Origin of the sequence: Paraburkholderia sediminicola, assembly GCF_902859805.1 — a bacterium.
Taxonomy (GTDB): domain Bacteria; phylum Pseudomonadota; class Gammaproteobacteria; order Burkholderiales; family Burkholderiaceae; genus Paraburkholderia; species Paraburkholderia sediminicola.
Map to the genome: position 1 here is coordinate 115,343 of NZ_CADIKC010000001.1, position 57,671 is coordinate 173,013.

General features: G+C 60.2%; 52 protein-coding genes and 1 pseudogene. 21 read left to right on the forward strand and 32 right to left on the reverse strand.

Annotation, left to right across the window (positions count from 1 at the left end):
* Positions 1–156 precede the first annotated feature (156 nt).
* Positions 157–702 carry a hypothetical protein gene (locus R8871_RS00525; RefSeq protein WP_175048555.1) on the forward strand — a complete coding sequence of 182 codons (546 nt, stop codon included), beginning with the start codon at positions 157–159 and terminating at the stop codon, positions 700–702.
* A 694-nt stretch (positions 703–1,396) separates the two neighbouring features.
* On the opposite strand, the gene R8871_RS00530 is transcribed toward R8871_RS00525, so the two are convergent.
* On the reverse strand, positions 1,397–1,834 hold the full coding sequence (locus R8871_RS00530) for a hypothetical protein (RefSeq protein WP_175048556.1): 438 nt from the start codon (positions 1,832–1,834) through the stop codon (positions 1,397–1,399).
* A gap of 1,166 nt (positions 1,835–3,000) precedes the next feature.
* Here R8871_RS00530 and R8871_RS00535 point away from each other — a divergent pair.
* A pseudogene (locus tag R8871_RS00535) lies at positions 3,001–3,135 on the forward strand (transposase domain-containing protein); the annotation flags it as partial.
* Between the two features lie 106 nt (positions 3,136–3,241).
* Positions 3,242–3,568, forward strand: coding sequence for an EthD family reductase (locus tag R8871_RS00540; protein ID WP_175048557.1), 327 nt, complete (start codon positions 3,242–3,244; stop codon positions 3,566–3,568).
* Positions 3,569–3,844: 276 nt separating this feature from the next.
* Here R8871_RS00540 and R8871_RS38670 read toward each other — a convergent pair whose 3' ends face one another.
* A complete protein-coding gene (locus R8871_RS38670) occupies positions 3,845–3,970 on the reverse strand; it encodes a hypothetical protein (protein ID WP_281370210.1) in 126 nt (41 codons plus the stop codon).
* A gap of 315 nt (positions 3,971–4,285) precedes the next feature.
* Between R8871_RS38670 and R8871_RS00545 the strand changes: the two genes are divergently transcribed.
* From R8871_RS00545 to R8871_RS38355, 3 genes are all read left to right on the forward strand, one after another.
* Positions 4,286–5,911, forward strand: a complete 1,626-nt coding sequence (locus tag R8871_RS00545) for a serine hydrolase (protein ID WP_175048558.1) — start codon at positions 4,286–4,288, stop codon at positions 5,909–5,911.
* A gap of 40 nt (positions 5,912–5,951) precedes the next feature.
* Entirely contained in the window at positions 5,952–6,716 is a 765-nt protein-coding gene (locus R8871_RS00550) for a class I SAM-dependent methyltransferase (RefSeq protein WP_175048559.1), read from the forward strand.
* A 240-nt stretch (positions 6,717–6,956) separates the two neighbouring features.
* Entirely contained in the window at positions 6,957–7,598 is a 642-nt protein-coding gene (locus R8871_RS38355; protein WP_246287282.1) for a TonB family protein, read from the forward strand.
* Positions 7,599–8,374: 776 nt separating this feature from the next.
* On the opposite strand, the gene R8871_RS00560 is transcribed toward R8871_RS38355, so the two are convergent.
* A complete protein-coding gene (locus R8871_RS00560) occupies positions 8,375–8,806 on the reverse strand; it encodes a helix-turn-helix domain-containing protein (RefSeq protein ID WP_175048560.1) in 432 nt (143 codons plus the stop codon).
* Positions 8,807–8,881: 75 nt separating this feature from the next.
* Here R8871_RS00560 and R8871_RS00565 point away from each other — a divergent pair, with 75 nt between their 5' ends.
* Positions 8,882–9,763, forward strand: a complete 882-nt coding sequence (locus tag R8871_RS00565) for a class I SAM-dependent methyltransferase (RefSeq protein WP_175048561.1) — start codon at positions 8,882–8,884, stop codon at positions 9,761–9,763.
* Positions 9,764–10,032: 269 nt separating this feature from the next.
* Here the strand turns inward: R8871_RS00565 and R8871_RS00570 are convergent, their stop codons facing one another.
* Complete coding sequence (locus tag R8871_RS00570) at positions 10,033–10,425, reverse strand: carboxymuconolactone decarboxylase family protein (protein ID WP_175048562.1); 393 nt, start codon at positions 10,423–10,425, stop codon at positions 10,033–10,035.
* 149 nt (positions 10,426–10,574) lie between these two features.
* On the opposite strand from R8871_RS00570, the gene R8871_RS00575 reads away from it, so the two are divergent.
* Entirely contained in the window at positions 10,575–11,468 is an 894-nt protein-coding gene (locus R8871_RS00575; RefSeq protein ID WP_175048563.1) for a LysR family transcriptional regulator, read from the forward strand.
* A gap of 235 nt (positions 11,469–11,703) precedes the next feature.
* On the opposite strand, the gene R8871_RS00580 is transcribed toward R8871_RS00575, so the two are convergent.
* Positions 11,704–12,498 (reverse strand): SDR family NAD(P)-dependent oxidoreductase, encoded by a 795-nt coding sequence (locus tag R8871_RS00580; protein ID WP_175048564.1) that lies wholly within the window; start codon positions 12,496–12,498, stop codon positions 11,704–11,706.
* A gap of 104 nt (positions 12,499–12,602) precedes the next feature.
* On the opposite strand from R8871_RS00580, the gene R8871_RS00585 reads away from it, so the two are divergent.
* A complete protein-coding gene (locus R8871_RS00585) occupies positions 12,603–13,493 on the forward strand; it encodes a LysR family transcriptional regulator (RefSeq protein WP_175048565.1) in 891 nt (296 codons plus the stop codon).
* 213 nt (positions 13,494–13,706) lie between these two features.
* The gene (locus tag R8871_RS00590) at positions 13,707–14,612 is read left to right on the forward strand and encodes a patatin-like phospholipase family protein (RefSeq protein ID WP_175048566.1); all 906 of its coding nucleotides are present in this window, start codon (positions 13,707–13,709) and stop codon (positions 14,610–14,612) included.
* A 97-nt stretch (positions 14,613–14,709) separates the two neighbouring features.
* Here R8871_RS00590 and R8871_RS00595 read toward each other — a convergent pair whose 3' ends face one another.
* Entirely contained in the window at positions 14,710–15,120 is a 411-nt protein-coding gene (locus R8871_RS00595) for a cupin domain-containing protein (protein ID WP_175048567.1), read from the reverse strand.
* A 446-nt stretch (positions 15,121–15,566) separates the two neighbouring features.
* On the opposite strand from R8871_RS00595, the gene R8871_RS00600 reads away from it, so the two are divergent.
* Positions 15,567–16,460: an alpha/beta fold hydrolase gene (locus R8871_RS00600; protein ID WP_246287284.1), complete on the forward strand. Its 894-nt coding sequence runs from the start codon at positions 15,567–15,569 to the stop codon at positions 16,458–16,460.
* A 197-nt stretch (positions 16,461–16,657) separates the two neighbouring features.
* Here the strand turns inward: R8871_RS00600 and R8871_RS00605 are convergent, their stop codons facing one another.
* The gene (locus R8871_RS00605; RefSeq protein WP_175048568.1) at positions 16,658–18,103 is read right to left on the reverse strand and encodes a DEAD/DEAH box helicase; all 1,446 of its coding nucleotides are present in this window, start codon (positions 18,101–18,103) and stop codon (positions 16,658–16,660) included.
* 221 nt (positions 18,104–18,324) lie between these two features.
* Here R8871_RS00605 and R8871_RS00610 point away from each other — a divergent pair, with 221 nt between their 5' ends.
* The 3 genes from R8871_RS00610 (at position 18,325) to R8871_RS00620 (ending at position 19,925) form a co-directional block, all read left to right on the forward strand.
* Entirely contained in the window at positions 18,325–19,047 is a 723-nt protein-coding gene (locus R8871_RS00610; protein ID WP_175048569.1) for a helix-turn-helix transcriptional regulator, read from the forward strand.
* 32 nt (positions 19,048–19,079) lie between these two features.
* Entirely contained in the window at positions 19,080–19,454 is a 375-nt protein-coding gene (locus R8871_RS00615) for a VOC family protein (protein ID WP_175048570.1), read from the forward strand.
* A 282-nt stretch (positions 19,455–19,736) separates the two neighbouring features.
* Positions 19,737–19,925, forward strand: a complete 189-nt coding sequence (locus R8871_RS00620; RefSeq protein WP_175048571.1) for a hypothetical protein — start codon at positions 19,737–19,739, stop codon at positions 19,923–19,925.
* A 6-nt stretch (positions 19,926–19,931) separates the two neighbouring features.
* On the opposite strand, the gene R8871_RS00625 is transcribed toward R8871_RS00620, so the two are convergent.
* Positions 19,932–20,141, reverse strand: a complete 210-nt coding sequence (locus R8871_RS00625; protein ID WP_175048572.1) for a hypothetical protein — start codon at positions 20,139–20,141, stop codon at positions 19,932–19,934.
* A 171-nt stretch (positions 20,142–20,312) separates the two neighbouring features.
* Between R8871_RS00625 and R8871_RS00630 the strand changes: the two genes are divergently transcribed.
* The gene (locus R8871_RS00630; protein WP_175048573.1) at positions 20,313–21,992 is read left to right on the forward strand and encodes an ABC-F family ATP-binding cassette domain-containing protein; all 1,680 of its coding nucleotides are present in this window, start codon (positions 20,313–20,315) and stop codon (positions 21,990–21,992) included.
* 207 nt (positions 21,993–22,199) lie between these two features.
* On the opposite strand, the gene R8871_RS00635 is transcribed toward R8871_RS00630, so the two are convergent.
* The 3 genes from R8871_RS00635 to R8871_RS00645 form a co-directional block, all read right to left on the reverse strand.
* On the reverse strand, positions 22,200–22,901 hold the full coding sequence (locus tag R8871_RS00635; RefSeq protein ID WP_175048574.1) for a formylglycine-generating enzyme family protein: 702 nt from the start codon (positions 22,899–22,901) through the stop codon (positions 22,200–22,202).
* 389 nt (positions 22,902–23,290) lie between these two features.
* Positions 23,291–24,976, reverse strand: a complete 1,686-nt coding sequence (locus R8871_RS00640) for a phospholipase C (protein WP_175048575.1) — start codon at positions 24,974–24,976, stop codon at positions 23,291–23,293.
* A gap of 243 nt (positions 24,977–25,219) precedes the next feature.
* Positions 25,220–25,630 carry a VOC family protein gene (locus R8871_RS00645; RefSeq protein WP_175048576.1) on the reverse strand — a complete coding sequence of 137 codons (411 nt, stop codon included), beginning with the start codon at positions 25,628–25,630 and terminating at the stop codon, positions 25,220–25,222.
* Between the two features lie 514 nt (positions 25,631–26,144).
* Here R8871_RS00645 and R8871_RS00650 point away from each other — a divergent pair.
* Positions 26,145–27,059: a LysR family transcriptional regulator gene (locus R8871_RS00650; protein ID WP_175048577.1), complete on the forward strand. Its 915-nt coding sequence runs from the start codon at positions 26,145–26,147 to the stop codon at positions 27,057–27,059.
* Positions 27,060–27,110: 51 nt separating this feature from the next.
* Here R8871_RS00650 and R8871_RS00655 read toward each other — a convergent pair whose 3' ends face one another.
* The 8 genes from R8871_RS00655 to R8871_RS00690 all read right to left on the reverse strand — a co-directional run bounded on the left by R8871_RS00655 (position 27,111) and on the right by R8871_RS00690 (position 37,092).
* Complete coding sequence (locus R8871_RS00655; RefSeq protein WP_175048578.1) at positions 27,111–27,986, reverse strand: MBL fold metallo-hydrolase; 876 nt, start codon at positions 27,984–27,986, stop codon at positions 27,111–27,113.
* Positions 27,979–29,301: an MFS transporter gene (locus tag R8871_RS00660; protein ID WP_175048579.1), complete on the reverse strand. Its 1,323-nt coding sequence runs from the start codon at positions 29,299–29,301 to the stop codon at positions 27,979–27,981. Before R8871_RS00660 ends, R8871_RS00655 begins: the two co-directional genes overlap by 8 nt.
* Positions 29,302–29,315: 14 nt before the next feature.
* A complete protein-coding gene (locus R8871_RS00665; RefSeq protein WP_175048580.1) occupies positions 29,316–30,329 on the reverse strand; it encodes a succinylglutamate desuccinylase/aspartoacylase family protein in 1,014 nt (337 codons plus the stop codon).
* 328 nt (positions 30,330–30,657) lie between these two features.
* Complete coding sequence (locus R8871_RS00670; RefSeq protein ID WP_175048581.1) at positions 30,658–31,158, reverse strand: DinB family protein; 501 nt, start codon at positions 31,156–31,158, stop codon at positions 30,658–30,660.
* 57 nt (positions 31,159–31,215) lie between these two features.
* On the reverse strand, positions 31,216–32,688 hold the full coding sequence (locus R8871_RS00675; protein WP_175048582.1) for an MFS transporter: 1,473 nt from the start codon (positions 32,686–32,688) through the stop codon (positions 31,216–31,218).
* Positions 32,689–32,824: 136 nt separating this feature from the next.
* The gene (locus R8871_RS00680; protein WP_175048583.1) at positions 32,825–34,783 is read right to left on the reverse strand and encodes an aconitase family protein; all 1,959 of its coding nucleotides are present in this window, start codon (positions 34,781–34,783) and stop codon (positions 32,825–32,827) included.
* A 106-nt stretch (positions 34,784–34,889) separates the two neighbouring features.
* Positions 34,890–35,792 (reverse strand): LysR family transcriptional regulator, encoded by a 903-nt coding sequence (locus tag R8871_RS00685; protein WP_175048584.1) that lies wholly within the window; start codon positions 35,790–35,792, stop codon positions 34,890–34,892.
* A 58-nt stretch (positions 35,793–35,850) separates the two neighbouring features.
* Entirely contained in the window at positions 35,851–37,092 is a 1,242-nt protein-coding gene (locus tag R8871_RS00690; protein WP_216674285.1) for an ammonium transporter, read from the reverse strand.
* Between the two features lie 529 nt (positions 37,093–37,621).
* Here R8871_RS00690 and R8871_RS00695 point away from each other — a divergent pair.
* From R8871_RS00695 to R8871_RS00710, 4 genes are all read left to right on the forward strand, one after another.
* A complete protein-coding gene (locus R8871_RS00695) occupies positions 37,622–38,353 on the forward strand; it encodes a gluconate 2-dehydrogenase subunit 3 family protein (RefSeq protein ID WP_175048585.1) in 732 nt (243 codons plus the stop codon).
* Positions 38,353–40,131: a GMC family oxidoreductase gene (locus R8871_RS00700; RefSeq protein WP_175048586.1), complete on the forward strand. Its 1,779-nt coding sequence runs from the start codon at positions 38,353–38,355 to the stop codon at positions 40,129–40,131. The genes R8871_RS00695 and R8871_RS00700 overlap by 1 nt, the downstream gene beginning before the upstream one ends.
* Entirely contained in the window at positions 40,128–41,495 is a 1,368-nt protein-coding gene (locus tag R8871_RS00705) for a c-type cytochrome (protein ID WP_175048587.1), read from the forward strand. Before R8871_RS00700 ends, R8871_RS00705 begins: the two co-directional genes overlap by 4 nt.
* Positions 41,496–41,671: 176 nt before the next feature.
* On the forward strand, positions 41,672–42,865 hold the full coding sequence (locus tag R8871_RS00710) for a porin (RefSeq protein ID WP_175048588.1): 1,194 nt from the start codon (positions 41,672–41,674) through the stop codon (positions 42,863–42,865).
* Between the two features lie 41 nt (positions 42,866–42,906).
* On the opposite strand, the gene R8871_RS00715 is transcribed toward R8871_RS00710, so the two are convergent.
* The 7 genes from R8871_RS00715 to R8871_RS00745 all read right to left on the reverse strand — a co-directional run bounded on the left by R8871_RS00715 (position 42,907) and on the right by R8871_RS00745 (position 49,241).
* Positions 42,907–43,764, reverse strand: coding sequence for a helix-turn-helix domain-containing protein (locus R8871_RS00715; protein WP_175048589.1), 858 nt, complete (start codon positions 43,762–43,764; stop codon positions 42,907–42,909).
* Between the two features lie 142 nt (positions 43,765–43,906).
* Entirely contained in the window at positions 43,907–44,455 is a 549-nt protein-coding gene (locus R8871_RS00720) for a carboxymuconolactone decarboxylase family protein (protein ID WP_175048590.1), read from the reverse strand.
* A gap of 194 nt (positions 44,456–44,649) precedes the next feature.
* Positions 44,650–45,870, reverse strand: coding sequence for a porin (locus tag R8871_RS00725; protein WP_175048591.1), 1,221 nt, complete (start codon positions 45,868–45,870; stop codon positions 44,650–44,652).
* 80 nt (positions 45,871–45,950) lie between these two features.
* Complete coding sequence (locus tag R8871_RS00730) at positions 45,951–46,493, reverse strand: hypothetical protein (RefSeq protein ID WP_175048592.1); 543 nt, start codon at positions 46,491–46,493, stop codon at positions 45,951–45,953.
* 89 nt (positions 46,494–46,582) lie between these two features.
* Positions 46,583–47,926 (reverse strand): MFS transporter, encoded by a 1,344-nt coding sequence (locus R8871_RS00735; RefSeq protein ID WP_175048593.1) that lies wholly within the window; start codon positions 47,924–47,926, stop codon positions 46,583–46,585.
* 113 nt (positions 47,927–48,039) lie between these two features.
* Positions 48,040–48,399, reverse strand: coding sequence for a protocatechuate 3,4-dioxygenase (locus tag R8871_RS00740; protein WP_175048594.1), 360 nt, complete (start codon positions 48,397–48,399; stop codon positions 48,040–48,042).
* On the reverse strand, positions 48,396–49,241 hold the full coding sequence (locus R8871_RS00745) for a gallate dioxygenase (RefSeq protein ID WP_175048595.1): 846 nt from the start codon (positions 49,239–49,241) through the stop codon (positions 48,396–48,398). Before R8871_RS00745 ends, R8871_RS00740 begins: the two co-directional genes overlap by 4 nt.
* 467 nt (positions 49,242–49,708) lie before the next feature.
* Here R8871_RS00745 and R8871_RS00750 point away from each other — a divergent pair, with 467 nt between their 5' ends.
* The gene (locus R8871_RS00750) at positions 49,709–50,962 is read left to right on the forward strand and encodes a LysR substrate-binding domain-containing protein (RefSeq protein ID WP_175048596.1); all 1,254 of its coding nucleotides are present in this window, start codon (positions 49,709–49,711) and stop codon (positions 50,960–50,962) included.
* A 747-nt stretch (positions 50,963–51,709) separates the two neighbouring features.
* On the opposite strand, the gene R8871_RS38675 is transcribed toward R8871_RS00750, so the two are convergent.
* From R8871_RS38675 to R8871_RS00780, 6 genes are all read right to left on the reverse strand, one after another.
* Entirely contained in the window at positions 51,710–53,329 is a 1,620-nt protein-coding gene (locus tag R8871_RS38675; protein ID WP_175048597.1) for a methyl-accepting chemotaxis protein, read from the reverse strand.
* A gap of 109 nt (positions 53,330–53,438) precedes the next feature.
* Entirely contained in the window at positions 53,439–54,566 is a 1,128-nt protein-coding gene (locus R8871_RS00760) for a porin (RefSeq protein WP_175048598.1), read from the reverse strand.
* Positions 54,567–54,989: 423 nt separating this feature from the next.
* Entirely contained in the window at positions 54,990–56,003 is a 1,014-nt protein-coding gene (locus R8871_RS00765; RefSeq protein ID WP_175048599.1) for an ABC transporter substrate-binding protein, read from the reverse strand.
* A gap of 279 nt (positions 56,004–56,282) precedes the next feature.
* Entirely contained in the window at positions 56,283–56,441 is a 159-nt protein-coding gene (locus tag R8871_RS00770) for a hypothetical protein (protein ID WP_175048600.1), read from the reverse strand.
* 146 nt (positions 56,442–56,587) lie between these two features.
* The gene (locus R8871_RS00775) at positions 56,588–57,157 is read right to left on the reverse strand and encodes a phasin family protein (protein ID WP_175048601.1); all 570 of its coding nucleotides are present in this window, start codon (positions 57,155–57,157) and stop codon (positions 56,588–56,590) included.
* A 118-nt stretch (positions 57,158–57,275) separates the two neighbouring features.
* Positions 57,276–57,473: a hypothetical protein gene (locus tag R8871_RS00780; protein ID WP_054038930.1), complete on the reverse strand. Its 198-nt coding sequence runs from the start codon at positions 57,471–57,473 to the stop codon at positions 57,276–57,278.
* Positions 57,474–57,671 lie beyond the last annotated feature (198 nt).

Below are 57,671 nucleotides of genomic sequence, written 5' to 3' on the forward strand. Positions count from 1 at the left end.
TCTTACCCGAGACACGATCGAGTGACCGCTTTGAGGAAGTTTGATCGACCGCTCCGGGTCGGGTGCTGCCGATCACAGACCTGCGCGGTTCAGGTGCGTGCCCTTTGCATGAGGCATGCATGCGACCACAACCTGGCGTTCGAGGCGTGTTTATCCTTGTCATCGCAACTTCTGAAAAATCCGGAGACTTGCGATCACGCATATGGGCAGCAAAATAAACAGAACTGGAAGCGTCGCGAGCAGCACAAATCCACCGCTAAGATCGTCGCCGCCAGCCACGGGATGCCGTGGCTGGAAGATGCTGTGGTACGTGAGCAAGTTAAAGAGTGCGCCCCAGGTAACCAGTGCTACGAGAATCCCGACACCAATCGCAAGCGTGTTCAATGCACCTTTCTCAATCGCGCTTATTTTTCCTTCGTCGTTCTCAGCCATTGGCAACCCCGAACATCGTTTCAAAACACACGCATTGTGGCACGGGCCGAACGCCCTGAACGTCTCCTTTTGAACGATACGAATGTCCCTTCAGGGTCGGCTAACTATGGAGTTCGATTCATGGGTCGTCCAACTAAGAAAATGATCAGAGTAGCATTGGCGATCTGCACGATATGCGTTGTCATTGGCGTCTACTACTTCAGGTGGCAGGGCGTCGACACCTCAATTGCCAATGCCCCTGACTACCCGTCTGCGGGCGGCATCCGCTGAAGTCAATCGCTGCCGAATTGCGACGTATTAGCCGCGGGCGCATCTACGACTTGGAGACTTTGACGGGGTCGTTCCAATATCTGCTCCACCCCGTCTGGCTTCTGATGTGTCCAATGACGGGGAATTCGTGACGGACACCATCGCCTCGCAGATCGCTAGTTCGTATGGGTATCGACTATGCCGAACGACCGCTCTGGAGGAAACCGAAGGTCCCTTATGGGTCCACTCCTGTTTCAAGCTTCCCTCGCAAACGGCCATTCGTTGAACGGGGGATTCGATGGGTTGCGAATGACCGCTTTGGCCTGCGGATGCAACCGGTGCGCCGACGAGTTGGGTTGCTTCCTGGTCGTGCAAAAGACATGTGAGTTGCCACCACTCCGCGTGATGGCGAATATCCGCTTCGACACGACCTGTCTGGCAACCGTCTCCAAGGGTGGTCCGATGCCTCGTTTTCGTCTATGCGACTGTCAGTACGAGGTGGTGCCGGTGGGCGTCTGACAAGGCGCGATGAAGGCAATCGCGGAGTCCTTCGCTGCGGTCGGTGTCTTGCGTCGCTATGGCGAATGAAGAGGCAGGCGTGGTTCATCGACCGCGGGTTCTGGCTCATATGAGAATCACCCGTGCAGTGCTACAAAAAGCATTCGGCGTTTCGAGCTTAGCCTTTGATTGAACCACGCCGTTTTTTGCTCAACGCTCAGTCATGGTGGCGATGTTTGTGATGGCGGTTGTTCGGTCGGTAGCCACGGGCATAGTCGTCCGAGTACGAATTGGACCGCGACATGTTACCGCCAAGCGCTGAACCCGCGCCGCCGCCCACGGCCGCGCCGACGAGGCCGCCCGTGCGGCCGCCCATCGCATTGCCTGCTGCAGTGCCGGCACCGCCCCCGAGCGCGCCACCGATAATGGCGCCCGTGCGCTCCCTGCGGTTTGACGTGACTGCGCCGCCAGCGCCGCCGCCCACTGCACCGCCAATGACGGAACCCGTGCTGCCGCCTATTGCGCCACCCAGGGCAGCGCCGGCTACACCGCCGAGCGCGCCGCCAAGGGCATTGTTCATATCGCCGGCCACTGCCGGTAACGACGCAGTGGTGAGCGCTGCAATGGCAACTATCTGGAAGATTCTCTTCGACATAAAAGGTCTTTAGTTTTTGGGACGGCGCCGAGTATAACCGCCCATCGAAAGGTTTTTGTAACCAGCCAGTGCGGGCTTCGGTAAGAGGTGTAACAAAATGATCTGACGGCTTTTTAGTAAAGCGCTTTTGGCGTCATTGGCGTCAGGCGGCCATGAAGGGACCGTCGACGCGCATAGCTAAATCGTCGACAATCTACTGCGATACGTCGACGACAGAGAAGTTTGAAGGATCTAGCCATACGGCAACCATAAAGCTCCAATGCGAAAAGTATGCGTACTCGTTGCTTTGGCGGTAACCACTTCGGGAGCAATAGCAAACCCGTCAGTCGCTGCTTTTTTGGGCTTGGAATATGATCCTGTGGTTCAATCTGCTACTCGCCCTCACGGATTGATTTCCGCCGTCGAGGATGATTCGGGGCCGCTGCGCACGCAAGCGCAGACGTGTTTCGAACGGCCCGCAGCGGAAGAGATGATCCGCTCCGAGCGGCTGTCCACAGACCTGTTGCAAAGCGTGTCGCTCTCTCTCGGGATCTTCGGGTTCCTGCATGCGTGGCTGCAATCGACGTGCTCGCTAGCCGCCAATTCCATCTAAAGCAGCGATCGAACAGTGGAACGCCAAGGCCCACGACGCGCGTGAGAGTGCGATGCACGCGACTGCGAGGCCGCGAGCGCGGATCCAAACGAAACGGTCGAATGCATGGGCGAGTAATTGTTGATGTACGGACCAACGGCCGCTTTTGGGTATGTCGAGAGACCGCTCAGGGTCGATGACGGTCGTTCTCAAAAATATTGTCGGCGTAGGTCTTCGAGTAGGTTTTACAACTCAGCCTTATCTGGCAACGCGGAGGGACCTATGCATCATTGGGGTGACGGCCACAGCCGCCGGTCGACACCTGGATCTAGATCGCCGACGATCGATGCACCGGCAAACCACTTCGCTGCGCCTGCCATATGCAATATACGGAACGACCTGGACCGCGCCGCTTCCTGGAATGAATTCATCTTTGAGCGCTGCCAATTTCCCAATCGCCCTGCGCTCGCGGCCCAATTTGAGAATGCCCAAATTGTTGAGCTTTGTGAATACGGGTGCAACAGTTTCGCGCTGTCTATGTCGACTCCTGATGAAGTGCCTGGAATTTCGGCGAGCGGACGCGGTTACGGCCTGATATCTGAAAGACGTACTCACCCGACTGCCGACCCACAAAGCGTCCGACATTGCCGAACTGCTCCCGCATCGTTGGACACCCAGCGCCACCAAACTGGCAAGACAGGTTCACCTGCGCCTAGAATCAGAAAAGTGAGTACGCCGATTCTGGAAGAAGCCTTGGCCACGCCCTATATCGGCGACCTCGATGTCGTCTCGCGGGCGGCGGCGCCTCGATTACCGTGCAGCAACAGGAGAACCCGATGATCAAAGTCAGTGTCATGTACCCGTACGCCGCAGGCGCGCGATTCGATCATACTTACTACCGCGAGAGGCATATGCCAATGATGAAACAACTGCTCGGCGCCGCATGTCTGTACTACACGGTGGACAAGGGCATTGCAGGCGGTGCTCCGGGCAGTGACCCTGTTTACGTGGCCAAGTGCGACTTCGTCTGCACTTCTGTCGAAGCTTTCCAGGCAGCCCGCGGCCCGCACGCGCAGGAGATCAGGGCCGACATAGCCAATTACACGGATATACAACCCGTGCTGCAAATCAGTGAGGTGGTAGTGGAGCGTTCGGAAGTCTGACCAAGGTTCGCATATCGCCAAGCACCGCATCCGTGTATGGCGTACCCCAGCAACAAGGCGGTGCTTATGCAAGCGCTCCACCACTTCAACGACCTACGTAGTCGTAGGAATTTCTTCGAGCTTTACGCCGACCATGCGGTCATGCCCCCTCACCGTCCCTCGCTCCTGGCGTCGAGGCCATCACGGAGTGGTACAGATTGCTTTGGAGCGCATTCGCGGACTGCCACTTGGAACTCGGCAACGTTGTCGCGAAAGGCTCGTTCGTTGCGAATAACTTCAGGCTGAGCCTTCGATGAACACTGTCGCCTTGGAGCCAGCTACCTTTGCGGCCTCGATCTCCTTCTCGGTGCCCTTCTTGTTGGCACAAGCCGCGATGGGTGGCCGCACGATCTGATTGAACAATGATTTCTCAGCGTGGCTGTAGTCGACGGCATAGAAGTTCTTCCCTTGATACACGAGGGCGCTGTGGTGAGTAATCGTATGTCCGTTTTCGGGCGTTGAATTCTCGAAATTGAAGGACAGGAACGGGTCGGACTTAGCCAGTCACCGTCCGGCTAAGTTCGGCCAGTTTCGGACGTTCGACGCGACGGGACACTTCGCTGGCGATCTGCGAGGTCTCGCCAACGAAGTGAGATTCCATCGCTACTCGTTATAGACTGTGATACCGGATTCCGCCCTATCTCATCAAGGACCCGAATCATGTGCTTGACGCCTCCCGTGGAAAACTACGCTGCAGCGGCACAGGAAATCGTATCGCCTTTTCTCCAGGACGACCTTTTTTCCGGTGTAGTTCTGGTCGCTAAAGAGGGAAATGTAATCTTCCGGCGGCCCTTCGGTCTCGCAAATCGGGAGTGGGCAATCCCGAACACACCAGAAACGAGATTTCGCATCGGCTCAATCACGAAACAGTTCACGGCAGCCGCAATTCTCCGGCTCACAGAGCGCGGCAAGTTGAGCGTTCATGACCAGTTAGGTCAGCATCTCCCCGACGTGCCCGATAGTTGGCGTGAAGTCACGATCCATCAATTGCTGACGCATACATCAGGCATACCGTCCTATACGAACCTGCCGGACTTTTTGAGTCGCATTTCGCTTCAGGAGCGAACCCCGAGAGAGATCATGGAACTGACCAGTGGTCAGGCACTGGAGTTTCCGCCCGGTGATCGGTTTTGCTACAGCAATACCGGCTATGTATTACTTGGCAGCGTGGTGGAGAGCATTAGCGGACAGACCTACGCTACATTCTTGAAAGACGAATTCTTCCAGCCGCTTGGCATGGTCGACAGCGGTTACGACCATACGTCGAAGATTGTCGAGCGGCGAGCTGACGGATACACCTTCATCGGCGGTAAGTGGAGACACGCGAGGTTCATTGCAATGTCTTTACCCTATGCCGCCGGCGGCCTTTATTCCACCGCTGACGACTTGTATCGTTGGTCGCAGGCCCTCATGAAAGGCGATGTGATCGGACCAGCCGCTCTCCAGGAAATGTTGCACGATCATGGGCAGGGATATGGCTATGGCTGGTTCGTTGAGTCCATCGACGGGCGCCGCTTCGTCCACCATGGCGGCGCCATAAATGGATTCATGGGCACTTTGGGCCTGCGCCCAGACGACCTGACGGTCATCGTTCTCGCTAATCTCCAGGCCTCGGAGGTTTCAATGATCGCCGAGCGCCTTGCGCAAGCTAACCTCGGCCTGTATCAGCCGCGTCGCGAAATCACCTTGGGTGCCTCGAAACTTAACGAATATGTGGGAGTCTTTCGACTGGGTCATCGGTGTTTTCTGGAAATTTCACTGGATAAGAACGAGATTCTCTGTGCTCACCTGACTGGTCATCAGCGGCTAACACTAGCTTGTTCCGAAGCCGACGCATTCTTTTCAAGAACCCGCGACATTGAGATCGCATTCAGTCGCGGAGCGGAAGGAAAGGTTTCTTCGGTAACCCTTCGCGAGCATGACGTGTCGTTCGCAGGACGAAGGGTGGATGAAGCAGTCCGACTGAAGATGGAGGAAAAGCAGCCGGGAACCGGCGAGGACATCTCCCCAGATTCAACGGATCTCTCGCAGTATGTTGGACGCTATCGACACCCGCGCATGCATCTTGAAGTGACGCTCCGGGGCGACCAGTTATCGGTGCAAGCCACGGGGCAAATGAAGTCGACCGCTATCTTTGAGAGTGGTCGCCGTTTTGTCCTCGAGGAAGTACAAGCCGAGATTACTTTCGAGCACACGGAGAAGGAGGGAGTTTGGGGGCTGACTTTGCGTCAGGCTGGAATACAGCTACGTGCGTTCAAGCTGTTCGACGTAAGTACCCGTGAGGGCTTGGGTCAAAGCTGCTGACTGTCTGCTTTATCGATAATCGCAATTTTACGGGGGTTCCATGAGTCAATCCGCAGAGAGCTTCTACGATGACATGGCATCCTCTTATCATCTGATTTTCGATGATTGGGATAAGGCAATCGAGCGTCAACGGGCGGTATTGGCGCCACTCATAGGCACGTCTGGTGTGCTTGGCCCTGTGCTCGATTGCGCATGCGGAATCGGTACTCAAGCGTTGGGTCTCGCACGCGCGGGATATGACGTTGAGGGCACGGATATATCGAAGACAGAAATCGAGCGGGCGGCACGGGAGGCCGCTCTGCGAAACCTTGACGTCAAATTTCGCGTGGACGACATGAGGTTGCTCGCCACGTGCAAGGCGCAAAGTTACGGCACGGTTGTGGCTTTTGACAACGCCATTCCACACCTCGACCGCGACGAAGAGGTCGCCGAAGCATTGGCGACAATGCTCAGGAGTCTACGAGCGCGAGGCAAGGTGTTTGTTAGCTTGAGGGACTATGGCACGCTGCTAACTCAGCGACCAATTGTGCAACCGCCATCACTGTTCATGGACAACGGCCTTCGCCGCATTGTGCATCAGGTCTGGGACTGGCAGGACGCTCGGCGTTACACAGTTCATCTGTACATCACTCGCCAGACGAACAGTCTCGACTGGCAGTCGAGCCATTTCATCGGTCACTATCGGGCTATCACGCCCGAGGAGGTGGCGACACTTGCCGCCCAGGTCGGATTCAACGACGTACAGGTCCTCTCACCCGTTGTCAGTGGCTATTACCAACCGATTGTTACGGGCATTGCCCCCTAGTCTGGATGCCCCGTCTGGTTGTGCTTTGAATGGCCGATACCGGGAACGACGACCGTCTGTTGTGGGTCGATCACGGCCGGTCACGTCAGATGGAGCACCAAACCGACACATCTCGATGCAAGCCTGGGCACTCGATGCCGCCGTGCCGCTACCAGTTTGTGTCAAACTCTTTTTTCCCAAGATGCCTATGCGAACGGCCGCGGCACGGGCTTCACTTCAAACCTTTGACGAACCAGATCAATGATAGGAAAACTTCACGCGTTCCTGTGCACTACCATCGCAATCGTCAGTGTGCCTCTCCACGCCCAACCGTTGCTTCAGTACGTTCCAGCTGCCCTCGTGCAGTGCCAGTATGGCTCCCCCCCTTTTGGTCTCTCGGCTAGCGTTGTTCGCACGCTGCCGACACAAGGCCTGTTTGCTGTCGTCCGGGCCTCGGTGGATGCGCAGGGGAAGGTGACGGATGCAGTGCTGGTTCGGTCTTCCGAAAATCCGATGTTTGACGATATTGCGCTTCGTAAGTCGCAATTGGCCATCTGCAATCCATTTACCGGCACAGACCGGAAACCGGTTGCCATCGAGACAGAATTCCAGTTTTCCGTCCTGCGCACCGATGCGTTCGGATCGTTCGCGAAGAAAGTCCGGCAGCGCATCAGACCCAATATCGTCTGGGACGGGAAGGACCGAAACCTGGAAACGCTTATTGCTGTCCGCTGTGAGCCAGACGGTCGGCTTCTGGATGCGACCATCGCCCAATCCAGTGGCAATTCCGAGTGGGATTCAGTTGCCCTGCAGGCCGTCCTTCGCTCGGCCCCGATGCCTGCCGATGACGACGGAAAGACACCGGCTAAGTTCAAGCTGACGATCCGACCAGGGCCCAATTAACCGGCGGGGATCAAGCGGCCGCTTCCGGGAGAATTGATTGTCCGCTCCAGGTCGGGTGTTGTCGATCGAAACCGAGGGAGCTCGAGTCGCCGAAGCGGTTGACTTGAGGCAGCGCGCGGCCATTCAACACCTGCACTTAGATCGCCCACAATCGCGGTGTGTTGGAAGTCTAGGCACGTACTTGGAATCATGCTCGACTAAAAGACTGCATAGTGAGCCAATGTTAAAAAAACGACTATCGTTTCTTTTTTCCGTCCTGCTTACCATAGGCCTTTCGGCCGGGATTCCAATTCTTACCTGCGATAACTCATCGCTAAATGTTCGTGTGTCCCTTGGCTCAAGCTTCGGAGGCGTGCTCGCGGCCTACGCAATCGCGCTTGGCTTTGCGACGCTCGGAACTACAATTCAATACTTTTATGTTTTTGCGGACAGGGGTACTGCAACTCGACCGACGATGTCGAGTAAGCGTGCCTGGCTTTTTTTAGGCGGGCTGGCTGTTTTCCTTTGGGTGTACAGGTGGGCAATCAGCCATATCTGCTCCTAAAGTTCAAAACAAGCCGCGCGGTCTCCGTAATACATTTTCGTGGATCGTAAGTCGAAGACGAATGCCTGCTTACGAGAAATTCGGCCGTCCGCTTGGGGTCGTGTTATGACCTTTGCATGAAACGTACGTCTCAGACGATCGCCGCGTTCGGTCGTGAAGCGCTGGCCGGCCATTTTGAGACATTCGGTACCGCCATTTAGATCGCTGACAATTGACGCTCCTGGAACCAACTCTACTGTTCCTGTGGCGCTCTCGTCCTCCGTGCTCCAATCGTTCCGGACGCGAAGGCCCGAAGGATGCGACGGAACGTAGGGCATTCCATGTGGTTCGGTGCGGGGCACGCAGCGGCATGCCGTAGCCCATCGCGCATCGTGCTCAGTTTGCGGATCGTCCTGTCCAACTCCTCGGCCTTTGCCACAAGCATTTGGCGGTCGATTCGCGGCTGCCCCCCCGGCGCGAACATCAGCGCGATATCATCCAGCGAGAAGCCAGCGGCGCGCCCCAGAGCGATCAATGCGAGCCGGTCCAGCACGCCGGGATCGAACTGGCGCCGCAACCCTCGGCGGCCCCTCGAGCTAATGAGCCCCTTTTCCTCGTAGAACCGCAGTGTTGATGCGGGAACGCCGGATCGCTGCACCACCTCGCCGATATCTAGCTGAATCATCGCTTGACCTAAAGTCGACTTGAACTTGCATAGTTTAGCTTCCGCTCCCCGGGGGGCAAGCCAAGGACGACGATCATGGATTCCACACACCAGACCGAAGGCACGCAGACGGCGCTTTGGAACGGCAGCGCCGGGCGCGCGTGGGTGGCCGCGCAGGAGCTGCTCGACCAGATGTTTAAGCCTTTCGAGAATCTGCTCGTCGACATGATGGGCACCGCAGCCGGGCTCCGGGTACTCGACGTCGGCTGTGGCACGGGCAGCACGACACTGGCTGCGGCACGGCGGGTCGGCGTAGCGGGCCATTGCATTGGAGTTGATGTCTCAGCCCCGATGATCGCCGTCGCTCAGGCGCGTGCCGAACGGGAGGACTCGACGGCAAGCTTCGTCTGTGCCGATGCGCAGACCCATACCTTTGAGCTGGCGAGCTTCGACCGGATCACGTCGCGCTTTGGCGTCACGTTCTTCGATGACCCGGTATCGGCCTTCGCGAACCTGCGCCGGGCTGCAAGGGACGGAGCCGAATTGCGCTGCATCGCCTGGCGCAGTGCCGTCGACAATCCGTTCATGACGACCGCCGAACGTGCCGCCGCGCCTGTGCTGCCGAACCTGCCCGCCCGCCGACCCGACGCGCCGGGGCAGTTCTCCTTCGCAGACCGGCACCGGGTTTCGTCTATCCTGGAAGCGAGCGGCTGGGCGGAGATTGACATCCGGCCGATCGATATAGACTGTACCCTGCCCGAGCAGGAGTTGGTCAGCTACTTCAGTCGACTCGGTCCTGTTGGTATGATCCTTCAAGAGGCGGACGAGCGGACGCGCGTGTCGGTCATTGAATCTGTCCGAGCCGCCTTTGAGCCCTATGTACACGGAACCGATGTTCGCTACACCGCTGCCTGCTGGATGGTCAGCGCCCGAGCGCTGACTACGTCAGTCTCGCCGAAGGCGGTAGTCGGTGTATGAGCAGCGGACTATCCGATGAGCGCTCCTCGATAGAGGCAGGCGCGACGACGGCGACGGCGGAGGAGGTGTAGTTAGGCGTCTCAGAAATTCCCAAAAGCCGTGACGCGACGTTCTCTGCGGGCGTGGTTACTGCCACGAGATGCGCTCCTCACTAAATACCTCGATGACCGCTCTTGAGAAAGACGAAAGTCCCTTGTGGGTCGGTAGCTGCCTCTGCCCCCCCGCGGCCGACACCAGAACCCGGCTATCCCCACCCCGGCCCCGTCACCTCAATCGAGTGGTAGCTGTATCCCAGACTCTGCGAATACCTCGCGTACGACGGACAATCCGTTCAGCGCCGCCGGAAATCCCGCGTAGACCGCCATCTGCATCACAACTTCCACCACCTCGCCTGGTTTGCAGCCGACGTGCAATGCGGCATGAACATGCACACGAAGCTGGGGTTGCGCATTTCCAAGTGCGCATAGCGCTGCGACTGTTGCCAGTTCCCGTTCGCGCAAGCCAAGCCCTTCCCGCGCGTAGATGTCGCCGAAAGAGAACTCAACCACATAGCGCGCAAAGTCCGGAAACGATTTTGCCAGCGCTTCGACCACCTGGATACCGGTCACGCCATCCACTGCAGCCAGCATCTTTGAGCCGCGCTCGTAACGTTCAGCGCTCATTGGCCACCTCCTTTACGATCTCGCCGAACAATTCGGGCCAAGGCAGCATTGCGAGCAAGGTTCATGGTGTTCTCCAGAAATGTTGATGCGGCCACTGTAGAGCCAGTCCCCGGCAAGCGGAATGACCAAGTTCGTGATACCTTTTTGATATGTCTGATCATCTCGATTCCCGATCCCTTTTGCTCTTCCTTGCCGTTGCGGATGCGCTGAGCTTCCGCCAGGCGGCCGAGACGCTGCACCTTTCTCAACCGCCATTGAGCCGGGCGATTCGAGAACTCGAGGAGCGGTTGGGAGCGCGGCTGTTCGACCGCAACACGAAGGGCGTGACGCTCACCGCCGCTGGAGAAAAGCTGCTTCCCTATGCACGCAATATTGCGAAATTGCTTCGCGAGGCCGAAGCAGCGCTCACGACCCAAGGCTTACCGGCCAACCTTCGGTTAGGCCTGACCAGTGCCGTGGAACCGGCCTGGTTTCGCGGGCTGGCGCAACGAGTGCAAGCAACTCATCCCGGAACGGTCGTGTCGACCTTCTCCGATACATCACCGCGGCTCATTCGTCAGCTTCGCGCCGGCAAACTGGATGCAGCCTTCATAGCGCTGCCGACGGACGCGCATGGGCTGGATGTGCTGGAGCTCGACCGGCTGCCGATGGTCGTGGCGATACCCTCAACCCATCATCTGGCGAAGCGCAGAACAGTAGGTCTCGCGGACCTGGCACGTGAAAAGGTCTTCTGGTTCGAGCGAGCGCGACAGCCCGCGTTCTACGACCACTGCCAGGCGGTTTTCTCACGCCATGGGTTCGCCCCGTCAAAACTGAGGGAGCCATCGGACCATCACGTTCTACTGGGTGACGTCGCGAACGGACGTGGTATAGCCCTGCTGCCGAAATCGTTCACCGCTTTGAAGCGGGCAGGCGTCGTCTACAGGTCGCTGGTCGAGGGCGAGGCACTATCGGTTGGCATCGGACTCGCGTCGCGCGCCGACCGGCCAGGCGTACGAGAAACACTGGCAGCAGCGGCAGAAGTGAACCAGCCGGACGTTTAGATGGCCTGTCGAATTGCTTGAACTCTGTCGGCCAGCAGCAGCCGGGCAAGTGCCTGGCCGATGGCGCCAAAACCTATGATCGCCTAGCTCATGAGATAGGCCGGGCTGATGGCTGGAGTGGAATTGCCCGTACGAATTTAGGAGCATTTGAATTGGGCTGTCGTCTACTCCGGGAGGGAACCGATGGTTTGGTCCCTTCCCGAAGCCGCGTTGAACGAGTGAAAAAGCGTGCGCCCTATGCAATTGTCCGAACGACACCGCCGTCGACACGCAAGGAAGTCCCTGTTGTCGCCGACGCCTGCTCCGAGCAGACATAGACGACCAGGTTTGCGACTTCTTCGGTTGTCGCGAAGCGATTGAGGAGCGTGGTCGGGCGATTCGTTTTCAGGAACTGCTGCTCGGCTTCCTCACGCGTAATGCCTTGCGCATCTGCGTTCGCCTGGGCCCAACCACCCATGATCTCCGAATTCGTCGGACCCGGGAGAACCGAATTAACGGTGACGCCCGTTCCGCCGACCACCTCGGCCAAACCCCTCGCAATGGCGAGCTGAGCGGTCTTGGTCGTGGCGTAGTCGATCATGTCCTTGGGGATGGCAAGCGCGGACTCGCTGCTGATGAAGACAACGCGCCCCCAGCCGCGCTTCGTCATGTTCGGCACATAGTGGCGGGAGGCGCGAATGCCGCTCATGACGTTAAGTTCGAAGAGATCGATCCACTCGCGGTCCTCAATTTCGAAGAAGGACTTCCAACGCCCAGTCCCCACATTGTTGACGAGAATGTCCGCATCCGGCGCCTGAGCGAATAACTCCGCCGCGCCTTCCGGGGTCGCAAGATCGGCGATGACGCCGGTAAACTCCGTCTTCGGCAAGAGTTCGCGAAGCTCCCGAAGCGCCGTGGAGACGCGCTTCTCTGTGCGGCCGTTGATCACGACCGCGGCGCCTGCGCGCCCCAGCCCTTCTGCAATGGCTCGGCCGATACCCGCCGTTGACCCGGTAACGACCGCCGTGCGGCCAGTGAGATCGATATTCATGGGACCAGTCCTTCAACGTGTGGAGAAAGCTGGATTGTGGGTGATGTCTGAATCAATGATAATGGCTTAATTTGTCATAATATTAATTCCATGGGGGAATTAGTATGGATCGATTCAACGAATTAAGCGCCTTCATAGCCGTGGTGGAAGCAGGCGGTTTTACCGCCGCCGCGCGTAGAACGGGTGATTCACAGTCGGCAATCAGTAAGGCTATTGGCGCGCTCGAGAAGCGCCTCGGCGTGGTGTTATTTAACCGAAATACGCGCAGCGTGACCCTGACGGATCAGGGGCAGAGATACTACGATCGGGCAAAACCGCTGCTTGACGAGATGGATGATGCCGACAGCGAACTGACCAGCAGCACGCATGATGTCTCAGGTCTGATCAGGATCGCTGCATCAGGTACATTCGGCCGTCTTCATGTCTTGCCGCTGATCCCCGAGCTGTTATCACTCAATCCTGGCCTTCAGGTCGATCTCATTCTCTCGGACTTCGTGCGAGATATGGTGGAGGACGGGATCGATCTGGCGATCCGGGTGGGGCCTGTCAACGATCCCGACGCGGTCGCCAGACGCGTGGCCAGCACTCCCCTCGTATGCGTCGGATCCCGTCGCTACTTCGAGCAACACGGAATGCCAAAGACCCCCGCCGAGCTCGTTGATCACAATTGCCTTGTATATAGCGGCTTGACGGAGTCAACGCATTGGCCTTTTGTAGGACCAGAAGGTCGATTTATCGCGTCCGTGCGCGGAAATCTCACGTCCAACAGTATCGAAACGATCCGGGCTGGTGTTCTCGCCGGTGTGGGAATCGGCCTGTTCGCCAAAGTCTCTCTTGCCGATGATCTCCGGCATCCGGACGTCATCACCGTTCTCGACGAATTTATAGGCGACGCCAGAGACATAAGCCTCGTCTGGCCGAGACGCCGGTTTGTACCGGCGCGTGTGCGACGGGTCACCGATTTTTTCGCAGAGGCCATACCGCAGCGCATTTAGATGTTCTTGCGACAGAACCTTCGAGGTGACCGTTTGCCGAGCTAACTTGTCCTCGCTGTCATTTCTAGCCAGCATCCGCGACTAAGCTCATGAAACAGACAGCGAACCATTTACGACGGTCGATCTGGGTGTTGTATTCCCAGACCGTGCCTGCGCACCGGGAAACGCAGCATCGCGCTTACATGCCCCGTTAGACTGAGCAGTAGACACCTAATGTCCACTCAACATCCCATTCGACCTGATCTGTCCGCCTCGTCTCGTCGCCCCGCATTGACCGCGTTCGTTTTCGCGGGCGGCGGCAGTCTGGGCGCGATTGAGGTAGGCATGCTGCGTGAGCTGCTTAATTGCGGCGAGTACCCCGACTGTGTGGTCGGCGCGTCCGCTGGCGCGATCAACGCCGCCTACTTCTCGGGGTGCCCCGACCGCAGCGGCGTGGCCATGCTCGAGGCGCTATGGTGTCGCATCCGTCGGCAAGACATCATGCCGTTCTCGATGCTCGGCTTGCTCGATATGGTCCTGCGTCGCCGTCCGCACCTCGTCGAGGCGACAGCGCTACGCGTACTGCTAGAAAAGAACCTGGCATATGCGCGTGTGGAGCAAGCGGCAATGCCGCTGCATATTGTCGCCACCGACATGCTCGCGGGCAATGAGGTTGTCATCTCGTCCGGTCCGGTGGTGGACGCGGTGTTGGCGAGCGCCGCGATTCCAGGCGTGTTCCCGCCGGTGAGAATCGGCGGCGTGGATCTCGTTGACGGCGGCGTCGCCAATAACACGCCCATTTCGGTAGCCGTCGCGCTCGGCGCGACCCGCATCGTCGTGCTGCCCGCAGGCTTCGCGTGCGCGTTGAGAATGCCGCCTGCCAGCGCAATCGCCCAGGCAATGCATGCGCTGACGCTTGTCATCGCACGCCAACTTGTACGCGACCTGGAGTTCTATTCAACCCGCGCCGAGATATTCGTAGTGCCACCCCTGTGCCCACTCGAGGTCTCGCCCTATGACTATACGCAGTGCGACCGCCTGATCAATCGGGCTGCTGAGAAAACCCGCGCCTGGTTGGGCGATGGCGGTCTCGAGCGAGCGGCTGTTCCTGGTGAACTCCGAGACCACTCACATGCGTGACGTTGAGAATGGGTCGGTTCAAATCAACCGTCGGCTAGAGGATAAATTCGCCGCTAAATGACGTGGGCCGCACATGTCATAGTGTTCGCCAAGCAGATCAATGCAATGGATCGAGAAATGGTGTGTCTGGGTCACTGGCATAAAATACAACGACGCGGAGCGAATCGCTATTGCTGCGGTTATAACCGGTCATCTTCACATGCGGTGGCTCTACCATCGCCTGACCTTGCGTCACGGTGACTGGCGCCATGCCTTCCATCTCCAGAGTGAAGGCACCCTCCAGCACATAGACCGTCACCGGAAACCTGTGTGTATGAAAGACGGTTTTATCGCCGGGTTTGAAAGCCGCTGTCAGGACGCGTAGTTCCTGCTTTTCGCCTCTCGGCATGCCATCGACAATTTGCTGAAGCAGTATTTGAGGCTTGACGGCTCCCGACTCCTGTGCGGCACAAGGTAGGAAAAAGCCCACGGCGATGGCTGCTAAAGCCAGACTGGCGATCGTTTTCACAATGTGTGCTCCATTCGAAGGTCTTGCCAAAGGATTCCGAAGTATCTGGCTGATCGCCACGAGGCTGCGAGGCGCGTTCTTGATGCCAGGCGAGCGCGCGCCTCATTAGCTTTTTATTTCTGTGACTTATGTGCATGAGGGCACACTGTCGGTAAGGTGCGTTAAGAAGTGCCCAGCCGCTTAACGCCCTTTGGGAGACTGCACCCGTTCAAGGTTGCATGCAAGTGATGGAGCAAATAACCGTTTTGCAGCCTGTTCCTGCCGATCGGGAGGCCTGCGTCCGCCGTCGCTTGAGGATCGATCTGAGACGGCTGTTGTCGGACTCAGTTCGGCCAGCTGTGGACGTTCGACCAGGTTCCGATGCAGAAGTCCGAGCGGCTCCTCATGGCCAAACTCCGGGCAATCACCCCAGCGAGGCGCCTGCCTATTGACCCTCGTTCGAGCGATTGATAGGATGGTGGCACTTTCAAAACGCCCTCCCGGTTTGCCGGGAGGGCGCTTCGTTTTGGTTCCCACAGTCCAAATGGAACCTTGAAATGAAAGCCCCCCTCGAAGCCCGTCCGGGATCGAAAGCCCGCCTCGGATATGTCCGGTATGGCAATGGCCCGGTTCACGTGCTGGTCATGCATGACTGGCTCGCTGACCACTCCAGTTACGAAGCGGTGATGCCCTGGCTCGATGGCCACGCGTTCACATACGTTTTCGTCGATTTGCGCGGCTACGGACAATCCATCGAATTGGCCGGTGAATTCACGATAAAGGAAATTGCCGCCGATTGCCTCATGCTTGTGGATCAACTCGGCTGGAGGCGATTCCACGTAATCGGCCACTCGATGACGGGCATGATCACGCAACGCATCGCTGCGGACGTTCCGTCTCGCGTCGCGAGCGCGATCGCTGTGTGTCCGGTTTCGGCCGCTGGAAATCGGTTGAGTCCAGAGGCTCTGGCTTTCTTTGTCAGCACGGTGGAAGACGATGGCGCCCTTCGGCGGCTGTTCAAGTTCGTTTCCGGAGGCCTTTCCGACGCGTGGGCTGATCGCAAGGTGCAACAAAGCCGCGACACGGTGGCACCAGCGTGCCGGCGGCGCTACCTCGAAATGCTGGTCAAGGCTGACTTCGTCGATGACGTTCGAGGCCTTGAAACACCGTACTTGATCATTATCGGCGACAAAGATCCCGGGCTCGATTCGGAGGCAATGAGGCGTACCTTTCTCGCATGGCATCCGAATGCAAGCCTGCACGTTATCCCCAACTGCGGCCACTATCCGATGCAAGAGTGCCCGCCTTATTTCGCAACCGTCATCGAGGACTTCCTGAAGCGCGAAGTCCCCCTGAACTGAACGGCTGAAGGCAAGACCTCGATCGGACGCTCGCTACGCACGATTTGAACGTCCGTTCGACCCCGAAGGTGTTATCGATTCTGGATCCAGTGCGCCGTTACCCGCCGACCTGATACACGCCGAAGCCGCGCCGCTGCCTGCCAGTGGGCCACAAACCGCCAACCTGCTCCAAGGTTGGCGTTACTCATCCCCACGGATCAGGGTTGGCGTTTGCCGCGGCCACTAGCGGGTTTGCCAGCCGGCTTACGTGAACCCGCAGCTGGCTTGCTGGCGGGTTTGCTGCGTGGCTTTTGCACGCTGAACGGGCTACCGCTGGTAAAGCTTGTGCTACTACCTTCGGCCACAGCGCGTTGCGCCGCAGGCTTGCGTTTGTTTTCGCCACCTTGCGGACGCGGTTTGTTGCTGAGCACCTGCGTGGCGCCCGGCGCAGCTTGCGGCACTTTCGGCTTCTTCGGCTTTTTGGGTTTCTTGATGATCTCGCCTGTCGCGCTAGTTTGCGGCACGCGGTGTTCGGCTTCAAAACCCGGCTCTTCTTCACGGCGCAGCGTCTGCCGGATCAGCGCTTCAATCGCGGCCAGTTGCGGTGCTTCGTCGGCACACACAAGGGACACCGCCACGCCGCTGGCGCCCGCGCGGCCGGTACGGCCAATACGATGCACATAATCTTGCGCCACGATCGGCAGATCAACGTTGATCACCAGCGGCAGGTCGTCGATATCCAGCCCGCGCGCAGCCACATCGGTGGCTACCAGCATATGTACTTCGCCCGTCTTGAAGCGCTCCAGCGCACGCAGGCGCGCGGGCTGCGGTTTGTCGCCGTGGATGGTGTCGACCGCATAGCCCGCGTCATCCAGCATGGCCGCCAGGTAGTCCACGCCAATGCGGGTTTTGACGAACACCAGCGCGTGCTGCCAGTTGTTCTCAGCCACAAGGTGCATGAAGAGGTCAGGCTTGTTCTTTTTATCCACCGTCACCACCCACTGCTTGATCTTGCTCGCGGTGGCGTTCGGCGGGCTGACGCTGATGTTGATCGGGTCACGCAGAATGCCCGCCGCCATCGCGCGGATCTCGTCGGAAAACGTGGCAGAGAACAGCAGGGTCTGGCGCTGAGCGGGCAAGGCAGCAAAAACGGCGTTGAGTTCGCGCTCAAAGCCCAGATCCAGCATGCGGTCGGCTTCATCCAGCACCAGCGTTTGCACCTGATCAAACTGCACTGCGTTCTGGCGATGGAGATCGAGCAAACGGCCCGGTGTGGCAACGAGCACATCCACGCCTTTGCGCAACTTCATCATCTGCGGGTTGATACTCACACCGCCGTAGGCTGCGAGAAACCGCAAGTCGAGGCCTTTGCCGTACTCGACAAAGCTTTGCAGCACCTGTTCGGCCAGTTCACGCGTGGGCACCAGCACCAGAACACGCGCGCGGTTGCTGGACACCGCCGGTCCGTGTTGCACGAGCCGTTGCAGCAGCGGCAGCGCAAAACCCGCCGTTTTGCCAGTGCCGGTCTGTGCCGCAGCCATGACATCCTTGCCACTGAGCACAACAGGAATCGCCTTGGCCTGCACCGGCGTAGGTGTCTGGTAATTGAGGCCCTGCAGATTACGCAGCAAGGGATCGATCAGGCCAAGCGAGGCAAAAGACATTGGCGTATTCCGGGCTAAAGCCGCAATTCTAGCGGTTACCGCCTGATCGCGCGGCGCAGATCGATGGTCAAAAAGATCGACGTTGATCTCCACTGAAAAACGTAGCGCTCCACACAGATCGTCAACAATGCGATATCTATCTGGAAGCAACCTGCTGCATTCGGTTCGAAGCAACCGATCGCGTCGTCGATTTACTTGAGTTCCGATATCAGGATCAACATATGGCCCGCTCTGAACGTCTTCTTAGTCTCCTGCAAGTGCTGCGGCGTTACCGACGTCCCGTGCGTGGGCAAGCTTTGGCCGAGGAGCTCGGTGTGAGCATCCGCACGCTATACCGGGACATCGCCAGTTTGCAGGCGCAAGGCGCGATGATCGAGGGGGAACCCGGCGTTGGTTACGTGATGAAACCCGGTTTCATGCTGCCGCCAATGATGTTCCGCTCAGAGGAACTCGATGCTTTGGTTCTAGGCATGCGCTGGGTGGCTGATCGCTGCGACAAGACGCTATCGGACGGCGCGCTGAGCGCGCTTGCGAAGATAGCCGCCGTACTGCCCACTGAACTGCGTCGCGAACTGGAGGAATCGTCGCTGCTAGTCGGCGCGCCGTTGAAGAGGCATGCCTATAAAGTCTCGTCGGACCTTCTGCGCGCGGCAGTCCGGGCAGAGCGAAAGCTTGATATTACTTATATGGACAGCAGCGGTGCTGTCTCGCAACGCATAGTTTGGCCATTTGCCTTGGTGTATTTCGACCAGGCCAGAGTGCTCATGTGTTGGTGTGAGCTTCGCGCAGACTTTCGGAATTTCCGCTCGGACCGCATCTTGAGTGTCGAGGAAATGGAGGAGCGCTACCCCAAAAGACGATCAACGCTGCTTCGCGAGTGGCGTAAAGCCAATCACGCAGCTAGCCGGACGATACTGCCAGAATCTGACAGTATCGCCTCTTAGACTGAGCTCTCTTTCTTAGCCAGGAGCTCAAAATGAAGTTTGCGTCCGTTCGTGTTGTTACCCAGGATATCGAAGGTCTGGTTGAGTTTTACCGAAGACTTTCCGGTCTCGAGGCTGCACGGCCGGCTGACGGGTTTGCGGAAATACACTTCGAAGGCGCGGTGCTTGCGATTTCCTCTGAGCACCTGATCAAGCTGTTCAATGTCGGTGCCGCCACTGCGGCTGCGAATCGGTCGGCGATCCTGGAGTTTGAAGTGGAGGACGTCGATGCAGTGTTCGAACGGATGAATGCGTCGGGAACCGAAATCGTTATGCCGACGACGTTGATGCCGTGGGGCAATCGCTCTCTCCTGCTGCGCGACCCGGATGGGAATCTCGTCAACATATTTTCTCGACCCAGGCGTTGAGGGCCGCTTGTGGGAGTGAGCGGGCAAGTGCTTTGTTGGCCCGTCAGCCAGTAGGACCCGACGTGATTCTGATTTGCCCCTCCTTTTCGCGTTGCCGACAACTCTCTACGGCCCCAATCTTGCCGTAATGGTAATTGTCGCAGTGATTACCGGCGCGGAAGCATTGGTAATCGATGCCGTCTTTGTCCCGGGTATTTGCCCGATTTGCGTCGAATCGCGCTGGTTACACTCGCCTCTGCGTTTTCGCGCTTGCTCAGACCATCGGGGACAGAGGGGAAAAACATGATCCACAGTAGTCGACGCTGCCTGGTTGCGCGCAACCGGGTTCGGCAAATTCTTCTGGTCACTGCGCTCGCATTTGCCTGCAGTCTGCAAGGCTGCGCCACGTCGCTCGAGACGTTCGGGCTCGGCGCGGGTGTGGGGATCGCCGGCGCTTTCGGTCTGCTCGGCTGCGCTATCGGGTGCCATTAAGCATCGTCAGAGTTCGAGTGACAGTTCGTTGTATGCGGCCGCGTCGCCGGCAGGCGGCGGGGCCGTGCAGATAAGCGCATGGCCTGGCTCGATAAGGGCGGCGGCGGCGGGTTCCGCATACGCGACGCGGCCGTTCCACGTCGCGTCGGTTGTGATATTGCGAAAGTGGGGGCGGCGTGCGGGAGAGCGTCCTTCCGGCAAGGAGCTGTCACTCACCGTCTGTTCGCTGGCGCCGCGGCCGGAACCGCCCGCTGCGCCAATGCCCGCCTCGCTTTGAGGCCGGTGGGCGCCGCAACGCGCAAGCGGCTCTTCAGTCGTGCGGCGAGAAAACAGACTGCCCTGTACGTCGGTGGGCTATCATGCCTGTCCTCTCCGAAGTAGCTCCTTATGATTTCCGTCCGTAATGTCACGCTGCGCCGTGGCGTCAATGTCGTACTCGACGGCGCGTCCGTCACCTTCACCCCCGGCGAAAAGATTGGCCTTGTCGGCCGCAATGGCGCCGGCAAGTCGTCTTTCTTCGGCCTTCTCAACGGCACGCTGCACGAAGACGGCGGCGAGTTCTCGATTCCCGCGGCATGGAAGATGGGCCAGGTCGCGCAGGAGATGCCGGAGACCGAGCAAAGTGCGACGGACTTCGTCATCGACGGTGACACCATCCTGCTGGCCGCGCAGGCCGAAGTAACCGCCGCTGAAGCCAGCGACGACGGCATGCGCATGGCGCACGCCTACATGGCCCTGCACGACGCCGGTGCACACGATGCTCCCGCACGCGCTCAGGCGCTGATCCAGGGCCTGGGGTTCAGTGCTGCGCAGCTTAGCCAGCCGGTCAACAGCTTCTCCGGCGGCTGGCGCATGCGACTGCAACTGGCGCGCGCGCTCATGTGCCCGTCCGACTTGCTGCTGCTCGACGAACCGACCAATCACCTTGACCTCGACGCGCTGGTCTGGCTGGAAGCGTGGCTCAAGCGCTACGAAGGGACCATGGTCGTGATCAGCCACGACCGCGAATTCCTCGACGCAGTGACTCAGGTGACCGTACACGTCGACAACGCCAAGCTGGTGCGTTATGGCGGCAACTACAGCAAATTCGAAGAGATGCGCGCCGAGCAACTGCTGTTGCAGCAGGCCGCAATGGCGAGGCAGGCGGACAAGATCGCCCACCTGCAGAAATTCATCGACCGCTTCAAGGCCAAGGCCTCGAAGGCAAAGCAGGCGCAGAGCCGGGTCAAGGCGCTCGAACGCATGGAGAAGATCGCACCGGTGCTTGCCGACGCGGAGTTCACCTTCGAGTTCAAGGAGCCGCTCAACGTCCCGAACCCGCTGCTATCGATGCTGGACGCGAGCTTCGGCTACCCCGCGCCGACCGACGCAGCGCCGGACACGCCGCCAACGGTCATTGTGCGGGGCATCAACCGCTCCGTGCTGGCCGGGCAGCGCATCGGCATTCTCGGTGCCAACGGTCAGGGCAAGTCGACGCTGGTGAAGACAGTGGCGCACGAGCTGGCGCCGATTGCCGGCGAAATCAGCGAAGGCAAAGGCCTGAACATCGGCTACTTCGCACAGCAGGAACTCGACGTGCTGCGTCCTCTCGACACGCCGCTGGAACACATGATCCGCCTTGCGAAGGACACGCCGGCGCACCTGCGTGCCCCCGGCCAGAGCGGCACCGAGCAATCGCTTCGTACCTTCCTCGGCACCTTCAACTTCAGTGGCGACATGGTCCATCAGGCGGTCGGCACGATGAGCGGCGGCGAAAAGGCGCGGCTCGTGTTGTGCATGATCGTGTGGCAGCGCCCTAACCTGCTGCTGCTGGACGAGCCTACCAACCACCTCGACCTGGCCACACGCGAAGCGCTAGGCATGGCACTCAACGAATTCGAAGGCACAGTGTTGCTGGTCAGTCACGACCGGTCCCTGCTGCGCGCGGTATGTGACGAGTTCTGGCTCGTCACCAAGGGCGGCGTCGAGCCCTTCGACGGCGATCTGGACGATTACCAGCAGTTCCTGCGCGACGAAGCCCGTCGCATGCGCGAGCAGGCTGCCGGGGATCAGAAGGTCACCGCCTGAGAACCTCCTTGCAGTTCCTGTCTGGAAGCTGCGATAGCGCTCGCATCGGGTCGAAGGGCCGCTTAGGCGGCGCTTGGGGCCGCTTAGGGCCTCTTAGGGCCGGCCAAGGAGGTTCGGCCCTGGCTCGCTGTCGCAGCCTCCCTCGCGGCCCTTCTGGTTCCAGATTCGACCGACGCGGCTAGTCCGCAAAGCCAGATGCGCGCGCGACTACCCGCAACTTGAGTCAAGCGATCGGGCAACCCGAAAGCCAAGATCATCGATTGCAAATGTCGGATGGCTACGCCGCCGATTCGTAGCAAGGCAGCCTCTTTCAGCATCAGCCCAACCACCGCCACGAAACACCCGATACGAACCGTAGACATCCGGGTCGTATAGATCGGTGCACCACTCCCAAACGTTGCCTAGCGTATCGGAAAGCCCCCAGTCATTTGCCCGCTTCTGACCGACCTCATGCGTGCGGCCTCCGGAGTTTTCTCTATACCAGGCTATATCGCCGAGTTCACCGTATCTCGGACCATCTGTTCCGGCGCGGCATGCGTATTCCCATTCGGCTTCGGTGGGCAGGCGATAGCCGTTGCCCTCTGGAACGAGAGAAGCTCCCGTTTCATCGCCATGAAATTCATAACAGTCGAGAAGGCCGGCAGCCTTCGATAGCATGTTGCAGAACCGGGCGGCATCAATCCAGGACACGTTCACTACTGGACATTGCGCGGTGACATAGGAAGATGGCGATTGTCCGGTTACCGCAGCATATTGCGCCTGAGTGACGGGATAGCGGCCGATCGCAAAGCGCGGCAGTTTGACGGACCACGTACGGCCTATCCTATCGTCCCTCAATGCAATGGTTCCTGCAGGAACGTGTACCGTTTGTACATCGATTGTTTCGGACGGAAGTTCCATTTTCTTCATGACGATGAAAGCGGCTCACGGTGGAAAATGGCTCCAATTGTAGTGTCTCGCGACGCAGGCCTCGTATTGACGCAAATAGCATTCACCGAGCATTCAAGCCGCATTGAGCATCTGCGTAGGGTAATGAGAGTGTTTCCTTCGTTACGCGCTTCGTGCGAGGCGATGATCGAGCAAAGTCAGCGATGGATGCGCAAGGCTTGAACGGCTGGGAATGGCCGTTTTGGAGAAATCTGACGGGCTGTTGTGGGTCGAACCGAAACGGTCAACATCGATCTCAGTTCCGTCATCAACGCTCAGTTGGCGCAGCAAGGAAGATCGTCGAGGCCACAGCCCGGCAACAGCGGGCTGTGGCGCAACACATTCATCGCCGGACGGACAAGCGCTACGCGTCAGATGGATGGAGGTGTCTTGACGGGCAAGCCAGAGCTCGGATCGAGGTAGAGCCTGCTCTCCCGGTGCTCATCGTGGCGTCGGTTGAAATCGAACATCCCTGTGATACTGCCCGCCGTCGCGTCGAACGAGCCGCCTCCGATCCGCTGGCCGTCAAGCCAGTTGTCTTCGATGAACCGCACTACTGACGACTGATCGATCAGCGTATGGTCGACGTAGTTCTGTTTCGCCCACGGCGAAATCACAACAAACGGGGTGCGGGTACCGGGACCGCAGCGGCCGTTCACAGGTTTGCCCTTCAATCCGTCGGGTCCAGTACCTGAGCCGCAAATGCCTGACCCGGTCAACTGATCCGCGACCGGGTCGAACGAAGCGCTCGTCGGCAGCGTATAGGCATGGTCGTACCAGCCGTCGGAGTCATCCCAGGCCACGATCACGGCCGTGTCACGCCAATCCGGTTGCTGTTGCAGGAAGTTGACGACCTTCGTAACGAACGCCTGTTCATCAAGCGGATCCGAGTACCCGGCGTGACCGTCCTGATAGGCAGGCGCCTTCAGGAAGCTCACCGCAGGGAAATTTCCGGCTTGAACAGCGCGATAGAAATCGTCGATATCGTACTGGTGATTCGCGGGATCGACGCTCGAGCGATGTGCCTCGTAGGTATGCCCGATGGCCGACACCGAACTGGGGCGCAAATGCTTGGGGTTTGACGTCGACGCGTAGTACTGGAACCAGTTGTGGTGCGGAATGTAGTCGGCCGTGGCGGAGCCAACCACTTGCGAGGTCGTGCTCCGTTTGCATCCTGTCGTTCCGTTGCTGTTCGTGGCCGACAGATTGAAGCCGCCCATGAAGCCGCCCCACGTAATGTTGCGCGCGTTGAGCAGGTCGCCGATATTCTTGCCGGTCATCTGCGCGGTATCGGTGGTGCTCGAGCATTGATCGTAGGCAGGATCGACGTCGTTGATCATCGTGAATCCGCCTTGGCCGTCGTTGACGTAATACGAGCCGGCCGTCGAAGGCTGTTTCGACGTCAAGACGACTTTCATGCCGTTGGTCTGTCCTGAGACGACTTCGAGCGCACCTGGCGTCGACGGACCATATGTCGCTGTATAGGCGTTATCGCTGATCGCGAAGTTCTGCGCATAGTTCCAGAGCGCCGTGACCGTATTGCCGTCGTAGTAACCCATCACCTGGCCGGCCGTGCCGAACGCACCGGCGCCGCCCGTGGTGCCGTTGCCGGTGTATTTCGGAAAGAGGTCTGCATGGCCGTTGTCATATGCCTGCTGCTCGGCCGTGTACGCATGGTTCTGGTCGGCCGTGGCCGCCTGCGTGCGATCGAGACGGAACGGATTGGCCGCGGCGGTGCCATTGGCGGAATTCGTATAGTTCGGGTTGGCCGTCAACAACGTGCCCGACAAGCCGTTTACTTCTGGCGTGCCGGCTTGCGCTGCAAACGCAGGTTCTCCCGGCGGATTTGCCGCATGTGGGTAGGTCGCAAAATAGTGATCGAACGATACGTTCTCCCCATAGATCACTACCAGATGCTTGATGGGTGTGGCTGTATGGACTTCGTCGTGCCGGGAGCCATGCTGGTCCCCGTCGTGGTCTTCGCTAGCGCTCCACGCCGCCGTCGTCGCAAGCGCGACAGCCGTGAGCGAGATAAAGGTAATCCGACGCCAAAGCATTGTGTGGCTCCCAGTAGAGTTACCCAAAGATAATCGCGCGGCCGGGATGGCTTATCTAACCTGCTTCACAACGCTGATCTGATCCGGCAATAGAGAGCCACGCGGCGGTTGCAGTCCAGCAGGCGCCAATCATTCAAACACGCACGCGTGAATGATTGGCGTCAGGAAGCTTTCATGTTGTTTCGATTCGCGATCTGCGTATCGGGGCGTCGACTCGATCGTGGCCGGGAAGATCGGTTGAAGCTATACGTCTTTGGCCAACTTTGACTGGATCCCGGCGGCCGAAAAGTCGCGGAGATGGGTGGCAATTTGCCAGGTGTTTCCCCACGGATCTCTTACCATCGCTCGCCTGTCGCCGTATGGCAGGTCGGCCGGAACTTCGAGCGAGATCGCATTCGCCGCAATCGCTCGCTGGTAGGTCGAATCGGTATCCTCAACGTAGACATACAGAAATGCCGGCATCGGATCGCGAAGACCGTCTCCGCCGCTAACCATCACGACGGAATCGCCGATCATGATTTCGGCAGGCAACCCGTGACGAAACTCGCCCTGTGCCTGAAAAACCATCTTGATGAAAGTGATCAGGTTTTCCGGATCGCGTACGACGATTCGGGGCGTAACGGTATGCCATCCATCAGGTTGAAATTTAGCCATGTTGCGCAGCCTCGGAAGAGATTCGCAAGGGCATTATTGTCCGCCGAGCGCCGGATGTCCGCAAAGGGACGTGTCCTGCGGGTCGCCAAATGGAACCGTTCGGCCACCAGGAGACCTTCACCTTCCGCCAGTGAGTGGCAGCAACCTGGATGTGAGCCGCCATTTGACCCGGCGGCGGTAACCGGCAACTCGACGGAAACAGGCCTTCGCTACCGAGGTCACGCCGCGCAAAAAGTATCAGGCGGAACGCTTATTTGACGAGGGACACATTTGAACATTGCTTGTATAGCGGTCTCGCGCAGTCTCCAGTCATGGCGTCCGCAGTTGTTCCGTTAGCATGTTCTCACCCGGCTTACGCGTTCGAAGTACGATATCGCTTGTCGCTCACGATACGTGCGGGACTTGATTAACGGTGTCACGGCATTCGATTCCGGGATCACGTGGCACGCAGGAACATCATTGATCGATCAACCGCTTTCTGTCAGCGGCTGGTTCCCGAAGACTGAGGAGAAGTGTGGAACTACGCCATTTGAGGTATTTCGCGGCGGTCGCCGAAAATCAAAGTTTCAGGCTGGCCGCCGAACGTATCAACATCACACAACCAGCAATAACGCGCCAGATTCAGGATCTGGAGGAGATGCTTGGTGTGCGTTTGTTCGATCGCACCCCACAAGGGGTCAAGCTCACTGCCGCAGGTGAGCTGTTCCTCCGTGAGGTTCGCAAATCACTGGGCATCCTGGAGTCGGCAACGCGCGCCGTCAAACTCGTCGCGTCGGGGCTGCAGGGCTCCTTACGCATCGGCGCGGTTGAGAACGCGAGTTGGGACGGTTTCGTGCCGGATGCATTTAGCCGCTTCCAGCGTGAAGCACCCGAGGTGAGCATTCATATAGCGCCGATGAACACCCCGGAGCAGGTCGCCGAGATTCTGGGCGGTACGCTCGACGGCGGTTTCGTCTACACGTACGGCGAACTTTCCCGTGCATTGAGCTTGCGGCCGCTTGCCGTCGGCGGCGTGGTTGCAGCTGTGCCGCGAAGTTGGAACCTGCCGGAAGGCAAACCGATCTCCGCGCGCGACCTCAACGGTCAACCGGTTGTCTGTTTCTCGAGGCAAACATATCCGGCGTACTACGACACGCTTGTCACAGCATGCCGCGAAGCCGGACTGACTTTAAACGTCGTGCAGGAGGTGCCGACCGAGGCAGCTATTCTGTCACTGGTATCGGCCGGAGTGGGTGCAGCGATCGTCAATGCTGCGAACATGGGACGCCCGCCTGCGCGTGTGCAGTTCCTGCCATTTACCGATCTGTCGATTCCGATGCCGCTTGCATTTGCCTATATCGAAGACAACCCCAATGCGGCGTTGCAGCGATTGCTTCGCGTTCTCGACGCGATACTGGATCAGGGCACACAGGATGGCACAGCGGCATGAGCGCCGACAGCGCGGTACGCGGCTTACCGGTCGCCCGGCAGACCATCGGCCTCAGAGAAACTGCCACATGAAGCTGTCACCGGCTCGCGACACCACGCCCGCCGAAGTCCCTGCGAAATGCGGAGTGAACACTGTCGCACCCGTGTCGGCCGTGAGGTCGATGAACCACTGCCGCGACAGATTCGCGCGAGCTTTATCCGCGCAGAACACCGAACTCCACGCCGGGCGGCACACCTGAATCGGGTGATGCCACACATCACCGCTAAAGAACGCATGCGCACCCGCCGACTCGATTTCGATCGACATGTGCCCGGCACTGTGGCCCGGCGTCGGATGAAAGCGAATTCCCGGAAGGTATTCGCCGCCATCCGGACCGATCTCTTCGGAGCGCCTCGCTTCGATCACTGGCAGCACACTGTCTTCGAAAACCATGCGGCGGCTTTCGCCAGCCGGCGTGTCGAAGAACTCGCGCTCGATCTTTGAGAACACGTATCGGGCATTGGGAAACGTCGGCACCCAGCGGCCGTCGACAAGCCGGGTATTCCATCCGACATGATCGACGTGCAGGTGCGTGAGCAGCACGAGGTCGACCTCTTCCGGTTTGACTCCCGCGCGCTCAAGCCGCTCGAGCCAGGGCGTATTCAACTGGTGAAAGAGCGCGCTAAATGGGCGGTTCTTATGATTGCCGCTCGCGGTGTCAACCAGAATGATCTTCCCGCCGATTCGCACAACCCAGGTGTTGACGCTCAGCAGGAAGTTTTCTCCGGCCTCGTCTACATGTGCGTTCGTCAGCCACCCGCGATGTTCTTCGAGCACAGCTGGGTCGAAATCGGCGAACAGCTTGCCGGTATTCAACTGAAAGCGTTGTTCCTCCACACGGGTAACGGTCGCGTCGCCAACGCGATAGATCGTCGATTGCTCATCCATGATGTCGTTCCGTCTTGCGTTCGATGGGATTCAAAAGCATTGCCACAGCGCCGGCGAACGCGATGGCAACGATCGTGAACATGCCCGCCTGCATGCTGCCTGTCAGGGATTTGATGCAGCCGATGATGATCGGACTTGCAAAGCCGCCGAGTGCGCCGCAAATGTTGATGAAGGCAATGCCACCCGCGACGGCCCCGCTGCCGAGGTACCCTGCCGGCAGGGCCCATAGAACAGTGTATGACGCCCAGAGCATGGCAGTGGCGATCGTGATGGCGGGCAGCGCGATTGCGAGGTCGGTGGGATGCAGCGCGGCGATAGCAAGTGCAGCGGCGCCGGCGATACTCGCTACCGCGCTATGGCGCCGGCGTTCATTGCGGCGATCTGAGCTGCGACAGAGCCATCCCATCACGGCAATCGCCGCAATGTATGGAATCGACGACCACAGGCCGATCGCCATCGTGCCCGCGAGGCCGGCTGTCCTGAGGATCGTCGGCAGCCAGAAACTCACCGTGTAAATGCCCGCGATCACACAGAAGTTGCTGAACGCGAGCGTAAGCACACGCAGGTCGCAGACAACCGTACGCAGTGAGTGATGCCTGGTCTCGCTGGACGCGCGATGCGCACGGGCCGTTTCGAGATCTTCATCAAGTAACGCCTTCTCGTCAGTTGACAGCCAGCGCGCCTGCTGTGGACGATCATCGAGAAAGAAGAATGCAATCACCCCCAGCACGCAGCACGGAAGGCCTTCGAGGAGGAACATCCATTGCCAGCCTTCGAGGCCGTGTGCACCGGCGAGCGACGTCATCGCCCAGCTCGACAGAGGGCCGCCGAGCACGCCGCCAATCGGCCCCGCCCACATGACGATCGCCATCGCGCGTGCCGTCCGGGACGGCGCGTACCAGTAAGTCAGGTACAGCACCATACCAGGCGCGAACCCTGCCTCGAACACGCCAAGCAGAAAACGCAACGCATAAAACGTGTGCACGTCCCGCACGAATAACATCGATGCTGACGTGATACCCCACAGCACCATGATCCGCGAGAGCGTCTTACGCGCGCCGATTCTCGGCAGCAGCAGGTTGCTGGGAATTTCGAATAGCACGTAGCCGATGAAAAAAATGCCGGCGGCGACGCCATAGGCAGCATCGGAGAACGCGAGCTCGGTCTGCATCTGAAGCTTGGCGAAGCCAATGTTGATGCGATCGAGGTACGCGAGCATGTAGCAGAGCGTCAGAAACGGCAGTAGCCGCCAGGTAATCCTGCGATAAAGCGCGTCGCGCCCGTCGACGCCTGCAATAAGGGGAATAGCGGCCATCGTTCTCTCCGCGCTCATTGAGCCTGGGTACTGGACGCGATCAGCGCGACGCAATCGCCTGGCTCGACGCTCGCGAATGAACGGACAACCATGACCGTTCCTGCGCCCCGAAACCTGAGTTCAACGGGAGCGGCCCATGGCGCATGTGGATCGAACACCCGGCCGGCCAGTTGACCGTCCTTAACCGCGTCGCCGATCCTGAATGTGGGCTCGAAGATCCCGCGCGTCGACGAGAAAACATAGTGCCGCTCGCCCTGGACGCTCAGCCAGCGTGTGTCGTAGCGTGGCGGGGGCAGCGTCTCGCGGGATTCGATGCCGAGCACCGACAGCACCCGCTGCAAGCCTTCCTCGACAATCGCGAGACCATCCGGATTGCATGTCGAATAGCCGCCGAATTCGCCGCACAGGAACAGCTTGCCATGCCGCTCGATTGCCGCGCCATAAGTGCGGTCCTCGCCGAGCAGGTCCATCACCATCGCGTAGGGTGACGCAAATGCATCGATGATTCTCTGGTAGGCGCTGCGTCGCCCGGGATCGGCGGGTGGAGCGACCAGCAAGGTCGGCAGATGATCGAATGACGCGCCGCCCGCATGAATGTCGAAAACAAAGTCGGCGCGCGGGAACAGTTCGGTATCCACGTAATGGGCAATCATCTCCGTGACCGAACCGTCGCGACGTCCCGGAAAAATCCGGTTCATATTGGCACCGTCGATCGGCGAGGTGCGCCGGCCGGCGAGAAACGCCGGAAAGTTAAGCCCCGGCACGACGATCAGGCGGCCGTTGATCTGCATCGACGGCATTCGCTGCAGCAGTTTCATCAATGCGATCGGACCTTCGTATTCGTCGCCGTGATTGCCGCCCGTCAGCAACGCGGTCGGACCGCCGCCGTTCTTGAGTACGGCAATCGGAATCGGGATATGGCCGTATGCGGAACGGTCAACTGAATGCGGCACACGCAGCGTGCCGGTCTGAAAGCCATTCTTGTCGAAATCGATGTCCGTCGATATGCGGGAACGGTCGGTCGCCATATCTTTGTCTCCGGTATGTTGGCGTGCTGCGCAGCGGCGGATGCAAATGGCGCGGCGACACCCGTACTATCGGAAATCAGTCCGATTTACGCCAATGCCGATTGATGGCTGTCGCGATGCCTCAGGGGCATCACGCTTTTCAGGGAGAGATGAATGCGAGTGCGCGGCGCAGATGTAACGACGGCGCATGGTGTCGTCGTCGCTTCCCGTGGCGGAAGCGCGATGCGCAGCGCGTGGGCGCAGATGGGCGGAAGGCAAACTACATAACAGCCCCCAGTGCACGGAACCGCCGCGACACCAGAGACCAGCACCGGACTAAATAACGCTGTCAGTAACTCCCCGACTGTTGCCGCAGAAACACCGGCATATCCGTGGCTGGCGGGAAAATGTCGAGCGTGTAAAGAATGGCCGCTGCATGGCCACGATGGTAGGTGGTGTGGTTCACCACGTGCAAAACCATATCCCGACGAGTCATGCGCCCTGTACCACCGCCAATGAACTCAAATTGCACGATTTCTGCCAGTTCGTCTTCCGTAGCTGCATCGGCGTAGTTCACATACCACTCGTCAATGCTCCGTTGCCTGGCAGCTAATTCCTCGAATGTCGGCCAGGTTTCGGGATTGCGTGTAGTCAAATTGTGAGGTTTGCCAAGCAGGTGACATTGCCAGACGTAATCCATTGCATACGAATGGTTGAGCGTCCCAATCAGGCTGCGAAAGCTGATTGGCCGCGGTGCGATAAGCTCTGCAGCGGGAACGGAAGCCACGACTGACAGAAACAGCTCGTCCGCCCAGGCTTTGTAGCGTGTAAGAGTTTGTGTGGCTTTCATAAAACCTCCTATCTGTGTACGGCGAATAGTCCTTTGCTCGACCCGTGCATCGAATCACTACCTGGAAATCTTCTCCAGTTCGAGTCCCTTCGTCCGCGGCCCCATCAAGCCGATCGCCAGCATGACGATCAGCATCGCGCCTGCAATGAACACGAACACGCCCGTCGTGCCGAAGTGCTTCAATACCGCCGCGATCAGGAATGCCGTGAAAATCGCCGAGAAACGGCTCCACGAATAGACGAAGCCCACTGCCCGCGCGCGGATACTGGTCGGAAAGAGCTCGGTCTGATAGGCATGGTAGCTGTACGAAATGATGTTGCCCGCAAGCGTCAGACACACGCCGAGGCTCACCAGCAACACCGCGCCGGACGCCTGACTGAACCACAGCCCGCACACGATATTCACGGCCGCCATCACCACGATCACCGTCTTGCGCTCGAAGCGGTCGCCGATAAAAAGGCCGATCACCGGACCAATCGGCGCGGCCAACGCGATCACGCTCGAATACATCAGGCTCGTGGTGATCGTAATGCCCTGCTTGATCAGCAGCGTCGGCACCCAGTTCGCAAAGCCGTAAAAACCGACGGTCTGGAAGATATTGAAGATCGTCATCATCAGCGTGCGGCTGCGGTACGGCGGCACCCACATATCGCGGAAGCTGCCGCGCGGCGCAACCGGTGCGGGCGGCGCCGCCGGCGGCGGCAGTTCACGGCCATATTCGGTGCGTACTTTCGCTTCGAGCTCGCTCATCACGCGATCGGCTTCGGCGAGACGCCCTTGTTGCGCGAGCCAACGCGGGCTTTCCGGCAACGCGCGCCGGATCCACCATACAAACAGCGCTCCGTGTGCGCCGATCAGCACCACCCAGCGCCAGCCGTCAAGGCCGAACAGCGTGCGCGGCACCAATAGATAAGAGAGAAAAGCCACCACTGGGACGGCCGTAAAACCAACCGCCTGCTCGCATGCGAAAGCGCGGCCGCGAATCTGCTTGGGGACCAGCTCCGAAATGTACGTACCGATTGTCACGAGCTCGACGCCGATACCGACGCCCGCCACGAAGCGCCAGAAGTTCAAACCCGTGGCTGTTTCCTGAAACGCCATCACAACGTTGGCCGCCGTGTACCACAGCAGCGAATACGTGAATACGGCGCGGCGGCCGAAGCGATCCGCCAGGAAGCCGCACGCGATCGTGCCGATGAACAGTCCGCTGAACAGTGCGGCGATGAAACTCGCGACGCCGGTCGAGCCGAACAGACCGTGCGTGGTTGCAGTCAGCAGGCCGCTTTTGACGAGGCCAGGCGCCACGTAGCCCGAGTACAGCAGGTCGTACAGTTCGAAGAAGAAGCCGAGGCTCAGCAGCACCACCAGCTTCCAGACGGAACGCGTGGCGGGCAGCCGGTCGAGGCGCGCGGAGATGCTGCCGGCGTCGAGCGTGCTGGATGCTGCGGACGCCGCGGCAGTTGCGCTTGCGCAAGACGCCGCGCCGCCGGCGTTGCGCGCGACGGACCCAGCGTGATCGGGGGATGCCATATTGTTTGTCTCCTGGTGATGCGGGTCATTCAGGCGATGCACGATGATGCTCGCCGCGGCCGGTCTTGTGCCGGCCTTGGGTACTTTCATGTGTCACGCGCACCACGATGCCGGGCCGCAAGGTCCGGCCAGCATTCTAGCCGCGGGCGCGCTTCAATTGTTCGAAGGTGGTGATTTTTCCGGCCAGCGCGCTCGCCGCAACGGTGTACGGGCTCGCGAGCCACACATTGCCCGGCCCTGAACGGCCGGGGAAATTGCGGTTGATCGCGCTGATCGTCACCTCGTTCGCATCGGCCGACTGCCCCGGTCCGCAGTTCGCGCAGGAACCGCAGCCCGGCATCACGAGCGTCACGCCCGCGCGCTCGAAAACCGGTAAATAGCCCTGATTCTCGCAATAGGCGCGCACGGCCATGGTGCCGAATTGCAGGAAGAGACGCGTGCCCTCGGGCACATGCATGCCCTGCTCCACACCCCAACGCAATACCTCGTGATAGAAGTCGAAGTCTTCGCGCTTGCCCGCCGTACACGAGCCGCCATACGCGATATCGATCGCGACGTCCTGCGTGAGTTGCGGTGCCGGCACGCCGTTGCCCGGATCGCCCGGGCGCGCGAGCATCGGTTCGATGGCGGTGGCGTCGATGCGGATCGTGTCGCGATACGTGGCGTCCGGATCGCTTTTCATCCAGTTTTCAAGGGTGAAATCGACACCGCGGCGCTCCTTCAGGAACGCCACCGTGCGTTCGTCCGGCTCCACGATACCCGTGAAGCCACCCAGTTCCGCGACCATGTTGGTCAGCGTGGCGCGTTCGTCGATCGACATCGCGCGCACCGCGGCGCCGCCGTATTCGAATACGAGACCGATCGCGCCGCCCGAGCGGATCGCGTCCATCTGCAAGAGGTGCAGCACGAGATCCTTCGCGGTGACGCCGTCGCGCAACGTGCCGTCGATTTCAATGCGCAAGGTCTCCGGCACCTTGCAGCGCACGTAACCCGTCACCCAGCTATTGGCGATTTCGGTTGCGCCTGCACCGAATGCCAGGCAACCGAGCGCGCCGGAATGCGGCGTGTGCGAGTCGGTGCCGCATGCAACCTGGCCAGGCAACGCGTACTGCTCGGCCATCAACGCATGACAGATGCCTTCGGAACCCGGCGAGTTGTCGAGCGCGCCGTGCGAGCGCACCGGATAGTCGCGCGAGAACGACGTGTGCCCTTCCATCAGATTGGCAACGCCCGGCAGCAATCCGTCGCGAACGTGCGGAATGCTTTGCGAAGCGAGCACCAGGTGATCCTGGAACGCGATGATGTGATCCGGCGCGTGCAGCGGCGCGGGCTTGCCGAACGCGCGATGCATCAGATGCGCGCACATGCCGGTGAAATAGTCGTGGCTGAAGCGCCAGTCGGCGGCGATGAACACGCCGTCGCCGCGCTGCGCGCTTTCAATACCCGGATGAAGATGGCGTTCGATGATCTTCTCGACCAGCGTCTTAGGCTCGGCGGTGCTTGCCGCATTTGCCACGTTGGCCGTCTCCCGCACACGCGGCGCCGGCCAGTCCGCGAACTTGCTGTACGCAAGCAAGCCACCGCTGCGAATGATCTGCTGCGTGAGCGCATCGCGCCCCTTGAGAAACTCGTCGATCGGCACCGCCTCTCCTGCGATCAGACGATCGAGCACGGAGAAATCGGTGGTGGTGAGAATGCCGATGTTGTCGCAGTTCTGCTGATAGATACGCTCGAAACTCTCCGCGACGATCAGGCGAATGCCCGCCGACAACTCCGCCAACGGACTCGATTCGCGCGACGACCCCTTGCCGTAGCGCTTGCCCGCCACCGTCACCTGGAAGCCGCCGTTCCTGACCGCATGGCGGCCAATCGGCATGCGCTCGCCCGCCTTGAAGCCGACGTACGGATACTGGCCGAGGCGTTCGTCATAGGTGAGCATGACGGTGACCGGTGTGATTTCGTCGGTAGAGACGTTATCGCGCAGCGCACCGGCGGTGGCGCGCGTGAAATTTTCACCGGCGAGTTGCGCCTCGATCACCGCGGGGTCCTGGGACAGGTACAGCACGCGGCCGTCCAGACGAATCGTATCGCTCATGAGCATTCTCCTTGCGCCCACTATACGGCGCGCGCAGGCAATGCCGAAGTGCCGGTCCGGCAACCCAGACGTCTTGTTTGGAGAATGGTGCGAGGCGCCCCGCGGGCTAGGGCTTGCTGCCGAGGAACCCGACGAGCGCCGCCGCGCTGGCGCTTAACTGATCGCGCGACTTGAAGATCATGATGAGATGCCGCACGGCCCAGGCATCGCTCAAGGACAGCAGGCGCACGTCGAGCGCATTCACATAGAGCAGCCCCACCTGCTCCGGCACGATTGCGATGCCAAGACCGGCATGGACCATCCGGCACAGCGCATCGAGGCTGCTGACGCGGATCTTGACGTCGATCTGCCGCCCTGTGCTGGCCGCCTGCTGCGCGAGAAGTTTCGTCAGCGCGCTCTCGCTGCGCAGGCCGACAAAGCTGTCGTCTAGCAACTCCTCGAAGGCCACGCGCGATGCGGCGGCCAGACGATGACCGCCCGGCACCAGCACCGCTAGTCGGTCCTCCCGATAAGGCACCTGCTCGAAGGCTTCACTGCCCGCCACCGGATTGCAGATGCCAAAGTCCGCGCCGTGTTCGTCGACGATACGCAGCACGTCGGCGCTGTTCTCTTCCTCCAGTTCGATCGACACCTCCGGGAACGCGCGCCCGAAAGCCGCCACGTCCTCCGGCAAAAACTGCACGATCGACGAGAGGTTCGCCACCACCCTCACCCGGCCCTTCGCCCCCGAGGAAAAGCGCGACAGATCCGCGCTCATCTGTTCGATATTGCCGATGATCGCCAGCGCATAGCGCAGCACCGTCTCGCCGACCGGCGTCACCGTAATGCCGCGCGACTGGCGCTGAATCACCGGCAAGCCGATCAGCGCCTCGATTTCGGCGATGCGCCGGCTCACCGCGGACGACGCGATGAACTCGCGCTCAGCCGCGCGCGCGATGTTCTGCTCCTGGCAGACGGCGACGAACAGGCGCAGCGAGGTGAGGTCGAGCTTTTTGAGGAGGTTTTCCATGGATGCTGCGCTTAACGTTGGGCCCAGACCCAACGCTAGCACAGAGGCGACCATGGGCTTAAGCGTCCAGATAAGCCACTTCGCCATGCAACTCGGTATCGAGCCCGTGCTGCGCGGCGGCTTCACCCACCTTAACGGGTGTCACTCGGTTGATCAGCCACAACATGCCCCACGTGAACACGAACGCCCAGACGCCGGACACGCATACCGCCACGCATTGCTTGACGAAGAACGCGCCGCCGCCCAACAGCAGGCCATCCGCGCCATTCGGATTCCACGCCTTCGATGCGAACACGCCGAGCAGAACGGTACCGACGAGGCCTCCCACGCCATGCACGCCCCATACGTCGAGCGCGTCGTCGAGGCCGAGCCGGTTTTTCAGCGCAACGGCGTAATAACAGATCACACCGGCAGAAATGCCGATTATCGCGGCGGTGCTTAATGACACATAGCCGGCCGCGGGCGTGATGGTCGCGAGGCCGGCGACCGAACCGGTCAGCAAGCCGATGAATTTCGGCTGACGTGCGTTGGCCCATTCGATCAGCAGCCACGTAATGGCAGCGAACGAAGCGGCGACATCGGTGTTAAGGAAAGACGAAGCCGTGATGGCGTCGACGCGCAGTTCGGAGCCGGCGTTAAAGCCGTACCAGCCGAACCACAGCAAACCCGTGCCGAGTGCGATCAAGGGCACGTTGTGCGGCTTGTGCGTGAGGGTCTGACGGCGACCCACATACAACACCGACGCTAGCGCAGCGAATCCAGCGGTGTTGTGGACCACAATGCCGCCTGCGTAATCGAGCACGCCCCACTTCGCGAACAGTCCATCCGGACTCCAGACCATGTGCACGAACGGGAAATAGACCAGGACCAGCCAGCCGGTCAGAAACAGGAAATACGCCTTGAACGTCACGCGGTTGGTGAACGCACCTGTGATCAGCGCCGGCGTGATGATCGCAAACATCATCTGATAGGCGACGTGGACCACCAGCGGAATGCCCGCATCGTTGCCCGTGTACATGGTTTGCAGCGTAATGCCGCGCAGGAACGCATAGTAGGTTGGGTCGCCAATGATGCCGTGCCAGCTTGGGCCAAAGCACATCGAGTAGCCGAACGCGAACCACAGCACGGTTGTCCAGGCGAGCGAGATGAAGCTCTGCATCATGATCGCCAGCACGTTCTTGCGTTCGACGAGGCCGCCGTAGAAAAACGCGAGACCCGGTGTCATCAGCATGACGAGGCTCGCGCACAGCAGCATGAAAGCGGTATTGCCAACGTTGATCGGCATGGTTGCGGGAAGCACAGCTTGTCTCCTTGAGGGTCGTCGTGATGTGTGCCTCCGGCGGCGCAAGGCACGGGCGTCGAAAAGAGCCCTTCAGCGCGGAATTTCTTTCAATTTGTAGGCTTCATCTGTTTTCGCGCGTTTGCGGCAGGCGAAAAGTATTCTCGCGCCGGGGCCGGCGCAATACGCCTGGAAGATATAGCGGGATTCACGTGACCGGTATGGCAGGCTCAGGCCCGGCCCGCGACCGTTTGCTGTCGTCAGCGTGCTGTAAGCGCGGGTAAACCACGTTCACCTGAACGGCCGCTCACAGCCATGACCGGAGCAAAAAGCGTCGCTTTTTCGCGTCAACTTCCCAGTGCTCCGCGCGGCAAAACACTTATGATTTGAAAGACATATTTCTTTCAAGAGAACATTTAATCACTTCACGAAACAGCTTATTGTAAAAAAGTAGAGACACATTGGAACCGGTTCCATTTACTATGGCGCCCAAATCCGACGACCGTCCGTGCACACCACGGCGCGCTCCAATCTCGCGATAAAGAACAATATGGCTCAATCTCCTCTTACCTCCCGCCGCGGCTTCTTACGCACGGCTGTTGCGCTGGTTCCCGCCGGAACCCTCGCCGGTTGTGAAGTCAAGCAATCCGCCACGACAGCTCAGGGCGCGAGCGGCACCGCCGCCGCGGGCCAGCCCTCCGGCGCCGACTACAAGCCGCATTTCTTCGACGCGAAGGAATGGGCGTTCATCCACGCGGCGGTCGATCGCCTGATTCCATCGGACAGCGAAGGCCCGGGCGCGGTCGAAGCCGGCGTGCCCGAGTTCATCGACCGCCAGATGGACACGCCCTACGCGCACGGCGCGCTCTGGTACATGCAGGGCCCGTTCACGCAAGGCGCGCCGGAACTCGGCTATCAATTGAAGCTCGTGCCGCGCGATCTGTACCGGCTCGGCATCGCGGCAGTCAACGCTCATTGCACGAAGACTTACTCGCATCCCTTCGACGCCCTCGATGCGCCCACGCGAGACACCGTGCTCACCGCCCTGGAGAAAGGCTCGATCGAACTCGCGGACGTGCCGGCCGGCGTCTTCTTCGGCCAGTTGCTGCAAAACACCCGCGAAGGCTACTTCTGCGACCCGATCCACGGCGGCAATCGCGACATGGGCGGCTGGAAGATGATCGGCTTCCCCGGCGCGCGCGCCGATTTCATGGACTTCGTCAACCAGAACGGCCAGGCCTATCCGTATGGCCCCGTGTCGATTGAAGGAAAGCGCACCTGATGACTACACAAACCAAACCGCACGCCGACGCTGTGATCATCGGCTTCGGCTGGACCGGTGCGATCCTCGCGAAGGAACTCACCGAAGCCGGCCTCAAAGTGGTCGCGCTCGAGCGCGGCGAGTATCGCGACACCTATCCGGACGGCGCGTATCCGAACACGATCGACGAGCTGACCTACAACGTCCGCAAGAAGCTGTTCCTCGATCTATCCAAGACCACTGTGTCGATCCGTCATAACGTCGCCGAAACCGCCCTGCCTTATCGGCAGCTTGCCGCGTTTTTGCCGGGCGAAGGCGTCGGCGGCGCCGGCTTGCATTGGTCGGGCGTGCATTTCCGCATCACGCCGGAAGAGTTGCGTCTGAAGAGCCACTATGAAGAACGCTATGGCAAGCGCTTCATTCCGGATGGGATGACGATTCAGGATTACGGCGTCAGCTACGACGAACTCGAACCGCATTTCGACTTCGCCGAGAAAGTGTTCGGCACCTCGGGCCAGGCTTATATGGTCAACGGCAAGGTGGTCGGCGACGGTAACGTGTTCGACGCGCCGCGCAGCGACAACTTCCCGCTCCCCGCGCAGTTGAACACCTACTCGGCCGAACGCTTCGGCAAGGCCGCGCGCGAACTCGGGCTGCACCCGTACCGCCTGCCGTCGGCGAATACGTCGGGTCCGTACACGAATCCGTACGGCGTGCAGATGGGACCGTGCAACTTCTGCGGATTCTGCAGCGGCTACGCGTGCTACATGTACTCGAAGGCGTCGCCGAATCTGAACATCCTGCCGGCGTTGAAGCCATTGCCGAATTTCGAACTGCGCTCGCGTTGCCACGTGCTGCGCGTCGAACTCGACGATACGAAAAAGCGCGCCAAGGGCGTGACGTATGTCGATCCGGCGGGCAACGAAGTTTTTCAGCCCGCCGATCTCGTGATCGTCGCGGCGTTCCAGTATCACAACGTCCACCTGCTTCTACTCTCGGGCATCGGCAAGCCGTATGACCCGGTCTCGGGCGAAGGCGTGGTCGGCCGCAATTTCGCGTATCAGAACCTCTCGACGATCACCGCGTTCTTCGACAAGGACACCTTCACCAATCCGTTCATCGGTGCGGGCGGCAACGGCGTCGCGGTCGACGACTTCAATGCCGACAACTTCGATCACGGTCCGCTCGGCTTTGTCGGCGGCTCGCCGTTGTGGGTGAATCAGGCCGGCACCAAACCGATCAGCGGCATCGCGACGCCGGCCGGCACGCCCAACTGGGGCGTGGACTGGAAGAAATCGGTGAAGGACCACTACGCGCACACGATTTCGATGGACGCGCACGGTTCCAACATGTCGTACCGCGACGTGTTCCTCGACCTCGATCCGACCTATCGCGATTCATACGGCCAGCCGTTGTTGCGCATGACCTTCGACTGGAAGGACAACGACATCAAGATGGCGCAGTACGTGACCGGGCAGATGCACAAGATCGCGCAGCAGATGGGGCCGAAGTCCATCGGCGTTTATACGCGCGAATTCGGCGCGCACTTCGATTCGCGCCGCTATCAGACGACTCACCTCGTCGGTGGCGCGATCATGGGCACCGATCCGAAGACGAGCGTGCTGAACCGTTACCTGCAAAGCTGGGACGTGCATAACGTGTTCGTGATGGGCGCGTCGGCGTTCCCCCAAGGCATCGGCTACAACCCGACCGGCCTGGTCGCCGCGCTCGCCTACTGGTCGGCGCGCGCGATCCGCGAGCAGTATCTGAAGAACCCCGGCCCGCTGGTGAGCGTATGAAGAAAAACATCGATGTGAAACGCCTGGGTCAGGCATTCAGACGCGTGCGCGCAGCGTCATTCTGCGTGGCGGCTGCCTTGTCCGTTCCGCTCGCCGCGCAAGCCGCAACGCCCCCAACTCAATCCGACGCGGCGTTGATCGCGCACGGCGAATACCTCGCGCGTGCCGGCGATTGCATCGCGTGTCACACCGCGCAATCGGGCAAACCTTTCGCCGGCGGTCTGAAGTTCGACACGCCGATCGGCGCGATCTACTCGACCAACATCACGCCCGATCGCAACACCGGCATCGGCTCATGGACCTTCGCGCAGTTCGATCGCGCGGTCCGTGCTGGTGTGCGGCCGAACGGCGACACGCTGTATCCGGCGATGCCGTACCCCTCGTATGCGCGCCTGAGCGATGACGATATGCACGCGCTGTATGCGTACTTCACGCAAGGCGTCGCGCCCGTGAACCAGACGAACCGTGCGGTCGATATCGTCTGGCCGCTGTCGATGCGCTGGCCGCTCGGCATCTGGCGATATCTGTTCGCGCCTGATCCCGCCGCGTTCAATTCCAAGCACTATGCCGACCCCATGGTCGCACGCGGTGCCTACCTCGTGCAGGGCCTCGGCCACTGCGGCGCTTGCCACACGCCGCGTGCGGTGACGATGCAGGAACGCGCACTGAGCGATCTCGACGGCGCCGAGTTTCTCGCAGGCGGCGCAGCGATCGACGGTTGGGTCCCGTCGAGCCTGCGCGCTAATCCACGCACCGGCATCGGCTCGTGGAGCGAAGCCGATATCGTGCAATTCCTGAAGACCGGCCGCACGCAGCACAGCGCGGCATTCGGCGGCATGACCGACGTCGTGCAGCACAGCATGCAGCACATGAACGACGCCGATCTAACGGCAATCGCGCGCTACCTGAAGACGCTGCCGTCAACCGATCCGAAGGAAACGCCATACGTGTACGACGATACGGCGGCTCGCGCCCTGCGCACCGGCGACGCCAGCGCACCCGGCGCCGCCGTGTACCGCGACAACTGCACCGCCTGCCACCGCAGTGATGGCCGTGGCTACACGCGCGTGTTCCCGGCACTGGGCGGCAATCCGGTTGTGCAGGGCAAGGATGCAACCTCGCTGATTCACGTGCTGCTGACCGGCAACACGCTCGAAGGCACGAAGACCGCGCCGTCTTCGTTCACGATGCCCGCCTTCGGCTGGCGCCTGAACGATCAGGAAGTCGCGGACGTCACGAACTTCGTGCGCACCAGCTGGGGCAACACCGGTTCGACAGTCAGCGCGGCAGATGTCGCCAAGGTCCGCAAGACGGTCACGGTGCATGCGCCCGAAATGCCACCTGGTGCGGCACTGAGCCACTAACATCGCGCCCTTGCACCGCGCTTGCAATGCGGGCAAGTAAAAGAAGTAACGCAAGCCGCTTCCTCCGCTTCACGCAATCTGCTCCGTTGGTCAGGAGCGGACTGCGTGCGGCAGCAAAAAGAGAGATCGCCGCGCAGGCGACTTGAGATAGACGATCCTACCGAGCTAAAACCAAGATGAAAAAGCAATTGATTGCGGCACCCCTGCTGTTGTCCTTCGCCGGCATTGCGTCCGCACAGAGCTCCGTCACGCTGTACGGCATCGTCGATGCGGGCATCAGCTATCGCAGCAACGAGCGCACCGGCTCCGTCGGCGCTTACACGGGACACTCGAACGTCGCGCTGACGAGCGGCAACCTCTCCGGCAGCCGCCTCGGCATCAAGGGCCAGGAGGATCTCGGCGGTGGCTGGAACGCGCTGTTCCTCCTCGAAGACGGCTTCGACATCACGAACGGCAAGACCGGCCAGAACGGCGGACTGTTCGGCCGTCAGGCGTTCGTCGGCATCGGCAGTCAGCAATACGGCACGGTCACGCTCGGCCGCCAGTACACCTCGCTTAACGACTTCGTCGCGCCCGTTTCGCCGGTCGCGTTTGCGGGTGGCTACGGTGCGCATCCGGGCGATATCGACGATCTCGATCAGACCGCCCGCGTCAACAACTCGGTCAAGTACACGAGCGCGAACTACTCAGGCTTCACGTTCGGCGCGTTGTATGGATTCGGCGGTCAACCCGGCAGCCTGAAGCAGCAGAACACGTGGAGCGTGGGCGCGGGATACGGCAACGGTCCGCTGCATGTGGGCGTCGGCTACGAGCGCTCGGATAACAGCAAGAGCGGGCCGAAAGATTCGACGGTCGGCAAATGGAGCGGCACGGACGACGGCCTGTTCAATTCGTCCATCAATGAAGGTTACGCGAGCGCGCAATCGCAACAGATCATCGGCGCGGGCGCTACGTACAGTGTCGGCCCGGCCATCCTCGGCGTGAACTACAGCAACGTGCAGTACCGCTCGGGCGCCGATTCGTTGTTCAACGGGCATGCGACGTTCAATATCGCGGGCGTGTTCGGACAGTGGACAATCCGCCCGGCCGTGCAACTGTTCGCGGGCTACAGCTACACGCGCGGCGGCGAAGTGGAAGGTGTGGATGAGCGCGCGCAATATCACAACGTGACGCTTGGCGCGCAGTACAACCTCTCGAAGCGTTCGACGGTCTATCTGATGGGCGGCTATCAGCACGCGTCCGGTGTCACGCTGGATGCGCTGGGCAATCCGGTCGCGGCGACCGCGTCGGTCAGCGACAAGGGCAACAGCCACTCGTCGGATACGCAGTCGCAGGCTATTGTGAGCGTTGGCTTGCGGCACCGGTTCTGATGGGTCTCGGCGGCGCTGGAGTGGTTGGCCGGCGCTGCCGCTTAGTGCTGTTGCTGGACCGCGTCGATCATCTCGAGATGACGCGCTTCGGTCTCGTCGTCTGCGGGGAACATGCATTCGATACGCAGTTCCTGCGCCGCGACGGCTTGCGGCGTGCCCACGGTCGCGACCATTGAAAAGTAGTTCAGAACCTTACCGTCCTTGACGAAACCGATAGGGATCACCGGCATGGCCGCAGCAGCGGCCCCGGTTTCCACGATGCGCTGCGAAGATTTCGCATCCGGCTGCACATCCGGATAGGCGCGCAACGTGGCAAGCAACTCGTGCGTCTGTTCGTCGACCACGCGCCCCACCGATTCCCGATAAACACGCTGAATCAGGCTATTCGACACCGCCCGCCAATCGGCAACGAACGGACGCATCCCATCCGGATCGAAAATCAGATGCAGCATGTTGCGCGGGCCCTTGCGCGCAGCCATATCGATGAAGCAGTTGAAAAAGCGCGGCGCGGATTCATTGGTCATCAGCACGTTCCAGTAGCGGTCCATGACGAGCGCGGGAAACGGCTCGTGCTGGCGCAACATTCGCCCAAGCGCTTTCGTGACACTTTGCATTTCCTGAGCGTTCCAGGCGCCGTCGGCATACATCGGCGCATAGCCCGCTGCCAATAGCAACGTGTTGCGTTCACGCAGCGGAATGTCGAGCGTCTGAGCAATATCCAGCAGCATCTGCCGGCTCGGCACACTGCGTCCGCTTTCGATAAAACTGATGTGACGCTGCGAGACACCCGCGTTGAACGACAGGTCCAACTGGCTGATGCCGCGCATGTCTCTCCAGTGACGCAACAACGCGCCGAGTTCATTCGGCGGCGCCTTCCTTTCGGGATTCGCAGGATTCATCGCTCTGTGGTCCGTTAGTCGATACAGATCAGGTTCGGTGACTGGCGGCGCCGGCGCATCGTGGATGCCCGGCGCCAACCGGTCGTTCGAACCGTGCCGGTCAGCATACTCCCAGTTGCTGACCAGCCCTTCCAGACGCGACCTACGCGGTCCAGACGTATTCCTGGAACGGCGCTTCGAGAGGCGGCCTGGTGATGTTGCCGGCGTAGTTCGTGATGGTAGACGCAGCCAGCACCGTGACGACTTCAAGCACCTGGTCCTTCCGGAAACCGGCCTCGAGAAATGAGTTCACGTCATTGTCGTCCAGGTGTCCGCGCTTCTCGATCGCTGTTTTCGTCAAAGTCGACAACGCGGCATGTTGGCGATCGGCAGGTGCGCGGCCGTCGCGAATCGCTTCGACATCGGCGGGTGAAAGCCCCTCTTTCAGCGCAAGCGCGGTGTGAAACGCAACCGCCCATGTACATGCGTTGGTCACTGCGTTAGTCAGCAACAGGGTCTGTATCTGCGCTTCCGTGAACGTACCTGAATGAACTTTCTGGAAGATGCCGATGAAGCCACCGATCAGCACCGGCGATTCAGCCATCGCGCCCGCGATGTTTGGGATAAGCCCGAAGTTCTGCTCGAGTTGCCGAAGCACGGGTCTGGATTGTTCGGGTGCGGATTCAATCGTGTGAATGTGAAACGTCGACATGGTGTGTCCTCGATCGTAAGCGCTGCTCGGGATGAGTTGCGCGATGACCGAAGATTAGGCGTGCGCGTGCGGCTCGCCAATTACCTCGGATGTAATAGGTTTCGGTAACCGGCACGCGGCCACGCAAGCGTTCACAAAAGGCAAAAGGCCGGGTCTGAACTGACCCCGGCCTTTCTCACGGCAAAAACTGCCGATCAGAACCGGTGAATAAGGCCCACACCCACCGCCAACTGACTCCCAGAGGAAGACGGCGTACTGTTATACCCGTCGCCGAGTGTCGCCGTGGCGTCGATGATCTGCCCGGCGCCGTTGGTGCCCAGCGTCTTGCCCTTCGCCTTTTGATAGGCCTCCAACGCATACAGACCCGTGCGCTTGGACAACGCGTAGTACTCGGAGAGATTGAACTGGTGGTATTGCGCATTGTCCTGAATGCCGTTCGCGCGTGTAGCACGGGTATAGCTGTACCCCGTGGCAAAATCCCACGCAACGGCCGGTTTCCAGTGCAAGACGGCACCGGCTGTATTGAAGATCGCCGTATCGTGGAACTTCGAGCCGCTGCCCGGAATGTACTGAACGTTCGAATAGGTGGCCGTGACATCCCACGCGGCATTGAACTTGTAGCCGCCGCCCACCGCGAAACGCTGTTGCGCCTGCGCAGTCTGATAGCCGTTCGTCAACGCGGATACGCCGATCTGCGAGCCGCCATTCGTAGTGGTCGAATCCGCGCCCCATGTGCCGCCGCCCGCGGTCGAATTGTTGATTCGCGAGAAGGCGACCGCGACGCCGACCGGCCCCATTGCATACTGGATCCCGGTCGCCCAGGTCGAGCCCTGGTTCGTGCTGCCCGCCACGCCGCCCAGCGAATACGAGCCGCTCACCGTCAGGCCATAGAGCTTCGGCGACGTGTACTCCAGCGTGTTGTTCGCACGGTAGATCGTGTCGAGGCCGTCGATATCGCCAGGATGCGCGCCGTAGTAGCCGGTGATCCAGGTGGTCGGGCTATACGGCGAGAGCATCTGGTAGTACGAAGCGTATTGGCGGCCCGCCGTGAAGGTACCGTACGTCGGGTTGGTCAGGCCGACCCACGCCTGGCGGCCGAACATCGCATTGGAGTATTGCTGCGCACCGGTTGCCGAATTGAAGCCGGACTCGAGCTGGAAGATCGCTTTCGTGTTGCCACCCAGGTCTTCCGCGCCCTTCAGGCCGAAGCGGCTGCCCGCAAATACCCCCTGCGCCATTTTGACGGCCGATTTTCCTCCGCTAGTGGAGCCGAGCGACGCCTGGTTGTTCGTATAAGAAAAGCCGTTGTCGACGATACCGTATAACGTGACGCTGTTTTGCGCGAAAGCCGGCACCGAGGCCGCGATCGCTGCTCCGAACAGCACAACGTCTACTCGTCTGATACTTTTATTCATGCTGCAGATCTCCAAATCACACGTGTTGTTGAAATTGTCTTAATCGGCATTGACGCTCGAAGTTCGCCAAACTCTTTGTTCTATTGCCCGTGCGGCTGCAGCAGTCGCTTTACCGTCAAGGCAAGGGGGACGGTGAAGAAGATATGAGACATGAAGCCACCGATGATCACAGCCGGGTCGTAGTAGTTCGGATGGTTATCGGAGGCGATCATGATGGCCACATGCATGACGATCCACGCTAAAACCGCGTAAAACAGCGCGACGAAGGTGGCTTCGTATCCGCGCCGGCGAAAGTAAGGCCAGATTGCAGCGAACAGAACGCCCCATGCCGACGCGAACACGAAGTGAATGCCCGTGCCGACGATGTACGCCCACACACCGATTGATTCCTGCACCTGCTTGCCGAACACCAGCCCCGTCGCGTTGCGTGGAATGCCCGCCAATGGCATCAAGTGCTGCGCCCCTACCCAGATGAGCGCTTCGTAAATCCAGATGATCACGGCCCCGACCAATCCGCCGATTACCCCCGCGCGAATCATGGCCGTGCGATTCGGCCATTCCGTCACATTCGTCGTCTCACCCTTGTTGAGCCCACTTCCGCTTACGCTCAAATCGCCACTCATGTCTGCTCTCCTTCAATAACTTCTGGTAAGGGATGCCGTGCGCGCAGCAGCCAACACGCCGCTGCGTGGGGCTGCCGCTGCAACCGCGTTCAGGCGTCGGCCACGGGACTGGTGATAAAGCGCAGCGCGAGACGGTTCATGACGATCGCCACAGCAGCGATCAGCGCAGGCACAGCGAGCACCGCGAAGACGGTTTCGAAACTGAATCCCAGCGACAGCAGCGCGCCACCCACGAGCGAGCCCAGAATGCCGCCGAGCCGGCCGAACCCAAGCATCCAGCTCACGCCGGTTGCACGGGCTCGTGTCGGATAACAGCTCGGGGCAAGTGCATTGAGACCGGTCTGTGCGCCGCTCATGAAAAAGCCGGCACAGGTAACGAGAACCGGCAGCAGGTTTGACTTGAGCGTGCCCATGCCCAGCGCGAAGATGAACACGCCGCCGAGCAGATACGCCGCACCGATCACCGCATTGCGATCCATGCGGTCCATTGCGAAGCCGACCGCAACGGCGCCCACGGTGCCGCCCAACTGGAACATGCCGGTAATCGCAGCGGCACGCTCGACCGGCAAGCCGGCGTCCTTGATCAACGTGGGCAGCCAGCCAGTGAGCAGATAGATGATCAGCAGGCCCATGAAATACGTGAGCCACAGCATCAGCGTGCTGAAAGCGTAGCCGTCCGCGAACAGCATCCGTACCGGCGCCTTCGCAGCGACCACCGGTTCGGGCGCGGTGAAGCGCACGTCTTTCCCGAAGACATTGCCGCAGACACGGCCAAGCGTTGCCGCGATGCGCTCGGTCGACATTTTGCGAACCAGCATCAAACGCGCCGACTCCGGCAGCAGCCACAACAGCACGGGAACACTGAGGATCGGCAAGATACCGCCGAACATGAACACCGCGCGCCAGCCGAAGTGCGGAATCAGCGAAGCTGCTACAAATCCGCCCGCCCCCGAACCGAAGTTGAAGCCGGTGAACATGATCGTGAGCAACAGCGAGCGGCTGCGCGACGGCACGTATTCGGAGAGCAGCGTGGTCGAGTTCGGCATCGCGGCGCCGAGGCCCAGACCCGTCAGAAAGCGCAGCGCGACGAGTTCCAAAGGTGAGTCGGCGAATGCGCAGGTCAGGCTGAAAAAACCGAAGCAGAGCACGGAGGCAATCAACACTTTCTTGCGCCCGATGCGATCGGCAATCGGCCCTGCAGCCAGCGCGCCGATTGCAAGGCCGACCATCGCCGCACTCATCACGGGACCGAAGGCGGCCCGGCTGACATTCCAGTCATGCATGATGACGGGCGCGACAAAACCCATCACGGCCGTGTCCAGCCCGTCCATCATGACGATCAGAAAACATAGAACGAGGACCAGCCATTGGTACGCCGACATCTTGCGTGCGTCGATAAACGCCTTGATGTCGACTGAGTCTGCAGATTTCATGCGTGTCTCCGGAGAAAACAGTTTCCCGCCCCGGCGTTCTGTCAAAGCCGGGGTCTTCTTGGTATTGAAATGAAAAGCCGCTAAAAAAAGATGCGGCGCAGGGTCGAGTCGCCTTAGACGGCGTCCGGCACCCTGCGCGTTTTCAGAAACGCCTCGAGTGTTTCGCCACGCATGCTGGCGTACATGCCCAGGTTCGTAATCTTCACCACGCGGGCGAATTTCTCGAGCACGAAGAAACACACGCCATATCGAATCAGCCCGATCCAGTCCGTGTTGTCGACGAGCGCACGCTCCTCCGCCGTCAGGCCAACCGCGTCGTATGCGGCGCTCCGGTTCTCAAGCCAAAGCGTGCGAGCCGGCGCTTCGCGCATCTGCCAGAAGAACCGGTTCAGGCGCATCGCTTTCATGCTCTGGCGAATATCGAACGGGTACGTGCCCGTCAATTCCTCGATACCGATCAGTTGCGGGTTCATCGCGTCACCTCCTCTTCGTAGAGGGTCACGGCCATCGCGGTGCTCGTCGCAAGGTAGTAGCTGCGATGCAGTTCACGAACCTTCGGCCCAAGCGCGCCGCGCATCGCGAGCCACATGATCGTCTCCACGCTCTCCGCGCCACCAAGGCGCACATAGTCGACATGCTTCATCGCGGCGAGCCGCTGCGGCTCATACACCATCAGATCGAGGAACTCGATGTCCCAATCGGTGTTGTTGAAGCCGCTTCGCTCGCCGTGGACCTGGTGCGACAACCCGCCGGTGCCGACCACCACGACATCCAGATCCTGCTCGAACGACTCGATCGCGCGGCGCAGCGCCTGACCGAGACGGTAGCAACGGTTCGCCGTAGGCAGCGGATATTGCAGCACGTTGACTTCCATCGGCACGAGCGACATCGGCCAGCCGCCGTCGTGCGGCAACATCAGCGAGAGCGGGGAATTGCATCCGTGATCGAGTGCACGGTCCTGGAAAATCGTCAGATCGAACTCGTCGTTGACGAGCTGCTCGGCAATGTGGATCGCGAGATCAGGATGACCGGCAATGTCCGGCAGCGGGCGCTTGCCCGCGCCCTCGTCCGCGAATTCGTGATTGGCCGATACACCCAGCGCAAAGGTCGGATAGCAATCGAAGAAGAAGCTGTTCGCGTGGTCGTTGTAGAACATCACCATCACATCCGGCTTGCGCTCGGCGAGCCAGTCGGCCACCGGTTCGTAGCCTTTGAAGAGCGGCGCCCACGCGGGGTCGTTCTGCTTGCCCTTGTCGTACGCCATGCCGATAGTGGGCACATGCGACGTGCCGATGCCACCAATGATCCTTGCCATATCCCGTTGTCTTCCGTTGCTTCGTGCCGTGCTTCAACAAGCGCCAATCGGATGGGTCGCCGCTGCCGGGGTGGCAGCCTTTGCAACCATCTTGAGGTGCAACCATAAGGATCATGCAGGTTTGCCGAAAGTACGGGTAAACCACATTTGTACCGGTTAAATTGCTCGCAAGCGCCCTGAATGCCAGTAACCGGCGCACGGATAAGCGCCGGAAGCCCCACCGGAAAGGGGGTTTGGGGCATCGCTGACGAACCCGCCGAGTCCCGCCCCGCCCTCCTGACTATCCACATGCGATAAACAAAACAGATGCCCGGGAAACGAAGTCGCAAGCCGTCTGGCAAGCGTGGTACGGGACGAGATGCGTCGCTATACTTGATGGCCTCGAATGAGCAGACACCCATGAACGAGATCACCCAGCATACGATCGCGGACACGTTGAACATCCGCCAGCCAGAACGCCGCCATCCGTGAGCAGCAAAGAACTCCTCAACCTGGCGCAATTGCGCGCATTTCGGCTCGTTGCCGAGATGGGTAGCGCCACGCGTGCGGCAGCGGCGCTGTTTCGTGCCCAGTCGGCTGTAACGCGCTCCGTGCAGGAACTCGAGTCGGCACTCGGCGAGCCCCTTTTCGATCGCGGCCCCTCCGGCATGCTCCCGACGCCCGTCGGCCGCGCCGTGCTGCAGCGGTGCGAGCGGATCTTCGCCGAACTGGAGGAACTCGCGCAGTGGTGCGCGGCGCGGCAGGCACGGCGGCGGCCGACAGCAGAAGGCGCGCTGCCGGCCTATCTGCTCAACACCCGGCGGCTTCAGCTATTCATCGCATTGGCGCGTCATCGGCATATGCCAAGCGCGGCGAAGACCTTCGGCATCAGTCAGCCGGCCGTGAGCACCGCGATCCGGGTGCTGGAAAGCGGCTCCGGTTTGAGTCTGTTCCATCGCAGCCCGCGCGGCATCCTGCTCACCACGGAAGGCGAAACGTTTCTGCTTCACGTACGCCGAGCATTGAACGAATTGCGGCATGTGCCCGACGATATTGCCGCCTTGCACGGCAAGATTCAGGGCGCGGTGACGGTGGGCGCATTACCGCTCGGACGCACGTTGCTGCTGCCCAAGGCGATTGCGCGAATGACCACGCAGCACCCGGGCGTGAGAGTCGTCACTGACGAAAGCGCGTATGAGGCGCTGGTTGCCGGCCTGCGCGCGGGCGACATCGACTTCATTCTCGGCGCGTTGCGCGATAACGACGCCAGCAGCGGTCTGAAGAACGAGCGCCTGATGTCGGAAGATATGGTCGTGCTGGTGCGCCGCGATCACCCGCTCACTCGCGCGCGCGATCTGAGCATCATGGATTTGCGCGACGCGCAGTGGATCGTGCCGCGCAACAATGCGCCGGCGCGCGCACTGTTCGAAGCGCAATTCAAGCGAATGAAAGTGAAGCCGCCCATGCCCACGGTGGAGACAGCCGACCTTGCGGTGATTCGTGGGCTGCTGCTCGGCACGGACATGGTCGCGGCGCTATCGGGCCAGCAACTGCACTACGAAGTCCAGTCTGGTCAGTTGACGATGCTCGACGTGCAGTTGCACAACACCCGGCGCGACATAGGACTGACCATGCGCGCAGCCGGCACGCCCTCACCTGCGGCGCGTGCGTTAATCGACGCGATCCGGCTCTCCGTTGTCGATGTCACGCGGACGATCAGCATCGCCGCGAGCCAGCTTTAACGCGGCAAAGTCACTGGAAACTGGAATTCAGAATTACAAAGATCACCAGAATATGCCGCTGTTGCCCTGGTCGAATAGTGACGATCAAGACAACGGAAGCGATATGAAAAGCCAATCTTTTTTGTTAGCACTATGTGCGGTCGCCTCGTTCTGGGCTGCCGATAGCCAGGCCGCCCAGCCGAATTACGCGTATTCGACAACGGTGCACCTTTCCGACGGCAAAACGCTGAGCTGCGCAGTGAACGAGCCCCTGACCGCTGTGCGCGCCACCAGTACCACGCTCACCCGACGCGAAACGAATGAAGCCGACGTATTGGCGACTCAGCGACTGCGCCTCGTCAGCGGCCCCACGTCTGCGTATCCGTCCCCGTACACAGCACCGAACGTCACGTGCGGGGCCGTCAGTTGACGTGGAGCGGCGTGGCGTGGGATGGCGGAGTGCGTGAGGGTCATTCGGTGCGATGCGGAACATCGTCCGGGAAAGGATAGGGAGTGTGAGGCCCTGGCCATTCCGCCGCCGGTGGACCGCTTAGCGAATTGCATCCGGCGAGGCCTGCGAGAACGCTGCACGTGAGTAACGTGATTAACGTCAGTAAAGCGGCGCGAATGCACCGCACTGCTGCTCGACCGTTCATCGCACACCTCCTCGCATCCACCGCATACGCTACTTCTTGGACCTTCAGTCGGCGTGGCAGGTTGCACATGGGCCGGTTCGAAGTTCATCGAGCCGGCCTGCGGCGAGGGGCGTCATGCGAAAACCGTGCAACCCGGTTCCAGTTCTATCTGCGAGGTTCGTGGGGTGGACAGTTTGTCTGCTTCACGCAACCTGAACACGGCCACCGCATCGACGAGAGCGCGCGCCTGATCTTCCAGCGACGCTGCAGCCGCGGCGGCTTGCTCGACTAATGCTGCGTTCTGTTGCGTCGCGTTGTCCATCTGCGTCATCGCGGTATTGATCTGATCAATACCGCGCGACTGCCCTTCGGAGGCAGCGCTGATCTCGCTGACGATGCCCGTCACGTTGCGGGCCGCCGTGACGATTTCGGCCATGGTTTCGCCAGCGCGAGTCGCCAGTTCGGCACCGTTCCTCACTTTCGCCACCGAATCGCCGATCAGCTCCCTGATCTCCTTCGCCGCGGCAGCCGAACGCTGCGCGAGCGCGCGCACCTCGCCCGCGACCACCGCAAATCCGCGTCCCTCTTCACCGGCACGCGCAGCTTCGACGGCCGCATTCAAAGCGAGTATGTTGGTCTGGAATGCGATGCCCTCGATCGCGCCGATGATATCGACGATTCTCTTTGAACTCGACGACATGTCCGCGATCAGGTCGACAACCTGGCCGACGACGTGGCCACCGCGTGCCGCGATCTGCGAGGCGTTCTCCGCAAGCGCACTGGCTTGCCGCGCGCTATCGGCGTTCTGCCGAACCGTCGCCGTCAATTCTTCCATGCTCGATGCGGTCTGCTCCAGGGTCGCCGCCTGCAACTCTGTCCGCGTCGACAGGTCGGCGTTACCGCTCGCGATCTCACCCACGCCGTGCGTGATCGCTGCCGTTCCCTGCCGCACCTGACTCACCGCGGCAACGAGGCCCGCCTGCATCCGGCTGAGTGCCGCCATCAAGCGTCCCATTTCGTTGACACGCAGCGTTGCGATCTCACTGGCCAGATCGCCGGCAGCAATGCGCTCGAAATGGCGAATAGCGGCATCGATCGGCCGCACGATCGAATTCGTCAATGCGGATCGCGCGACGACGCCGAGGATCATGGCGGCGGACCCGATCGCGCCGAACAGCCAGAGCAGTGTATGAAAACGCTGCTGCGCCGATGTAAAGCGCGCTCTTTGCTGCTCTGCCTGAAAATCCTCCAGAGCGCGCACGGCGTTCCGGTAATCGCTAAACAGTGTGTCAGGCGCCTGCCGTTGCGTTGTCCGGAACGACATGAAATCGTTCTGGTCGAGCGCCGCGATTTCGGGGCCAAGCGCCTGTTTCATCAATAGCTCGCGTTTCGCACGCAGCGCGTCGGTCAGCTTTCTCTCAGCCTCATTCGACGGCGGCTGCGCAGCATACGACGCCAGTTCGTGATCACTGGCCGTCTGCTCCGCATGCACTCGCGCGAGCACCGCGTCGGTCGGCTTTCCCTGCGTGACGAGCGTTTCGTAAGCGCCGAGATCGACCCGCACCTGCAGCAGCGCTTCGCTACTGGCGCCGAGGTGCCGCAGCGCAGCCGTCTCCTCGCTGTACATCCTGTCGAGCGCCGTGTTGGCCGTTTCCAGGCCCGCAATCGAGGTTGCGATTACAAGCATCAACGCGACCGTGTAGCCGGCGATCGTGATGGTCAGAGCGGTCCGGATGCTGGTATTTCTAAACATGGCTGTCTTCCTCGACCCGGGGAGCCAAAAAAAAGCGGCGGGCGGATAAGTCCGCCGCCGCTAGCAGGAGCACATCGATGAATGGTTCAGAGCGAATCTGATTCCTGGATCAGAAGCGAGTGCGCACGCCCGAAGTCAGTTCGAGCTGATTGGTTGCGCCGAACGTGGATCCGACGGTGTAGCCGCCATGCAGTCTCATGTAGTCGCCGGCCAGATACACTTCCGTACGCTTGGACAGGTGATAGAACGCGGACCAGTACAGCGTTTCCTTGTAACCGTTGTGGAGGCCCGAGGTCGGATCGAAAGCGCCGATGTTCGCGTTCGGGATGTCGCCGTCGCTGTTGTAAGCGGCGTTCTTCACGCGCATCTGCTGATAGCCGAGTTCGTAGTCGAACGGCCCCTTCGGCGACACCTTCAGAGACACCGTAAAGGCGTTGTCCTGACGCTGACCGAGGGCGCCCTGATTGCCCAGGTAACGGAAATAACCCGCATTGGCGCGCAGAATACCGAACGTGTAGTTGCCACCGACCGAGAACGACTGGTTGGTAAAGCCGACGCGATTTACGTGGCTATAGAAACCCGACAGATTGAACGGGCCGCCGTTGTACCCGAGCGCTGCCTGGTAGTTGGCGTTGGAGCCGAAGCTCGTCGAGTTGCCGAATGCGTAACCTGCGCTCGCGAAAATACCGTTGTCGAACAGCTTCTTCCATGCCACGCCATTGTTATAACGTGTGCCGGTCGCGCTGGCCGCGTAGAAAATCATCTGCTTGAAGTTGTTCGCGTTCGTCCAGCCGCCTTCTTCCGTCGTCAGATTCGCGGTGCCGTACGGATCGCCATAAATCGTCGATGCGTCGCGTGCGATCGTGTTCTGGAACCCCGCCGTAATCTTGCCGAACGTGTCGTTCTGGATACCGACCCATGCGTCACGGTCGAAAATCTGGCCCGGATCTTCAAACTGGCCATCGCTCACGCGGTATTCGCTTTCAAGCCGGAAAATGACCTTCGAACCGGCACCGATATCTTCTGCGCCCTTCAGGCCCCAACGGCTGCCGCTGAACCACGGCTCGCCGCCGATACCCATGCCGATCACGTGATCGCCGTTCGCATTCGCGTGCGACTGATAGGTCGGCACGCTCAGATCTATCAGGCCGTAGAGCTGAACACTCGATTGGGCGTACGCGCCGGTTGCTGCAAAAGCGCCTGCCGTAGCGGCCAAAGCCAGATACTTTTTCTTCACGATCGTCTCCTCTGATTACAACGTTGAAATTTTCGTTCTCGCCGACTGCGGTGATTGCGGTCCTGATTTCCGGACAACAACCGCCACTGCCGATGAGCGCAATCCTAGTTTTCTCAATCCTTCACGCCGCTTTCCTGCATCACCGGCACAACTAAGTGAATTCACCGATATACGTGGCCAAATCGGCGTTCGTTACGCGGTATCGACCCTGCGCAGAATGGTGCGACCCTCTTCAGCACCGCAGATCGTTCGGATGGGTAAAGCGGCACGCCACCGGCGTCGAACTCGATCGCCGGGCGTCTTTGGAAACAACGGGATTCATCAGGTCAATGCGTGCAGGTCACCGGCACCGCGAAAGCGGCGCCGGCAGCGCAACGAAATCACACCGCAACCGACAGGCGGCAGTGACCGGCAAGCGCCGGCTTATTTCGAACCGGTGAACTCGTTCGTGTAGGTTTTCGCCAGCTCGATATGCTTGCCTTTGACTGACGGATTGAACGCCGACAGCACCTTCAGCACGGTCTCGGGACCATCGGCCGGCATCTTGCCGTCTGCCGTAAACATGGGCAGCGACGCTTTCAACGCGCTCACGTACAGTGGCTTGTCTTTCTGATAGTCGTCAGGCATCTTCGCTGCAATTTCTTCCGCGCTATGCGTGTGGATGAATTGCATCGTGCGAACGAACGCGTGCGCGAGCTTTGCTGCTTGCGCCTTGTGGGAATCGGCCCATGCCGCCTGCACGTAGAGGCTCGACGCCGGGTAGGTGCCGCCCAGCGCCGCCTTCGTGCCTTCAACCGAGCGCATATCGACAAGCACCTTCGCGTCGCCGGATTTCTGCAATGCCGAAACGGTCGGCTCGGTCGTCATGCCTGCGTCGATGCGGCCTTGTTTGATCGCGGCGATGAAGCTGGCGTCGGCGCCGACCGGCAGCATCGTGTATTGCGTGGACTGGATGCCGTGCTGCCCAGCGAGGTATTGCGTCAGGAAGCTGGTCGAAGAACCGAGGCCCGTCACGCCCAGCGTCTTGCCCTTCACGTCCGCCATCGATTTGACCGTTTCTGCCGCTTTGGTCGAAACCATTTCGACCTCGCCCGGCACCTGCCCGAACACGACGATCGCCTTCACGTCCTTGCCCTTGGTTTGCAGATCGATCGTATGGTCGTAGAAACCGACGACGGCCTGAACGGCGCCCGCCAGCAGTTCGTTTTCAGCGTCAACGCCGGCTGGCTGCGACAGAAGTTCGACGTCGAGCCCTTCATCCTTGAAATAGCCGAGCTGTTCGGTGAGGCGCGCCGGCAAATAGATCAGCTTCGTGATACCGCCGACCATGATCGTGATCTTCTCGCCGTCGGCGGCTACTGCATGCTGTGACGCAAGACTGAACAGCAGGCCGGAAGCAACGGCAATATGGCGCAGCGTGCGAAAGCTAGGGGTCATCGATAGTCTCCGTTATTGTCCGGTGCGGCGGAGTGCCGCCCGTCTGCATCGATGAGCCGATTCTAGGAGAGCGAATCCTTCTCTCTGCTTACACGGAGACCGACGATCCGTACGGGATTTCCATGAGAGACACGCACAAAAAAAGCCAAGGCTGTGAAGCCTTGGCTTAAAGAATTCTGTGGGTCGAGCGGTCCAGCAGAATCCGAAGGTGCCTGCTGCGCCTTGGAACGCAGCAGCACCCAGGTGGTACGGCAACAACAGCCTGGCGAGCGCGGAGGCTCAATGCCGGGCTTTGCTCCAATGCGGCCAGTAGTGGCGGTGATCGAGATGTCTAAGCCGCTTTCGACGCATCTGCTCCCGGTAATAATGAGCGGCGATGAACACAGGCGCCATCGCCAGCACGAACGAACCCATAACGATTCCCACTGCTTCACTCATCGCGACCTCCATCGCAGAACTAGCGAACCATCGGCGTCACTTCAGTCCACGAATCGAATGCCGGCATGCTCGATCCCGGCACCCATCAGCAATCCTTCATATATGCCCGCGATACCTCATCACGGGCATTGCTGCCCGCGTCAGCTCTATCGCTTCGCGCCCGTTGCTATGGGAGCTTTTTCACCGTTGCTTTGCACGGCCTTTGACGCCGTGGCGGTGACTACGTCAAGATTGCTCCCGGCGAACTGCACCGCCTGTTGCCCCGTTTTCTGCAGCGTTTCGTACAGGGTCGTGGTGGTGGCAATCGCGGATTTCCACGCGGCGACCGCTGCTTCGGAACCGGTGGGAGCATGCTTCGCCGTTTGTTCGATGAGCGCCTGCAAGCGATCGTTATACCGCTCGTAGTGCGCCTGCGCGAGTTGCGTCACTTCAGCCTGCGTGGTCGATGCGATCTCGAACACCTGCTTGCTGTATGACAGCGATTTTTCCGCGAAGGGTCCGGTAAAGCCGGCTTGCGACGCGAACCATTGCGGCGGCTCCGTCGTGTCGGGCACCTTTGCCATGCTTTCCTGCGTCTCGGCCAGCGTAGCCCTGACCGTCTGCACGTTCAGCGCGACCAATTTTTCGAAGCCTTCAAATATCTTTCCGGCCACCCCGAAGAACGCGTCGACGTTGGCTTTCTGTGCAGCAATCTGCTCGGGACTCAAGAGAGTCATTGTGAATTCCTCAAAATTCGGTCCGGCGCGAAGCCCCGATCGGACGGGTGTGCTGCAGCGGACCGCGATGGTGAATAAATCGGCGTGGGTATAGCAGGTGCAGAACAGGTGCAGATGCCTAGCGCATCCGTGCAACCGCCTTGAGAATGGAATCGCCTTCGCTTGTGATCTGAGGACGTGAGCGTCCCGAGGCGAGGTTTTCCAGGGATATGAGTTGTCGCTCGAGCAGAGCGTCGAGCTCGGCGCGGCCCAGTTCGATCTGATCCGGGGCGTTCTTGATGAGCATTAACGTAGCGAATTCATGGGGACTCAGCATAGCGTCTCCTCGATTTAGTCCATCTGCGCGGGAAGTATTAATTACCCCCTCTAGCTTTAATGCCCGGCAAATATTCCTGCCGTCTCCGTAAGCGATCGTTCGAGAAATCGCATCTGGGAGACGCCATCATAACCGCTCAATTTTCAAATGCAATATGCGGAATGCGCTTTATTACACCGACTATTTTGTCTGTTGAAT

Bases quoted from the DNA above. Each gene is read 5' to 3' on its own strand.
- R8871_RS00530 (WP_175048556.1), bottom strand. From the start codon at position 1,834: ATGTCGAAGAGAATCTTCCAGATAGTTGCCATTGCAGCGCTCACCACT.
- R8871_RS00540 (WP_175048557.1), top strand. From the start codon at position 3,242: ATGATCAAAGTCAGTGTCATGTACCCGTACGCCGCAGGCGCGCGATTC.
- R8871_RS00550 (WP_175048559.1), top strand. From the start codon at position 5,952: ATGAGTCAATCCGCAGAGAGCTTCTACGATGACATGGCATCCTCTTAT.
- R8871_RS38355 (WP_246287282.1), top strand. From the start codon at position 6,957: ATGATAGGAAAACTTCACGCGTTCCTGTGCACTACCATCGCAATCGTC.
- R8871_RS00560 (WP_175048560.1), bottom strand. From the start codon at position 8,806: ATGATTCAGCTAGATATCGGCGAGGTGGTGCAGCGATCCGGCGTTCCC.
- R8871_RS00565 (WP_175048561.1), top strand. From the start codon at position 8,882: ATGGATTCCACACACCAGACCGAAGGCACGCAGACGGCGCTTTGGAAC.
- R8871_RS00570 (WP_175048562.1), bottom strand. From the start codon at position 10,425: ATGAGCGCTGAACGTTACGAGCGCGGCTCAAAGATGCTGGCTGCAGTG.
- R8871_RS00575 (WP_175048563.1), top strand. From the start codon at position 10,575: ATGTCTGATCATCTCGATTCCCGATCCCTTTTGCTCTTCCTTGCCGTT.
- R8871_RS00580 (WP_175048564.1), bottom strand. From the start codon at position 12,498: ATGAATATCGATCTCACTGGCCGCACGGCGGTCGTTACCGGGTCAACG.
- R8871_RS00585 (WP_175048565.1), top strand. From the start codon at position 12,603: ATGGATCGATTCAACGAATTAAGCGCCTTCATAGCCGTGGTGGAAGCA.
- R8871_RS00590 (WP_175048566.1), top strand. From the start codon at position 13,707: ATGTCCACTCAACATCCCATTCGACCTGATCTGTCCGCCTCGTCTCGT.
- R8871_RS00605 (WP_175048568.1), bottom strand. From the start codon at position 18,103: ATGTCTTTTGCCTCGCTTGGCCTGATCGATCCCTTGCTGCGTAATCTG.
- R8871_RS00610 (WP_175048569.1), top strand. From the start codon at position 18,325: ATGGCCCGCTCTGAACGTCTTCTTAGTCTCCTGCAAGTGCTGCGGCGT.
- R8871_RS00615 (WP_175048570.1), top strand. From the start codon at position 19,080: ATGAAGTTTGCGTCCGTTCGTGTTGTTACCCAGGATATCGAAGGTCTG.
- R8871_RS00620 (WP_175048571.1), top strand. From the start codon at position 19,737: ATGATCCACAGTAGTCGACGCTGCCTGGTTGCGCGCAACCGGGTTCGG.
- R8871_RS00630 (WP_175048573.1), top strand. From the start codon at position 20,313: ATGATTTCCGTCCGTAATGTCACGCTGCGCCGTGGCGTCAATGTCGTA.
- R8871_RS00635 (WP_175048574.1), bottom strand. From the start codon at position 22,901: ATGAAGAAAATGGAACTTCCGTCCGAAACAATCGATGTACAAACGGTA.
- R8871_RS00640 (WP_175048575.1), bottom strand. From the start codon at position 24,976: ATGCTTTGGCGTCGGATTACCTTTATCTCGCTCACGGCTGTCGCGCTT.
- R8871_RS00645 (WP_175048576.1), bottom strand. From the start codon at position 25,630: ATGGCTAAATTTCAACCTGATGGATGGCATACCGTTACGCCCCGAATC.
- R8871_RS00655 (WP_175048578.1), bottom strand. From the start codon at position 27,986: ATGGATGAGCAATCGACGATCTATCGCGTTGGCGACGCGACCGTTACC.
- R8871_RS00660 (WP_175048579.1), bottom strand. From the start codon at position 29,301: ATGGCCGCTATTCCCCTTATTGCAGGCGTCGACGGGCGCGACGCGCTT.
- R8871_RS00665 (WP_175048580.1), bottom strand. From the start codon at position 30,329: ATGGCGACCGACCGTTCCCGCATATCGACGGACATCGATTTCGACAAG.
- R8871_RS00670 (WP_175048581.1), bottom strand. From the start codon at position 31,158: ATGAAAGCCACACAAACTCTTACACGCTACAAAGCCTGGGCGGACGAG.
- R8871_RS00675 (WP_175048582.1), bottom strand. From the start codon at position 32,688: ATGGCATCCCCCGATCACGCTGGGTCCGTCGCGCGCAACGCCGGCGGC.
- R8871_RS00680 (WP_175048583.1), bottom strand. From the start codon at position 34,783: ATGAGCGATACGATTCGTCTGGACGGCCGCGTGCTGTACCTGTCCCAG.
- R8871_RS00685 (WP_175048584.1), bottom strand. From the start codon at position 35,792: ATGGAAAACCTCCTCAAAAAGCTCGACCTCACCTCGCTGCGCCTGTTC.
- R8871_RS00695 (WP_175048585.1), top strand. From the start codon at position 37,622: ATGGCTCAATCTCCTCTTACCTCCCGCCGCGGCTTCTTACGCACGGCT.
- R8871_RS00700 (WP_175048586.1), top strand. From the start codon at position 38,353: ATGACTACACAAACCAAACCGCACGCCGACGCTGTGATCATCGGCTTC.
- R8871_RS00705 (WP_175048587.1), top strand. From the start codon at position 40,128: ATGAAGAAAAACATCGATGTGAAACGCCTGGGTCAGGCATTCAGACGC.
- R8871_RS00710 (WP_175048588.1), top strand. From the start codon at position 41,672: ATGAAAAAGCAATTGATTGCGGCACCCCTGCTGTTGTCCTTCGCCGGC.
- R8871_RS00715 (WP_175048589.1), bottom strand. From the start codon at position 43,764: ATGAATCCTGCGAATCCCGAAAGGAAGGCGCCGCCGAATGAACTCGGC.
- R8871_RS00720 (WP_175048590.1), bottom strand. From the start codon at position 44,455: ATGTCGACGTTTCACATTCACACGATTGAATCCGCACCCGAACAATCC.
- R8871_RS00725 (WP_175048591.1), bottom strand. From the start codon at position 45,870: ATGAATAAAAGTATCAGACGAGTAGACGTTGTGCTGTTCGGAGCAGCG.
- R8871_RS00730 (WP_175048592.1), bottom strand. From the start codon at position 46,493: ATGAGTGGCGATTTGAGCGTAAGCGGAAGTGGGCTCAACAAGGGTGAG.
- R8871_RS00735 (WP_175048593.1), bottom strand. From the start codon at position 47,926: ATGAAATCTGCAGACTCAGTCGACATCAAGGCGTTTATCGACGCACGC.
- R8871_RS00740 (WP_175048594.1), bottom strand. From the start codon at position 48,399: ATGAACCCGCAACTGATCGGTATCGAGGAATTGACGGGCACGTACCCG.
- R8871_RS00745 (WP_175048595.1), bottom strand. From the start codon at position 49,241: ATGGCAAGGATCATTGGTGGCATCGGCACGTCGCATGTGCCCACTATC.
- R8871_RS38675 (WP_175048597.1), bottom strand. From the start codon at position 53,329: ATGTTTAGAAATACCAGCATCCGGACCGCTCTGACCATCACGATCGCC.
- R8871_RS00765 (WP_175048599.1), bottom strand. From the start codon at position 56,003: ATGACCCCTAGCTTTCGCACGCTGCGCCATATTGCCGTTGCTTCCGGC.
- R8871_RS00770 (WP_175048600.1), bottom strand. From the start codon at position 56,441: ATGAGTGAAGCAGTGGGAATCGTTATGGGTTCGTTCGTGCTGGCGATG.
- R8871_RS00775 (WP_175048601.1), bottom strand. From the start codon at position 57,157: ATGACTCTCTTGAGTCCCGAGCAGATTGCTGCACAGAAAGCCAACGTC.
- R8871_RS00780 (WP_054038930.1), bottom strand. From the start codon at position 57,473: ATGCTGAGTCCCCATGAATTCGCTACGTTAATGCTCATCAAGAACGCC.